Source organism: Pseudomonas sp. B20(2017) (assembly GCF_002113125.1).
GTDB lineage: Bacteria > Pseudomonadota > Gammaproteobacteria > Pseudomonadales > Pseudomonadaceae > Aquipseudomonas.
This window is the reverse complement of sequence record NZ_NEJP01000022.1, coordinates 57,672-113,283: the sequence shown is the minus strand read 5'-3', so window position 1 is coordinate 113,283 and position 55,612 is coordinate 57,672. Positions and strand designations below refer to the sequence as shown.

The window sequence follows — 55,612 nt, the reverse complement described above, 5'->3', positions numbered from 1 at the left end:
ACTGATGGGCTGAAGAGCCTTTTTCAGCACAAAAACAAACGCCCCGAATAAGTCGGGGCGTTTGGTCTAAGGCCTGTCAGTGTGTTTTCACACAGTCTGTTCGGGCCTCTTTTTTTTTTAAGAAACTTTTAACATCCCCCTGGCGCTTGTTTTTTTTGGAAGCAGCCCCCATCTTGGCTTCAAGTTCAATTCCATCTGATTACGGCCCTATGGCCGCCGTAGAGGCGAAATCATGAAGACAACCATCGAATTGCCTCTCTTGCCATTGCGTGATGTCGTGGTTTATCCGCACATGGTTATCCCGCTGTTCGTGGGGCGCGAGAAATCCATCGAAGCCCTCGAGGCCGCGATGACGGGCGACAAGCAGATCCTGCTGCTGGCCCAGAGAAACCCGGCTGACGACGATCCCGGTGAAGAGGCTCTCTATCGCGTAGGTACCATTGCCACTGTTCTGCAGCTGCTGAAACTGCCTGATGGCACCGTCAAGGTTCTGGTCGAGGGCGAGCAGCGTGGCGCTGTGGAGCGCTTCAGCGAAGTCGATGGCCACTGCCGTGCCGAAGTGTCGCTGATCGACGAGGTCGACGCCGCCGAGCGCGAATCCGAAGTATTCGTGCGCAGCCTGCTGTCGCAGTTCGAACAATATGTGCAGCTGGGCAAGAAAGTCCCGGCTGAAGTCCTGTCGTCGCTCAACAGCATCGACGAGCCTGGCCGCCTGGTAGACACCATGGCTGCGCATATGGCGCTGAAGATCGAGCAGAAGCAGGAAATCCTCGAAATCATCGATTTGTCGGCCCGTGTCGAGCACGTTCTGGCTTTGCTGGATGCCGAGATCGACCTGCTGCAAGTCGAAAAACGCATTCGTGGCCGCGTCAAAAAGCAAATGGAGCGCAGTCAGCGCGAGTACTACCTGAATGAGCAGATGAAGGCCATTCAGAAAGAGCTCGGCGACAGCGACGAAGGCCACAATGAAATCGAGGACCTGAAAAAGCGTATCGACGCTGCAGGCCTGCCGAAAGACGCGCTGGCCAAGGCCACTGCGGAGCTGAACAAGCTCAAGCAGATGTCGCCGATGTCTGCCGAAGCCACCGTGGTGCGCTCCTACATCGACTGGCTGGTTCAGGTGCCGTGGAAGGCCCAGAGCAAGGTGCGTCTGGACCTGGCCCGTGCCGAAGACATTCTCGACGCCGATCACTACGGCCTCGAAGAGGTCAAGGAACGCATCCTTGAATACCTCGCCGTACAGAAACGCGTGAAGAAAATCCGTGGCCCGGTGTTGTGCCTGGTCGGTCCTCCGGGCGTGGGTAAAACCTCGCTGGCCGAGTCGATCGCCCATGCCACCAACCGTAAATTCGTGCGCATGGCCCTTGGTGGTGTGCGTGATGAGGCGGAAATCCGTGGTCACCGTCGGACTTACATCGGTTCGATGCCAGGAAGATTGATTCAAAAGATGACAAAAGTGGGTGTGCGCAACCCGCTGTTCCTGCTCGATGAAATCGACAAGATGGGCAGCGACATGCGTGGCGACCCGGCGTCGGCGTTGCTGGAAGTGCTGGATCCGGAGCAGAACCACAACTTCAACGACCACTACCTGGAAGTCGATTACGACCTTTCGGACGTGATGTTCCTGTGCACCTCGAACTCGATGAACATTCCGCCGGCGCTGCTGGACCGGATGGAAGTCATCCGTCTGCCGGGCTACACCGAAGACGAGAAGATCAACATCGCGGTGAAGTACCTGTCGCCGAAGCAGATTGCAGCCAACGGCATGAAGAAGGGCGAGCTGGAATTCGACGAAGAAGCGATCCGCGACATCATCCGTTATTACACCCGCGAAGCCGGTGTGCGTGGCCTCGAGCGGCAGATTGCCAAGGTTTGCCGCAAGGCGGTCAAAGAGCACGCGCTGGAAAAACGCTTCTCGGTAAAAGTGACAGCTGACCTGCTGGAACATTTCCTCGGTGTTCGCAAGTTCCGCTACGGTCTGGCCGAGCAGCAGGATCAGATCGGTCAAGTGACCGGCCTGGCCTGGACTCAGGTGGGTGGCGAACTGCTGACCATCGAAGCGGCTGTGGTGCCGGGTAAAGGTCAACTGATCAAGACCGGTTCGCTGGGCGATGTAATGGTCGAATCGATCACTGCGGCCCAGACCGTGGTGCGCAGCCGTGCCAAGAGCCTGGGCATTCCTCTGGACTTCCACGAGAAGCGTGACACCCACATCCACATGCCGGAAGGCGCGACCCCGAAAGACGGTCCGAGCGCTGGTGTGGGCATGTGCACGGCGCTTGTCTCTGCGTTGACGGGCATCCCCGTGCGCGCTGATGTCGCCATGACCGGTGAAATCACTTTGCGCGGTCAGGTATTGGCCATTGGCGGTCTGAAGGAAAAACTGCTAGCCGCTCACCGTGGCGGAATCAAGACAGTGATTATTCCGGAAGAGAACGTGCGCGATCTGAAGGAGATTCCTGACAATATCAAGCAGGATCTGCAGATCAAACCGGTTAAATGGATTGACGAGGTCCTGCAAATTGCGCTGCAATACGCGCCGGAGCCCTTGCCGGATGTGGCTCCGGAGATAGTTGCCAAGGACGAAAAACGTGAGTCTGACTCTAAGGAAAGAATTAGCACGCATTAATACGCTTTTGCCTGGGGGGCTTCCTTGACAGCTTTTTAGAGCCCTTGTTATAAAGCGGCTCTTAAGTGTCTGTAGGCCATTCAGCACTCGTTTTTGCTTTCACCAAAAAACTTAGAATCATCTCAAAATAGATATAAGGGGACTTAGAGTGAACAAGTCGGAACTGATTGATGCTATCGCTGCATCCGCTGATATCCCGAAAGCTGCTGCTGGCCGTGCGCTGGACGCTGTAATCGAATCCGTCACTGGCGCTCTGAAGGCTGGCGACTCCGTTGTTCTGGTTGGCTTCGGTACTTTCTCCGTGACTGATCGTCCAGCTCGCATCGGTCGTAACCCACAGACCGGCAAGACTCTGGAAATCGCGGCAGCCAAAAAGCCAGGTTTCAAAGCTGGTAAAGCCCTGAAAGAAGCCGTCAACTAAGTTTGATTCAGGTTTTTACCTATCCGGGTCGGGGTCATGCCTGACTTGGCAGCGGAGCGGTAGAGCAGGCGGTTGGAATAGCTGCCTGTCACACCGGGATCGAGGGTTCGAGCCCTGTCCGCTCCGCCAGTTACGAGAAGGCGCATCCTCGGATGCGCCTTTCTTCTATCCGGATTCTACCCACGCTCCACGGTTGCCTAATTTTGAAGTTCAACCGTTTCTGGGGGACGCATGCTGCAGAATATCAGGGACAATTCACAAGGCTGGATTGCCAAGACCATTATCGGGGTCATCGTTGCACTGATGGCTCTGACCGGTTTCGACGCCATTTTCCAGGCCACGACTCACAAGAATGAGGCGGCCAAGGTCAATGGTGAAGAAATCAGCCAGAACGAGCTGAGCCAGGCGGTGGATATGCAACGCCGTCAGTTGATGCAACAACTGGGCAAGGACTTCGACGCCTCCTTGCTGGACGAAAAAATGCTGCGCGAATCGGCCCTCAAGGGTCTGATCGATCGCAAACTGCTGCTGCAAGGCGCAGAACAATCGAAATTCGCTTTCTCCGAAGCGGCCCTGGACCAAGTGATCCTGCAGACGCCTGAATTCCAGGTCGACGGCAAGTTCAGCTCCGACCGTTTCGATCAGGTGATCCGTCAACTGGGCTACAGCCGCATGCAGTTCCGCCAGATGCTGGCTCAGGAAATGCTGATCGGCCAACTGCGCGCCGGTGTGGCGGGCAGCGGTTTCGTGACCGACGCTCAGGTGCTGGCCTTCGCCCGTCTGGAAAAACAGACCCGCGATTTCGCCACGCTGAACATCAAGGCTGACCCTTCGGCCGTCAAGCTGACCGATGACGAGGTCAAGGCTTACTACGACGAGCACGCCAAGGAATTCATGACCCCGGATCAAGTGGTCATCGATTACCTGGAGCTGAAGAAGGCTTCGTTCTTCGATCAGGTCGCCGTCAAGGACGAAGACCTGCAGGCGGCGTATCAGAAAGAGATCGCCAACCTGTCGGAACAGCGTCGTGCGGCGCACATTCTGATCGAAGTCAACGACAAGACCACCGAGGCTCAGGCCAAGGCGAAGATCGAAGAAGTCCAGGCGCGTCTGGCCAAGGGCGAGAAATTCGAAGCGCTGGCCAAGGAGTTCTCGCAGGATCCGGGTTCGGCCAACAACGGCGGTGACCTCGGTTATGCCGGTCCTGGCGTTTACGATCCAGCCTTCGAGAAAGCCCTGTACTCGCTGAACAAGGATCAGGTTTCCGAGCCGGTTCGCACCGACTTCGGGTTCCACCTGATCAAGCTGCTGGGTGTCGAGGCGCCTGAAGTGCCGACTCTGGCCAGCCTGAAAGACAAGCTGACCCGCGAGCTGAAAACCCAGCAAGTCGAGCAGCGTTTCGTCGAGGCGACCAAGCAACTGGAAGACTCTTCGTTCGAAGCATCCGACCTGGCCCAGCCAGCGCAGGACCTGAAGCTGACCGTGCACACCTCCAAGCCGTTCGGCCGTGAAGGTGGCGAAGGCGTTGCAGCCAACCGTGCTGTCGTGACTGCCGCGTTCAGCACCGAAGTGCTGGAAGAGGGTGCCAACAGCACCGCCATCGAGCTGGATCCGGAAACCGTGATCGTGCTGCGCGTCAAGGAGCACCTGAAGCCTGCTCAATTGCCGCTGGAAAGCGTGGCCGCTGCCATTCGCACCCAATTGACCAAAGAGCACGCCAGCGCTGCTGCCAAGACCAAGGCGGAGCAACTGATCGCCAGTCTGCGTGATGGCAAGACGCCGCTGGACAAGGCGGTGGACGGTCAGAACTGGAAAGTTACTGAAGCGGCAAACCGCGCTCAGGAAGGCGTTGATCCAGCGGTGCTGCAAGCGCTGTTCCGCATGCCGAAACCGGCCGCCAAGGACAAGCCGACCTTCACCAGCGTGACGCTGGCGGATGGCAGCCTGACCATCGTGCGCCTGAACGGTGTGAACGAAGCAGCGGCTCCGACCGATGAAGAGAAAGCGCAATACCGTCGCTTCCTCGCATCGCGTGTGGGCCAGCAAGACTTCGCGGCGTACCGCAAACAGCTGGAAGCCGAAGCCGACATCAAGCGTTTCTGATGCCTGGCTGAGCCGCAAGACCCGAGCCCCGGATGAAAATCCGGGGCTTTTTTGTGCGCGCTATCCGGCGTTCGGGAAGCCATGGCTTCGGGCATTGATGGTCGCATACAGAGTCAGCAGCAACAGAGCTGCGACAATCCACGGGTAAGTCCCGACGCCCAGGTTGTTCAGCAGCAGACCGCCCGCAAGTCCGCCGCCGGCAATGCCGACATTCCACAGGGTCACCAGCATCGATTGCGCGGTATCGGCAGCTTCCTTGGCAGTTTTCGCCAGGGCTGTCTGTAGCAGTGAGGGCATCGCGCCGAACGCCAGACCCCAGACGGCGGTGGCGGTGTAGACCACGCCCGGCGAGTCGCGCCACAGACCCAGTGCGATCGCCGACAGCAGGAATAGCGCGGCACTGACCAGAAGTAATTGACGCAGCCAGCGATCAATCAGGCTGCCGACGATCCACAGGCTCAGTACCGATGCCAGACCGAATACCAGCAACACCCGGTCGATTTCTGCGCCAAGTCCTGATGGCTCCAGAAATGGCGCGATGTAGGTGTACAGGAGGTTGTGCGCGACGACGTAGGACAAGGTTACAAACAACACGGATCGCACGCCCGGCAAGGTAAACACCTGACGCAGTGGCAGGCGTTTTCCGGCGTGTTCACCGGCGAAGTCCGGTACTTGCCAACGCACCCAGATCACCAGCAGCACGGTCAGCCCGGTCATGATCGCAAAGCTCAAGCGCCAACCGACTGCGGTGCCCAACAAGGTGCCGGCCGGAATGCCCAGCGACAATGCAAGGGGCGCCCCCAGCATAGCCACCGTAATCGCCCGGCCTTGTAGGTGAGGTGCGACCATCCGGCTCGCGTACCCGGCCAGCAAAGCCCACAGCAGCCCGGCGAAGACGCCTGCTATCAAGCGCGCAATCAGGGTCAGCCAGTACAGCTCCGACAACGCAGTGATGCTGTTGGCGATGGCAAACCCACCAATGGCCGCCAGCAACAGCGGGCGCCGACGCCAGCCCCGGGTGGCAATGGTGAGCGGAATTGCCGCCAGCATCGAACCGATGGCGTACAGCGTGACCAGTTGCCCGATCAGTGCCTTAGAGACATCAAGCCCAGCGCTCATCTGTGGCAGCAGGCCAGCGGGCATCGCCTCGGTCAGTACGGTAATGAACCCGGCGGTGGCCAGCGCGAGCAGTGCGCCCAGTGGTAATCGTTCTGTGGGCTCGACGGTGCCGGCGAGCGTGGGGGAGTTGAGTGGCGCATCGTTCATGGGCGGGTTTCCATTTTTGCCGAAGGAGACGAAGGCCATAGGGTAGGGCGCTGCACATTCGGGAAAAACAGGTTAGGGTTCCGAACATCTCGGACAGGAATGTCGTGAATCAGCGAGGGATGAATGGACAGCCTGGGCAGTATTTCGGTGTTCGTGCAGGTGGCGGAAACCCGCAGTTTTACCGAGGCAGGCCGCTTGCAGGGCGTGTCTTCTTCGGCGGTCGGCAAAAGCATCGCCCGCCTGGAAACACGGCTCAATGTGCGGTTGTTTCATCGCACCACCCGCAGCATCACGCTGACCAGCGAAGGCGCGCTGTTTCTTGAACGCTGCCGCAAGATTCTGGCCGAAGTGGAAGCGGCGGAATTTGAACTGTGCGACGCGGCAGCGGCGCCTCACGGCAAGTTGCGCGTCAGCCTGCCGCAGGTGCATGACCTGGTGATGCCGGTCATGAACGAGTTCATGGCGCTGTACCCGCAGATCGAACTGGATCTGGACCTGACCGATCGCATGGTGGATGTGGTTGAAGAGGGTTTCGATGCGGTGATCCGGACGGGTAAACCGCGAGATTCGCGACTGATGGCGCGACCGTTGGGCGAGTTTCATATGGTGTTGGTGGCCAGCCCCGCCTACTTGCGCGAGCGCGGCGAGCCGCTGACCCCGGCCGATCTGGCGGAGCACGCCTGCCTGCGCCATACGTTTCACGCCACCGGCAAACTGGAGCCCTGGCCGCTGAAGCGCGAGGAGGGCGCGCCCGAGCCGACCTTGCCGACACGCCTGGTGAGTACGTCGATCGAAGCCGTGCGGCATGCAGCGCTGGCGGGCATGGGCATCGCTTGTCTGCCGGACTTCATGATCTTCGAGGCGCAGCAGCAGGGTCGCCTGCAGCGCGTGCTGGATGAGTATCTGGAACACGTCGGACAGTTCTGGGTGCTGTGGCCGTCGAGCCGGCATGCAACCGCCAAGTTGCGGGTGTTCATCGATCATTTATCGGCGCGACTTTTTCCTGCCACTGAAGGTCGATAGAGTTGTAACTGTTTTAAGACACTAATCCATACGCCGCGGGGCAGCGATCTGTTGCACAATACGCCCCGGACCGTTTTCCCTCAGGATGTTTAATGTTGAATTCTATTCCCGTGCGTTTCATCGGGTTGGCGTTGTTGCTGACCGCCGCTGCCGGCTGCTCCAAGGACAAGCCTATCTACGAGCATGAGAATTTCGACGACTCCGGCACCTTTTCGCGCAATTACCCGGTGACCGACACCGCCAGTTGCGAAGCGGCCCGCCGAGCGTTGCTCAGCCAGGGCTACATCATTACCAGCAATGACCCGAAACTGGTCAGCGGCCACAAGAGTTTCCAGCAGACTGGCGAAACCCACCTGGAGATCAGTTTCAACGTGGTATGCGCCGATGATGGCAGCGCAGGCCATCACGCCACCGTGTTCGCCAATGCCCTGCAGGACCGCTACGCGCTGAAGAAGACCAACAACTCGGCCAGTCTGGGTGTCGGCGTATTGGGTTCGGTGTCGATGCCGATCGGCTCGTCTGACGATTCGATGGTGAAAGTGGCCAGTGAAACCGTGTCGTCGCAGAAGTTTTACGAGCGCTTCTTCACACTGGTCGAGCTGTTCCTGCCGGCCGATGCGAAGAAAGCCGCACACATCACCGAAAAGCCGAAGACCGACCTGGGTGTGCCGGAAGCCAAGGCGGCGCCGGCTCCATTGGCTCCAGCCCCTGCGGCTGAACCGACCCCGGCCCCAGCACCGGCCGCCGAGCCCGCTGCAGCACCGGCGCCAGTGCCTGCAGAAGCGACACCGGCCAGTTCCGAGCCGGTAGTACCGCCGACAGAAGCCGCGCCGATTACCCCGGCACCGGTTGCCGAGCCCGCGCCTGCGACGGAAACCATCACGCCGCCGGCCAACCCGACGGACATGCCGCCGCCCTCCGAGCCGATTCCGGCCATGCCTGCCTCCGGGCAGTAAACCTGTGTGTTATGTGGATGAGTCCTTCTCAAAATTCCCCGCGATAAATTCCTGACCGCCTGCTACGTTTATTTCATGAAGGACGCGTTTCATTTTTCCTTCACACGGGCACTTTATGCTCGAGGCACTGGTCATTTGTTCCAGGCCATTTCAAGCAAGCGTCAGGGGGATTACGCAATGGATGACTATCAAGAAGAACTGCTCGAATTCCAGGCCTACGAACTGGATTCACCAGAGCCTGCGGAAGACGCTACCGAGCTGTGACGCGTCAGCCTGTTTTGCGGTGGCTGCGGCGAAACTCACCCGGTGTCTGGCCGTTCCAGCGCTTGAAGGCGCGCTGGAAAGCTTCGGCCGAGGCAAACCCCAGCAGGTACGCGATTTCACCGAATGCCAGTTCGGTGTCGCGGATGTAGGTCATCGCCAGATCACGGCGAGTGTCATTGAGGATCGCGCGAAACTGCGTGCCTTCCTCGGCCAGCTTTCGCCGTAACGTCCAGGTCGGCAGCTTCAGGCGTGCCGCCACTTCTTCCAGGTCCGGTTCGCGACCACCATTGAGCAACGGCCCGAGCAATTGCGTGATGCGTTCGCGCAGGCTGCGGGTGCGGGTCAATTGCTCCAGTTCCCGTTCGCACAAACCGAGCAAATGTTTCCAGGTGCTGGGGCAATGCTCCGGGTTGCGTTGGGCCAGGCTGGTGAGACTCAGGCGCAGTTGATTATGCTCGGCGCCGAACTGGATCGGGCACTCGCCCAGCACGGTGTAGGCGTCGCGATAGTCCGGGGCGTCGAATTCGATTTCGATCCGCTCGGCGCGCAAGGGCTCGGGGCTGACGCTGGATAACTGATGCAGCCAGCCGGCAATGATCGAATCCACCACAAAGCGGTTGTAAGCGTTGTACGGGCTGATCGAGTAGAAGCGCAGCCACGCACCGCTGGCGTCTTCGTGGAAACTCGACTGGCCGCGATAGTTGGAGCCGTACAAGGGTTCGAAACGAGTCAGGCAGCGAGCGGCTTCGCGCACGGTCGGGGCCTGCGCGGCGGTCACACCGGCCAGGCCGGCCTGGCTCAGGCGACTGAGTTGGCCCATTCGCAAACCCAATGCCGGATCGCCAGTCAGCTGGATCGCGCCATGCCCCAGGCGCATGTAGCGCGGGATTGACAGACGCGCCCCGGCTTCGGCCAGGCGCGCGGCATCCAGGCCGTACTGTTCGAGCAATGGCAGCGGATCGACGTCGTGGCTGCGCACGGCATCGGCCAGGCTGTGGACGAAGCCCACTGACAGATCCCCGAGGCGCATCGGCTGCAGTTTCATGGGTTACAACCAGAGGTTCAGCAGGCGCGCGCCACGGGCTTCGCTGTCAGCGAACTGCTGGCCGTTGCTGCTGAGGAAGCTTTGCCCGGAACTCGGCTTGTCCCAGAACTGCCCGCGCAGAAACACACTCATGCCGGCCAGCGCCTTGCTGGCCGGCGGTTGCGCGGTCAGGGTCAGTTGGTGCCAGGCCTGGCCTTCACTGACTGCTCCCGGTTTCAGGCTGACCGAGTCGGGCACGCTCAAGCCTTTGTAACCCTTCCAGGGTTGATCCCAAACGCCATGACCGACGACGAACGCAGGCACCGCGATCAGCTGTGCGCCTTGCTCGTCGAGTTTGCGGTAGTTGTCCGGATACCAGCTGTCGTTGCCGATCAACACGCCGAGGCGTCCGGCCGGAGTGTCGACCACATTGATCCGGGAAGCCTCGCGGGTACTGGAATCATCCTGATCGAAGATCGGGCGCATCTGCCGCTGTGGCTGGCCGAGCGGGGCGCCGTCACGGCCAAACACCACCGTGCTGTTGTACAGCGCGCCACTGCCGGCCTTGAGCCGGCCGTCGGTGATGTTCGGCTCGGGCAACACGATCGAGCCGGCCACCAGGGTGATCTGGAATTCCTTGGCCAAGCCACCGAACAGCGCCTGATAGTCCTTGGCCATGTCCCGGGACTTCATCCGCAGGTGCGCATCATCCAGACGACTGCTGCCCTTGGCGGTGAGCCAGGCGCGAGCAAATTGCACCGGGTTGCTCGCCGCCAGCCAGTTCATCGCTTCGGCGAGGGTGGCGGCCTGGTACAGTTCGTCTTTTTCGCCGCTGATCATCAGCCAGGTGCCGACATGCTCGGGCAGGATGACCACGGTTTTGTCATTCAACAGCCCCTGATCCTGCGCCTGCTGCAAATAGGCGGCGAGCTTGCGGTGCAGGCGTTCGGGGCTTTGATAATCGGTGGGGAACAGCTCGGGCTGGATACCCAACAGGTTGCCACGGTCGGCGGGCGTGCCCTGATCGACCGCGAGTTTGATCCGCAGGTCCGACAGGTAATGACCGGCCGGGCGGTCAGCCGCCCACATGGCGTAGAAAGTGAGCGCGGCGATGAGCGCCATGGAAAAAGTCAGGTACAGAAGTTTGCGCATGAAATCCAACAACAACCGGGTACAGGGTGTGCGGACAGGGTAGGGCGCCAGCCCCGGCTTGCCAAGGGGCGCTGCGCATTTGGATCAATAACTTGTCAGTTACGGTCATTGAGTGACAGCGATGCGACTCCTAATCTGTCGAACATGACTGACGGGGGACGCAGAGCTCCCGCATTTTCCGTGATCGCTCGCTGTGGAGTTAACGATGACCGCCGCTCAATACCCGCACCTGTTGGCCCCGCTGGACCTGGGATTCACCACGTTGCGCAACCGCACCCTGATGGGCTCGATGCACACCGGCCTCGAAGAGAAGCCGGGCGGTTTCGAGCGCATGGCGGCGTACTTCTCCGAGCGTGCCCGTGGCGGCGTCGGCCTGATGGTGACCGGCGGTATCGGTCCGAACGACGAGGGCGGGGTGTATTCCGGTGCGGCCAAGCTGACCACCGAGGAAGAAGCGCTCAAGCACCGCATCGTGACGCGCGCCGTGCATGATGCGGGCGGCAAGATCTGCATGCAGATCCTCCACGCCGGCCGTTATGCCTACAGCCCGAAACAGGTCGCGCCGAGCGCCATCCAGGCGCCGATCAACCCGTTCAAGCCCAAAGAGCTGGACGAGGAAGGCATCGAGAAGCAGATCCGCGATTTCGTCACCTGCTCGGTACTGGCCCAGACCGCTGAGTACGACGGCGTGGAAATCATGGGCTCGGAAGGTTATTTCATTAACCAGTTCCTCGCGGCCCACACCAACCATCGCACCGACCGTTGGGGCGGCAGCTACGAAAACCGCATGCGCCTGCCGGTGGAAATCGTTCGCCGGGTGCGTGAAGCGGTCGGCCCGAACTTCATCATCATCTTCCGTCTGTCGATGCTCGATCTGGTGGAAGGCGGCAGCACCTGGGAAGAAATCGTCACCCTGGCCAAAGCCATCGAGCAGGCCGGCGCGACCCTCATCAATACCGGCATCGGCTGGCACGAAGCGCGGATCCCGACCATCGCCACCAAAGTGCCGCGTGCGGCGTTCAGCAAGGTCACGGCCAAGTTGCGTGGCTCGGTGAAGATTCCGCTGATCACCACCAACCGCATCAACACCCCGGAAATCGCCGAGCAGATCCTCGCCGAAGGCGATGCCGACATGGTCTCGATGGCGCGGCCGTTCCTCGCGGATCCGGACTTCGTCAACAAAGCCGCCGAAGGCCGTGCTGACGAAATCAACACCTGCATCGGCTGCAACCAGGCCTGCCTCGATCACACCTTCGGCGGCAAGCTCACCAGTTGCCTGGTCAACCCGCGTGCCTGCCACGAGACCGAACTGAACTACCTGCCGGTCAAGCAGATCAAGAAGATCGCCGTGGTCGGTGCCGGTCCTGCCGGTCTGTCCGCCGCCACCGTGGCCGCCGAGCGCGGGCATCAAGTGACCTTGTTCGATTCGGCCAGCGAGATCGGTGGGCAGTTCAACGTCGCCAAACGCGTGCCGGGTAAGGAAGAGTTCTACGAAACCCTGCGTTACTTCAAACGCAAACTTCAGACCACCAACGTCGAGGTGTGCCTGAACACCCGCGTCGACGTGGCAAAACTGGTCGAGGGCGGTTACGACGAAGTCATTCTGGCGACCGGTATTGCACCGCGTCTGCCGGCGATTCCGGGCATCGAGAACGCCAAAGTGCTGAGCTACCTGGACGTGCTGCTCGAGCGCAAACCGGTCGGCAAGCGTGTGGCGGTGATCGGTGCCGGCGGTATCGGTTTCGACGTGTCGGAATTCCTCGTCCATGAAGGCGTGGCCACCAGTCAGGATCGCGCTGCGTTCTGGAAAGAGTGGGGCATCGACACGAATCTGGAAGCCCGTGGTGGCGTGGCCGGGATCAAGGCTGCACCGCACCCACCGGCCCGTGACGTATTCCTGCTGCAACGCAAGAAATCCAAGGTCGGAGACGGCCTGGGCAAGACCACCGGCTGGATTCACCGTACCGGTCTGAAGAACAAGCAGGTGCAGATGCTCAACAGCGTCGAATACCTGAAGATCGACGACGAAGGCCTGCACATCCGCATCGGCGAAACCGGCGAGCCGCAAGTGCTGCCGGTGGACAACATCGTCATCTGCGCCGGCCAGGATCCACTGCGTGAGCTGCATGACGGTCTGGTCGAAGCCGGGCAGAACGTGCACCTGATCGGCGGCGCCGATGTGGCGGCCGAGCTGGATGCCAAACGTGCGATCAATCAGGGTTCGCGTCTGGCCGCCGAGCTGTAACGCGGCAACCAGGTTCAGCGTGCCGATGACCATCGCGAGCAAGCTCGCTCCCACAGGTTTTGCGTCGTTCACAGATGTTGTGAGCTCAGCAGAACCTTGTGGGAGCGAGCTTGCTCGCGATGGCGTCCTTTGAGCGACTAGAATGCTGGCTCTGTCCAGAATGATAAGTCACCCATGCTTCTTCCCCCCGCAGACTGGCTCCCTCAAGCCCCCCTCGATCCCTTTCATCTGGACTGGCTCACCGCCGCCGGCATTGAAGTCGCGATCCTGCGCCTCGACCGGATCGATCCGCTGATCAGCGGCAACAAGTGGTTCAAACTCGTCGAACATCTCAAGGCCGCCGACCGCGCGGGCGCCGAAGGCATCATCAGCCTGGGCGGTGCGCACTCCAATCATCTGCATGCACTGGCGGCTGCGGGCAAGCGCCTGGGATTCTCAACCGTCGGCCTGTTGCGCGGGCATCCGCAGGACACGCCGACGGTCAGGGATCTGCAGGATTTCGGCATGCAGTTGCACTGGCTCGGTTACGGCGGCTATCGGGCGCGGCACGAGCCGGGGTTCTGGCAGCCGTGGCGAGAGCAATATCCGACGCTGCATCCGGTGCCCGAAGGGGGCGGCGGTTTGCCGGGCGCGCAGGGTTGCGCGGCACTGAAGGATCAGGCCAGTCAACAACTCGGCAAGCTCCGCTGGGACAGCTACCACGGTTGGTGGCTGGCCTGTGGCACGGGCACCACGCTCGCGGGACTGGTGTTGGCCGAGGCCGGACAACATGCGGTGTACGGCGCAATGGCCGTGCCCGACGATCACGGCGTCGCGGCCAATGTCGAGGCAATTGTCGGTGAGATGGGAGGCTATGAGCTGATCGACGCCAGCCGTGGCGGTTTCGCCAAGATCGATCCGGCGCTGCTTGAATTCATCGCGCAAACCGAACAGGCCAACGGCATTCCCCTCGAACCGCTGTACACCGGCAAAGCCTTGCTGGCGCTCAAACAACAGATCGAGGCGGGCCGCTTTGCCCAGGGTTCACGCTTGATCTTCGTCCACACCGGCGGCTTGCAGGGCCGGCGCGGCTTCGACGGTTAACCCTGGCTACGCTTGGGCATCATTCGCAGCAGCGTGTTATCCCGCACCACGTAATGGTGATAAATCCCCGCCAACGCATGCAGGCCGATCAGCCAGTAGCCGATGGTGCTGATCAGCACATGCCAGTGCTCGACATCTTTGGCGAACACCTTGTCTTCACTCACCAGCAACGGCAGGTCGAAACCGTAGAACATCACCTGATGACCTTCGGCGCTGGTGATCAGCCAACCAAGGATCGGCATGCTGATCATGAACAGGTACAAGGCCCAATGCATCAAGCGTGCGAGGGCGGTTTGCCACTGTGGCGAGGCTGGGAAGATTTTCGGCGCCGGGCCCAGACTGCGGGCGAACAGGCGAAACCAGACCAGCACGAACACGGTCAGCCCGAGCATGTAATGCACTTCGCGGATCAGCGTGCGGCCGCCGCTGCCCTTGGGAAACAGCCCGCGCAATTCCATGCTGGCGTACACCAGCACCAACAGCACCAGCATCAGCCAGTGCAACAGGATCGACACGGTGCTGTAACGGGATTCGGAATTTGTCCACGGCATACGGCGTTCCTCACGGTTCAGGGCTCAAGCGTGCCGTTCTGCGACGGCATGCCTTAACTGTAATCCCCTTTGGCGCGTTTGCCCGAGGCTAAAAAAGCTTTCACTGAGCTGAATCAGCGATTTGACTGAAAACACCCATGAAAAAACGCCAGTGTCGGGCAGACACTGGTGTTTTTGTTTGCCGCGATGGATGCAATCAGCTGCTTTGCGGCATCTCGCCGTTGGCCAGGCGCTTGTTGATGTCGGCAATCACTTCCGGCAGATCGCTGATGGTGTCGATCATGTAGTGCGGGCGCGAACCTTCGAACAGCGCGTGAATGCGCTTGCGCTCGCTGGCCAGCGCGTCGCTGCCCAGTGCGCGATAGCCTTCGTAATCCAGGCCCAACGCATTGCCGGAGCAGATCAGCGCCACGGTCCACATCCCGGCACGACGGCCTTCGAGAATGCCAGGCACGGTGTCGTCGATCTTCACGCAGGCGGCGACATCGTCGATGCCCAAGGCAATCACGTTGGCCAGCGCTTGCGCAGGCCATGGGCGGCCGTTCGGCACTTCATCGGTGGCGACGACGTGGTCGGCGATGTAGCCGTTGGTGGCGGCCAGTGCCACAACCTTGTCCATCACTTGCTTCGGATAACCGGAGCAGGAACCGATCTTGATCCCTTGCTGGCGCAGGTTGGCGATGGTCTCCAGCGCGCCGGGGATCAACGCCGAGTGCTCGGCGATCTTCTCGATCTGCAGCGGCATGAAGCGGTTGTAGATCGCGGTCACGTCATCGTCGGTCGGGGTGCGACCGAACACTTTGCGATAGCGCTCGGCAACCTGCGGCTGGTCGCACAAGGTACGGATGTGATCCCACTTGCCCATGCCCATCGGGCCACGGGCCTCTTCGATGGAGACCTGGACGTCGAACTCGGCGAAGGCTTCGACAAAGATCTGGGTCGGTGCGAAAGAACCGAAGTCGACCACGGTGCCGGCCCAGTCGAGAATGGCGGCTTGCAGCTGGGTTGGGTTGTTGTAGTTCATGGCAAAGATTCCTGTGATAACACGCAATTCGAAAATTTGGTGATCTTGTGGGAGCGAGCTTGCTCGCGAAGGCGTCGTGCCAGTTGGCATCTAGGTTGAATGTGTGACCGCATTCGCGAGCAAGCTCGCTCCCACAGTGGGTGGCTTAAATATCGAGCACTTCCATCTCGCGCAGCACTTCACCCACCGCCGCGACGGCTTCGCGCATCTGCGCCGGGGTGACGTGGCCGATGCAGCCGACGCGGAAGGTCTCGACCTGGGTCAGCTTGCCGGGGTAGAGGATGTAACCCTTGGCCTTGACCCGTTCGTAGAAGTCCTTGAACTGGTAGCGCGGATCTTTCGGTGCATGGAAGGTCGCGATGATCGGCGCCTGGATTGCGGCGGGCAGGAAACTGCGCAAACCGAGTTTGCCCATCTCTTCCATCAGCGCCTGGCAGTTGGCGGCGTACCGCGCATGCCGCGCCGGCAGGCCGCCTTCTTCGTTGTATTGCAGCAGGGCTTCGTGCAGCGCCGCGACCACGTGGGTCGGCGGGGTGAAGCGCCATTGGCCGGTCTTCTTCATGTAGCTGTGCTGGTCGAACAGATCCATCGCCAACGAATGCGAGTTACCGGCGGCTGCGGCCAGCGATTCTTTGCGAGCAAACACGAAACCCATGCCCGGCACGCCTTCCAGGCATTTGCCGGAGGCGGCGATCAGCGCGTCGAACGGGACTTTTTGCGCATCCACCGGCAAGGCGCCGAAGGAGCTCATGGCATCGATGATCAGGCGTTTGCCGTGCTGTTCGACGACCTGAGCGATTTCCGGCAGCGGATTGAGGATGCCAGTGCTGGTTTCGCAGTGGATCAGCGCGACGTGGGTAATGTCGCCGTCGGCGCGCAGCAGGCGGTCGACGTCGGCGGCGGTAGTCGGTTCGTCTTCAGCGGTTTCAAAGGTGCTGAACGAGCGCCCCAGCACTTCGCAGATTTTTGCCAGACGCTTGCCGTAGGCGCCGTTGATCAGCACCAGCACCTTGCCGTCGCGGGGAACGAGGGTGCCGATCGCGGCTTCGACGGCGAAGGTGCCGCTGCCCTGCAACGGTACGCAGTGATGGCTGTCGGCGCCGTTGAGGATCGCCAGCAGTTGTTCGCACAAGCTGGCGGTCAGCTGATTGAAGCGGTCATCCCATGAACCCCAGTCGACCATCATCGCCTGTCGGGTGCGGGCCGAGGTGGTCAACGGGCCGGGAGTGAGCAGGATGGGTGCGGCAGTACTCATTCGTGTGTCCTCGCGATAGCGCTGTGGGATGAAGCTACGGGGCCTACGTTGCAATTCGGCGGATCATCAATCAAATTGTTTGTTGTTATGCCAGTCATCAGTGAGGGTTATCCATGAACCTGTTCCAGCTCCGCGCCTTCGACGCCGTGGCCCGGGAAGGCAGCTTCACCCGTGCAGCCGCGCGGTTGTTCATCAGCCAGCCGGCGGTCACCGGGCATATCAAGGCGCTGGAGGAGCATTACCAGATCACGCTGTTGCGACGGACGGCGCGCCGAGTTGAACTGACGGAGGAGGGCACCAAACTGGCGGCAATCACCCGGGCGATGTTCGGCATGGCCGAAGAGGCTCAGGCGCTGCTAGAGGCCAATCGTCAATTGCTGACCGGGCGCCTTGAGGTGGCGGCGGACGGTCCGCACATGGTCATGCCGATGCTCGCCAGCCTGAGGGCGCGCTATCCGGGGATCACGGTGAATCTGCGGTTGGGCAATGCTCAGGAAACCTTGGCGGCGTTGTTGTCTGAGCACGCCGACGTGGCGGTGCTGACCGAGGTCGAGCCGCGCAAAGGGCTGCATCTGCAAGCATTGAGTGAATCGCGGATCTGCGCGCTGGTGCCGGCGGGACATCCGTGGGCGACTCGTAGCGGTGAGGTCAGGCTCAAGGAGCTGGATCAGGTGATCATGGTGTTGCGCGAGCCGAGTTCGATTACCCGGCGCACGTTTGATCAGGCCTGTGCGCAGGCGCCGGTCAGCCCACGGGTGTTGCTGGAACTGGACAGTCGTGAGGCGGTGACGGAGGCGGTGGCGGCTGAACTGGGGGTTGGGGTGGTGTCGTCGGTTGAAGTCAGTCATGACCCCCGTGTCGTCGCGATTCCCATTGCGGGAGAAGGACTGGTGAACCGGCACATGATCGGCTGCGTGGAGCGGCGGCGGGAGTTGCGGTTGATTCAGGCGTTTTTCGGATTGACCCCCACCTGATAACCGTATCGCGGCCATTCGCGAGCAAGCTCGCTCCCACAGGGTTTGTGCACGCCGCGGCTCCAGTGTGGGACCGAGCTTGCTCGGGAAGGGGCCGGAACTGACTACGCAAGGCTTTCGCGCACCATCTCGAGAAACGTCGCCACCACCCGCCGCGAACTCTGCTCGCGCAGGCACACCAGCGTCTCCGTCAATCGGCGGGTGCAATCGGTGATCGGCAGTGCGCAAACCCGTGAGTCCGCACCAAACTCCGCCGCCGACACCACACCCACGCCAATTCCCACCACCACCGCCTCCCGCGCCGCTTCCCGGCCTTCGACCTGAATCGCCGGGCGGATGCGGAAACCGGCGCGGGCCATTTCTTCTTCCAGGGTCTGGCGGGTCACCGAGCCGTGTTCGCGCAGCACCAGCGGCGTGTCGTCCAGATCTTCCAGGCAGATCGATTCACGCTCGGCCCACGGATGATGGCGCGAGACGAACGCCACCATCGGATCGTTGCGCAGCGGCACGCACAACAGGCGTTCATCGCTCACATCACGCCCGAGCAACGCCAGATCCGCCTGATAGTTGAACAGTCGAAACAGCGATTCATCGGTGTTACCGGTCTCGATCTTCACGCTGATCCCCGGATAGCGCTCACAAAACCGGGCGATCTGCGGCAACACATGCACCGGCGCATCCACCGCGAGAATCAGGCTGCCGGTCTGCAACGCCTGGGATTCCTGCAACAACTCCTGGGCTTCGGCTTCAACCACGAACAGACGCTGGGTGATCGCCAGCAAGCGCTCGCCGAGATCCGTCAGGCGTACCGAGCGCTTGTTGCGATGAAACAGCAACACACCAAAGCGTTCTTCGAGTTTGCGCACCTGGTCGGAAATCGCCGGTTGCGTTAGATAAAGCCGTTCGGCGGCTTTGGTGAAACTTCCGTGTACGGCCACGGCGTGAAAGGCTTTGAGCTGGGCGTGGGAAACAGACATCGCTGACTCCAGTAACAAGCTGAGCTTATGTGTGAAATACGATAAATCGATTTTATTTATTAAACAGTAATTGCTTTGATCCGCTCACGCCAACGCTGACTGCCCGGTCGGGCAGCGACGCTGGCCATGAGCCTGTGCGTGCAACATCAGGACTCATCTGACCGGTATCGCCGAAGGGACGGGGTGATATCGCAGTGCTCAACAATAAAAAACACAGGCGTTTACTTACCGATTCTGCCGGCACACTCACACCCTGAGGTCAGAACCACAATGAACAAGCACATCGGCACCATTGCGCGTTGGCGCATGCAGATCTTCGCTGTCACCTGGCTCGCTTACGCCGCGTTCTATTTCACCCGCAAAGCCTTTTCGGTGGCCAAACTGGGCATAGCCGAAGACCCAAGCTTCACCCTCGACAAAATGGCCATGGCCAACCTCGACGCGATTTACCTGGCGGCCTACGCCATCGGCCAGTTCACCTGGGGCATGCTCGCCGACCGCTTCGGCCCACGGGTTGTGGTGCTCGGTGGTTTGCTGATTTCCGCTGCGGCGGCGCTGGTGATGGGCAGCTTCGCGACGCTGCCGATCTTCGCCACCTGCATGCTGATTCAGGGGCTGGCGCAGTCCACCGGCTGGTCCGGGTTGTGCAAGAACCTCGGCAGTTTCTTCCCCTCCGAACAGCGCGGGCGAGTGCTCGGGTTATGGAGTTCCTGTTATGCATTCGGCGGTCTGGTGGCGTCGCCGTTCGCGGGCTGGTGGGCTTACACGCTGATCGGTTCGTGGCATGCGGCGTTCATTTCCAGCGCTGCGGTGGTCGCGGTGGTGGCGGTTTTGTTCTTCATCTTCCAGCGCGACAAACCGGAAGACGTCGGCCTGCCTGCCGTGGAGCCGGAACCGGTCATCAGTGCCGAAGAGGCCGAAGCCAACAGCAAACTCAGTGTCTGGGAACCGCTCAAGGAAATCCTCCGTAACCGCACGGTGCTGGTGCTGGGTCTGGCGTATTTCCTGCTGAAACCGGCGCGTTACGCAATTCTGCTGTGGGGCCCGGTGATCGTGTTCGAACAGATGCCTTCAGTCGGCAAGGTCGGCGCGGCGATCATTCCCACGGCGTTTGAACTGGCCGGGCTGCTGGGCCCGATCATGATCGGCCTGGCCTCGGACAAACTGTTCGGCGCCCGCCGCATGCCGGCCTGCGTGTTGAGTCTGCTGGCGCTGACCGTGACCCTCGCGCTGTTCATGGGCGCCTTGCACACCGGCAGCGTCATGCTGGTGGTCGCACTGTTGTTTGTGATGGGCCTGACCCTGTACGGCCCGGACTCAATGATCAGCGGCGCGGCTGCGATCGATTTCGGCAAGGCCAAGGCCGGCGCCACGGCGGCGGGATTCGTCAACGGCTGCGGCTCGGTCGGTGCGGTGCTCGGTGGTTTGCTGCCGGGCTACTTCGACTCGGTGACCGTGTTCATCGTGTTCGCCGGTTGCGCGCTGTTCTCGGCGCTGGTGCTGATTCCGCACTGGAACAGCCGCCCGGTCGGCGTCATGGAACCACGTGCCTACGTGCCCAATCGTGCCCTGACCATCAAACCCCTGCGTAACTGAATAAACCCTGCCTCGCGGCCTGCTGCGGCACTCGCGGCAGGCTGTGCCGTGGCCGACTGACTGGAGAATTTTCATGAGACCGTTTTGGCTGGAGCAGGCTTTGCAGCTCGACTCGTCCGAACCTTGCCCGCCGCTGCAAGGCGATGTGCGCACCGACGTGTGCATCGTCGGCGGCGGTTACACCGGGTTGTGGACGGCGATCATGCTCAAGCAGCAGAACCCTGAACTCGATGTGTTGCTGATCGAAGCCGACATCTGCGGCGCCGGCGCCAGTGGGCGCAATGGCGGCTGTGCGCTGTCTTGGTCGGCAAAGTATTTCACCCTCGAGCGACTGTTCGGCGTCGAGGAAGCGGTGCGGCTGGTCAAGGAATCGGAGCGCAGCATCCACGCCATCGGCGAGTTCTGCGAGCAGTACGGCGTCGATGCTGATTACCGGTTGGACGGCACGCTTTACACCGCCACCAACCGGGCGCAATGCGGCTCCACAGTTGCGGTGATTGCGGCGCTGGAGCGCAACGGCATCAACTCGTTTACCCAACGGCCGGTCGCCGATGTGCAGCGCATGGCCGGTTCGGAAAAACACCTGGAGGGGTGGTTTTCGCCGGCCGCCGCCAGCGTGCAGCCGGGCAAACTGGTGCGTGGCTTGCGCCGGGTAGCGTTGCAACAGGGCGTGCGGATTCATGAAGGCACGGCGATGACCGGGCTGGAAGAGGGCCGTCCGGCGCGCCTTCACACGGCGAATGGTTGCGTGACTGCCGACCGCGTGGTGCTAGCGATGAACGCGTGGATGGCCCGTGCTTTTCCGCAGTTCGAGCGCAGCGTGGCGATCGTTTCCAGCGACATGCTGATCACCGAACCGCGTCCGGATCTGTTGCAGGAAATCGGTTTGACCAGCGGCGTCACCGTGCTCGATTCGCGGATTTTCGTGCACTACTACCACAACACCCCGGACGGCCGGATCATGCTCGGCAAGGGCGGCAATACCTTCGCTTACGGCGGGCGGATGCTGCCGGTGTTCGATCAGCCATCGCCCTATACCGGGTTGCTCAAGCGCAGCCTCGACGACTTTTTCCCGGCGTTCGCCGATGTGAAAGTCGACGCAACCTGGAACGGCCCCTCGGATCGCTCGGTCACCGGCCTGCCGTTCTTCGGCCAGATGAGTGCCAGCGGCAACGTGTTCTACGGTTTCGGCTATTCCGGCAGCGGCGTCGGACCGTGCCACATGGGCGGGCAGATTCTCGCTTCGCTGGTGCAAGGCCTCGACAACCCGTGGACGCGTTCGCCGCTGGTCAACGGACCGCTGGGTTACTTTCCGCCGGAACCGATCCGTTACCTCGGCTCACTGATGGTGCGCAACGCCATTCGCCGCAAGGAGCGCGCCGAGGATCACGGTCGGCGGCCCCGGCACCTTGATGTGCGTCTGGCGAAATTTGCTGCTGCAGCGGGCAAGGCTGACAAAGGTTGATGGTCAACGGGGCGGGGCGGAGTGGTTGAGCAGCCAGTCGAGCAAGAGGTCGTCGTCAGGCTCGGTTTCCGTGGGCTGCGACGTTCGCGGGCGGCAGGCGTCGAGGCAGAGGATCGGCCGGTCGGGATCGCTGTCGAGAAAACTTACCCAGACCTCGCTGCCGGCGCAGGGCAGATTTTCCCGAGGCAGGCCGCCGCCGACGTGGGGCATGACCACCGGCAACCACAGCCCTTCGTTTGCGCTGGCATCAGGGTGGTCAGGCCATAACCGGACGGCGATCCGCCCCTGATCGTCCACTTGCGCCGGTTGCCCCGGAGCGCCAAGCACTTGCGCTGGCTGATACCCCGGAATGCCCGGACGCAGTTGTTTCGGCGGCGGGCGAAACGGGGTCGACCAAGGTAGCGCTGTGAAGTCATTGTGATAGCGGCGAACTGTCGGCACGGGATCGAGAATCGAAGGTTGCTGACCCTGATGACGCAAATCGGTGATCAGCCACTGCTCGTTGAACGCGCTCACCGGGTGCTCCATGACTTGCACCAGGCGCCCGCTGAGCAGTCGCGGGCAATCGCTGCGGCCCTGAATCGAGCGTGACCTGCAGCGTTGACGTTCCAGCAGGCGACGACTGCGCTGGGCCGCGTGACGTTGCGCAGTCGGCAGAAATCCCGGTGGGGCGATGGCACTGCCCAGCGTGTGATTGGCAGCGTCGTGGCCCGCAATCGAATACCCTCGCTCACGCACTCCGGCAGGAATCTGAGGCAGCACCGCCTCATGGCGCTGGAACAGGCTGCTGAGGCCGGTTGCCGGCGCATCGATCTGCGTGTTGAAAGCAATCGCCGTCGGTTGCTGCGGCAGGCTCAGGCTGTCATCGGCGAACACCACTACATGGCCGTCCGGCTGATGTTCGAAGTGATAGTGAATGCCTTCCTCTTCGCAAAGCCGTTGCAAAAAGGCCAGATCGGTTTCTTCGTATTGAATGCAGAATGGGCGCGGCGGGTAGTGGCCGACGGTCATCTCGATCCGATAGCTGTCGGCGGGCAGGTGATGTTCGCTGAGCAGTTGTTCAAGGATGGCCGGCACGCTCAGTTGCGTGAAGACCCGGCGTACGGGATGTTGCTCCAGCGCTTGCAGATGCGGCATCAGCACCAGTTGGTAGGCGATCCGGTGCGTTGCGCGGTGTTCGCAACTGGCGCTTTGAATGATGCCGTGAATCCCGTGGTCGTCATCCAGGTGCAGAAACGCCGCCTGATGCAGCAGTGTGCCGGGTGACCAGGCGGGCGCCAGGCCCATGACTTCGATCTCGAACCGATAGGGCTGATTCAGCGCTTCATGACCGCTGAAGCGCAGGACCGGCAGGCTTATCCCGCCTTCGGCGAGGGTCAGCGAAAACGGACTTTCCTTGTCATTGAGCATTCGGGCGGGCTCTGTTCAGGCAATACGGGCCACAGAGGGTACGAAAACGTGACGTTGAATGGACGTGGCAAACCGGTTTTTCAGAATCGCCCTACAAGGCGCGTAGAAGATGTCGATGCGCATCGGATTTTTTGGTCGATTGCCGACTTTAGGCCGTATAAACTTGGCGCCATGCGTCGGCCAATAGATGTCTCGGCGCCACAGATCAAGAGAGTGAGTAATGGGCGCACAGTGGAAGGTTAAACACAAAGAAGCGGCAGCCAACGCCAAGGGCAAGATCTTCGGCAAACTGGTGAAGGAAATTACCATTGCTGCGCGAAACGGTGCCGATACCGCCACCAACGCACACCTGCGTCTGGTGGTCGAACAGGCCAAGAAAGCCTCGATGCCCAAGGAAACCCTGGACCGCGCCATCAAGAAGGGTGCTGGCCTGCTGGGCGAAACCGTTCAGTACCATCGCGTGACCTACGAAGGTTTCGCGCCGCATCAGGTGCCGCTGATCGTCGAGTGCGTCACCGACAACATCAACCGCACCGTGGCGGAAATCCGCGTGGCGTTCCGCAAGGGTCAACTGGGTGCTTCCGGTTCCGTTGCCTGGGACTTCAACCATGTCGGCATGATCGAAGCGTCGCCGGACACCCCGGATGCGGATCCGGAAATGGCCGCGATCGAAGCCGGCGCCCAGGATTTCGAGCCGGGCGAAGAGGGCGCGACCCTGTTCCTGACCGACCCGACCGACCTCGATGCCGTGCAGAAAGCCCTGCCGGAACAAGGCTTCACCGTGCTGTCGGCCAAACTGGGCTACCAGCCGAAGAACCCGGTCAGCGGCCTGAGTGCCGAGCAGATGGCAGAAGTCGAGGCGTTCCTGGAAGGCCTGGACAACCATGATGACGTGCAGGACATGTTCGTTGGTCTGGCCGGCTGATTTTTTGAGTCAGTAACATCCTATCGCGAGCAGGCTCGCTCCCACATTTGATCAGTGTTGTCCCCCCTTACAGGGTTGATACAAGTCGATTGTGGGAGCGAGCCTGCTCGCGATTGACCGCGCAGCGGTCATTACTGTTGCAGCACCTCAACGATCTCGCCGAACCCCGGCCGCGCCAGCACATCCGGCTGACAGCAACGCTGTTCCAGGGCTTCCAGCGCCTGACGCTGTTCATCGCTCAACCCCGAGTCGATGCGCGCCAGCAGTTCCCCCAGCAAAATCCCGAAAGCACGCACTTCGAGGCGTTGCAGCGCACGGGTTTCAGGCGTGTCCGCCATGGCATGGAACGACGCCGCGCCAAAATCCCCCAGCAGACAGTCGCCCTGATCGTTCAACAGAATGTTGTGTCCGTAGAGATCGCCATGGGTGATGCCATGACCGTGCAGATGCCCGGCGACCGAGGCGATGCCCCGGGCAATGCGCAAGGCAACGTCGGCACTGAAGCGGCAATCGTCGGCATACACATCCCGTGAACAGGACGCCAGGCTCGGCAGCCCGGCCAGATTGCGGTAGCTCGGATCGATCAACTGCATCACCAGGCCTTGCTGGTCATCGGGATGCCGGTCGATGCGACCTTCGACGCGGATCAGGTTCGGGTGCAGCCCGGCGGTGATGCACGCGTTCATTTCATGCAGCGGCGAACCGTCGCTGGTCATTTCACCCTTGTACAGCTTGACTGCCACCGGCGTGGCCGGCTGATCGGCAGGCTGCCACTGCGCCCGGTAAATGACCCCGGAAGCACCTTCGCCCAGCCGTTGCTCCAATTGCAGCGCCGACCAGTCGATCAGGGGCGCTTTGTTGAGGGCGGCGGCATCGGCTTCGGTTTCCAGCGGATTGCCAGCGTAGGCCAGCCAGGTCAGGCTCGGCAGGGTCAGCAACCATTGCGGTAACTCGGTCAATTGGTTGGCGGCGATGCGGATCAGTTCCAGCCGATGGCACTGGCTCAGTGACGGCGGCAGGGCGCGCAGGCGATTGCCGGCGAGCATGAGTTTTTGCAGCAACGGGCGCTCGCCCAGTTCGGCAGGCAGCGTTTCGATGGCGTTGTCGGTCAGGATCAGCCAGCGCAGGTTCGGCGGCAGCGCCGCGCCGGGCACCTGAGTGATGCGGTTGGCCTTGAAACCGATCATCGTCAGCGCCTGGCACTGGCCCAGACACGCCGGCAATTGCGTGAACTGATTGTCGGAGCAGAACAGCACGCGCAGGTGCGTCAGACGGTGCAAGTCATCCGGCAGGCTGCTCAGGGCATTGCCGCTGAGGTTGAGCACTTCCAGCGTTTCGGCCAGGTTGAAAATCTCCGGCGGAAATTCAGTCAGGCCCTCGGCCAGATCCAGCCGGGTGATGCCCGACAGTTCGCCGGCGCGCAGTTGTGCAAGGGTGTGCATGAAAAGGATCGCTATCTGGAAGGCGCCCGAGCGCCGGAAATGGGCGGCATGATAACGGCAAATCAGCCCGGTTCGTGCACTTCGCGCAATTGCCCGAGTCGGCTGCGGGTGCGGGCCAGATCGATCGCCTGACCGCCGAGGCTTTCGTGCAACGGGCGTTGGCCGAGCAGGGTCAGGTGTTTGTCCTGATCGTAGAGCACGTCGATCAGGTTGATGAATCGCTGCTGGGCGGCGATCGAGCATTCGCCCAGCTCCGGCAATTCATCGATGATCCAGTGGTCGAAGCGTCGGCACAGTTCCAGATAATCCATCACGGCCGTGGGTTGTTCGCAGAGGTCGTTGAAGGTAAAACCGACGCGCCGGCCTTCGCACAACCGTGCCTGCAAATGCCGGCTGCCGACCGCCAGAGGCAACGGTGTGGCGTCGAGTGGCGGCAGGTTCAAGGCGAGGCGCTGCGCCGGACTGGCCGGCCAGACGTAATGGCCCTGGGTGAACACCTGATGCTCATGCCGGCGCGCCTGGCTGCGGTAATCGTGCGGGCCGCCGACTTCCATGACCTGCATGCGCGCGTTGATCAGGTCGATCACCGGTTTGAAGCGCGCGTGATACAGCGGGTTGGGCAGCAAGCCTTCGGGCGGGTAATTGGAGGTCACCAGCAACAGGATCCCGCGCTTGAACAACGCCTTGAACAATCGGGTGATGAGCATTGCATCGCCGATGTCATGCACATGAAATTCATCGAAACACAGCACCCGACAGTCCATCAGCAGCGCATCGAGGGTGACGGCGAGGGCGTCGTCGCGGTCGCGGTGCTCGAACATGCCTTGATGCAGTTGGGCGAAGAATCCATGGAAATGCAGACGGCGTTTTTGCTGAGTCGGCAATGCCTGGAAGAATCCGTCCAGCAACCAGCTCTTGCCGCGCCCGACTGCTCCGTGCAGATACAGGCTGCGCGGGGTTCGCGCAGGCGTGCCAAACATCAGGCCGGCCTGCTGCGCCATGCAATCGATGACCCGTTGCTGGCTGTGACTGAGGGTATAGCCCTGGCCGTGGGCCTTTTGCCGGAAATAGTCACGGATCGATTGCGCGCTGGCAGCGCACTGGCCCGCGTTTGTAACGGAGCGTTTGTCGAAGAGATGGCGCAAGGCTGACCAGCGCTGGGTCAGACGCGAACGTTCGGGCGGTCGGGCGGGCACTGCAATCACTCCGTCATCATCGGGCCGGCTCCCCCCGAGCGCGGCGGCGTAGTTTAACCAGACGGGTAGTTTTGCATCCACTGCGCTTTATCGTTTTTCCGGAGAGCAATCTGCGGCGTGTACAGGATTTTTCAACACTTTAAATCGACGTGTTGCCAACCTTTCGAAACAAATCCCGGCGGGTGGCTGGATCCAATCGACTGGCGCAATCGGCGTCCGTTGCTAACCTGAAACACTGTAACGACAGAAATGCTGTCGCCATCAAGGAACGGGCGGTGAATGCAGGGATGGTCTGGGCATTGCTGGGCGGGCTCGCGATACCGGTCCACGCCGCCGACCTTCAGGTCGAGGTGCGGGTCGATGTGCAGCGAGGTTGCCAGTTGATCGGCCAGCAACGTGAGGCCGGTATCGAGCAACTGGGCGTGCTCGACTTCGGCAGCACGGCGCGGCTCGGCGACCAGGACGGGCCACTCGGCGCGGCGCTGACCAATTCCCGCCTGCCGCGTCTGGAGTGCAACCCGGACACCCCGTATCAGTTGCGCGTCGATGGCGGCCTGCACGGTGGCGTCGGCGAAGTGCGCTACATGGCGGGGGAGGCCGGTAGCAAGCCGATTCCTTATCGCCTGTATCAGGACGCCGCGCGGCGGGTGCCGCTGCTGGTGGATGTGCCGGTCAGTGGCCGGGTGCCGGACAGCGGCACGGTGGACTTGCCGTTATACGGGCGGATCGAGCGAATGGCCGAAGTGCCACGGGTCAGCCGATATTCGGATCTGGTGAAAGTGACGGTCACCTGGTGATCGCGGAGTTTTTCAGCCATTCGGGGGAACCGGGTGGCGCAGGGAAGGGCGTTCATTGACGAGCGCAGTGGTCGAGTGATCCTGAAGGAGTAGGGGCTCAATGATGGGCAGACACGGGCGGGTAATCGCCACAGTCATGCTGCTGATGTTCACCGAGGTCGCGGCAGCGGCAGTCAGTGGGCAGATCCTTGCGCGGCTGACGCTGATTGCCGGCTGCGAAGTGACCAACGCCACCAGCCCCGCCAGTCCGGTCGACGGGCTGGGTTCTCTCGATTTTGGCCAGCAGGGCCCGACCTGGAACGCACCGATCAAGGCCAGCCTCAGTGAAGCGGGCAGCGGCCAGCTCAATGTCGCCTGCAACCCCTCGGTCACCGGGTTCACCGTGACCATCGACGGCGGCACCCATGGCGACGGCACCACACGCCGCCTGAGCAACGGTCGTCAGACACTCCCCTATCAACTGTTTCTCGATGCCTCCGGCAGCCAGAGCTACAGCATCGGTCAACAACACAATTTCGCTGTCACCAGCGGCGCACAGATACCCATCCCGGTATTTGGCTCGGTGGTGGCGAACACCCGTGCGGTACCGGCCGGTGTCTATACCGACACCCTGACGGTGACGCTCGACTGGTAACCCCGTAGAGGACGGACACCATGCGTACGATTGCATCAAGGATAGGTTTGTCGTTGCTCGGCCTGACGCTGGCTTCCAGCATCAATGCCGCCACCACGGTCACCGGCCAGATCACCTCCAGCCTGATCCTGATCAGCAGTTGCCAGGTCAACGGCTCCGGCGGTTCTACCGGGCTGAACTTCGGTGTGTTGAACTTCGGCACCGCCAACAGCCTGTTCACCACGGCTACCGGGCAGGTGCTGGGCGGCGGGGGCGGGGCGCTGTCGATCCTGTGCTCGGCCGGCACCACGCCGACGGTCAAGGTCCGGGCCGGCGCCCATGACGGGCTCTCGCCGGGCGGTACTCGTGCGTTGTACGACGGCGTTGCCAACTACGTGCCGTATGACCTGTACACCGACGCCGGGCACTCGCAATTGCTGGCCATCGATGGGGTGATCAACCTCGCCGCCAGCACCGGTGTGGCGCAGACCGTGAACATCTACGGTCAGGCGGTGGGCAAGGCCGGGCTGCCGGCGGGCACTTACACCGACACGATTTCCGTTGAACTGACGTTCTAGTGCCATGGGCCGGCAGGGTTGTGCGGCGCTGCTCTTGCTGTGTGCGGGCAGCATGCCGCTGCCGTTGGCGGCGGTGACCAGCCAGAGTTTTCAGGTCAGTGCGACAGTGACGCCGGGCTGTCTGGTGGTAGGGGGCGTATCGAACTATGGCGGGCTGAATTTCGGTTCGCGTTCGGCGCTGGCCACCGGCACGGTGCAGGTCGCGTTGACCGGCGGCGTCACGCTGCAATGCACACCGGGGGTGGCGCTGAACATGACGGTCGATGGCGGCCAGTACAACAGCGGCGGGCGACGCATGCAGATCAGCGGAGGCAGCGCGAAGGTGGCGTACGCGCTGTTTCGCGATGCGGCATACAGCCAGAGTCTGGGCATCGGCCAGAGTGTGGCGGTGGCCTACAGCGACGCGAACAACATCAGTCTGCCGATCTACGGTCAGGTGCAATTGCCGGGCAATCAGCCCGGGGGGACATACAGCGATGTGTTGCAGGTGCAGCTGTCGTGGTGATGTGAAATGACAAGGAGCAGGTTTATGGGGTTTTTCACGTCACGCTATTCGTCCGTGTGTTGCGCCGTGCTGGCGCTGGTCATGTTCGGGTCGCTCAAGGCCGAGGCCGCCAGTTCAGTGCTGATCTGGCCGATCGATCCGGTGCTGGAGGCCGATCAGCAGGCCAGTGCGCTATGGCTGGAAAATCGCGGCACGGAAACCGCCAACCTGCAGATCCGCGTGTTCGGCTGGAGCCAGAGCGGTTTCGAAGAGCAATACCGCAATCAGCGCGAGGTGATCGGCAGCCCGCCGGTGGCGAAGATCGAGCCGGGCCAGAAACAACTGGTGCGCCTGACCCGCACCAAGGACGTGCCGCCAGGTCAGGAGCTGGCGTACCGGATCATCATCGATGAAATCCCCTCGGCCCAGCCCCCCGTTGCAGAAGACGGCAAGACCGCTGCGGCGATCCGCTTCCAGATGCGCTACTCGGTGCCGCTGTTCGCCTATGGCGAGGGCCTGTGGAGCAAGGAAGACAGTGCCCGTCAGCGTGACCCCAAAGGTATCGGCCTGCCGCAACTGAGCTGGCGCACGGTAGCGGTGGAGGGCCGTCCTTATGTGGAAGTGCGCAATCAGGGCGCGGTGCATGCGCGGCTGACCGATGTGGCCGTCACACAGGGCGGTCAAAGCAAACCGCTGGCCGAGGGATTGCTCGGCTACGTATTGCCCGGCGCGGTAATGCGCTGGCCGGCACCGGGGCCGGTGGCGGGAGAATTGGCTGGGCGGATCAATGGCGCGGCAAAGGTGCAGAGCATTCCGCCGGCGCGATAGCCGTAGCGAGTCATGCCGAAGCTTTCGGGTTTCGGCGCCAGCGGTTTCAGGAGGAATCAGTCCATTGACGGACGTAACACGCTAATGAGTCCGGGATGGGCTCGACGTATTCAGCGTCCGTTGTGGCTCATGACCGGCGCGTGGTGCCTGATGTTCATTCATCCATCCGGGGCCGGCGAACTGCCGCCGCCTCCCAGCGGCATGGAGGCCGTCAGCGATGCACAGTTGTTTCTGGAACTTGTGGTCAACCAGATGAATACCGGTCGGGTGGTGGCGGTGGAGCAGCGCGGAGGTCACCTGTTCCTGCCGGCCAGTGTGTTGCGCGACACAGGCATGAAGCTGCCGGAAGCTGCGGGTGCCGAAGTGGATCTCGACGGCCTGCCGGGCCTGCATAGCGATTACGACAGCGTCAGCCAGCGTTTGCTGCTTGATGTGCCGCCGGATTGGCTGCCAGAGCAGTTCATCGGCAACCGCGAGGTTTATCCGCGCACCCCGGCGCTGAGCAGTTTTGGCGCGTTATTCAACTATGACCTGTACCTCAATGACACCGACGACGCCGGCACCTATCTGGCGGCGTGGAACGAAGTGCGGGTGTTCGACAGTTGGGGCACGTTGTCGAACACCGGGCAATATCGTCGCACGTTGTCGGGGGATGCGGTCAGCACGCTGGACAATGGCTACCTGCGTTACGACACCACCTGGCGCTACTCCGATGACGAGCGGATGCTGACCTACGAGGCCGGGGACGTGGTCAGCGGCGCCTTGCCCTGGAGCAGTTCGGTTCGTCTGGGCGGTGTGCAATTCTCAAGGGATTTTGCGGTGCGCCCGGATCTGGTGACCTATCCGCTGCCGCAGTTCGCCGGGGAGGCGGCGGTGCCGTCCTCGGTGGATCTGTTCATCAACGGCTACAAATCCAGCAGCACTGACCTGCAACCGGGGCCTTACACCCTGACCAACATTCCGTTTATCAACGGCGCGGGCGAGGCGGTTGTAGTCACGACCGATGCGTTGGGCCGGCAAGTGTCGACCACGGTGCCGTTCTATGTCACCAGCAGCCTGTTGCAAAAGGGCCTGAGCGATTTTTCGGTGGCCGCCGGTACGTTGCGCCGGGATTACGGCCTGAAGGATTTCAGCTACGGGCCGGGCGTGACTTCGGGCAGCCTGCGCTATGGCGTCAGCGACACGTTTACTCTGGAAAGCCACGCCGAAGCGGCGGATTCCCTGACCCTCGGAGGGCTGGGCGGCAACCTGCGGCTGGGCAACTTCGGGGTCCTCAACAGTGCGATCAGCCAGAGTCGTTTCGACGGCGACGGCGGTCAGCAACTGAGCCTCGGTTATCAATACAGCGGCCAGCGCTACAGCTTTTCCTATCAGCGTCTGCAACGCCGCGACCGTTACGCCGACCTGACCGTGGTCGACAGCCCTTACACCACACTCAGCAAGCGCAGTGAGCAGGCGACCCTGAGCCTCAACCTCGAGCGCTGGGGCAGTCTCGGCGTCGGGTATTTCGACATTCGCGCGGCAGACGAAACCCGCACGCGGTTGCTCAACCTGAGCTGGAGCAAACCGCTGTGGCGCAACAGCAGTTTCTACCTGTCGGCCAACCGCGAAATCGGTGACAGCAACTGGGCGGTGCAGGCGCAACTGGTGATTCCGTTCGATCTGCGCGGCAGCCTGGCCATCAGCAGTGAGCGCAGCAAGACCGGGCAGACGCAGCAACGGGTCAACTACAGCCGCGCCGTGCCGTCCGAGGGCGGGGTGGGCTTCAATCTCGGCTATGCCAAGGGCGACGGCGCCGATTACCGCCAGGCGGACGTGACCTGGCGCCTGCAATCGGTGCAGTTGCAGGCCGGCGTCTATGGGACGTCCGACGCCGAAACCCGTTGGGCCGATGCCAGCGGTTCGCTGGTATGGATGGACGATCAAGTGTTCGCCGCCAACCGCATCGACGATGCGTTCGTGGTGGTCAGCACCGATGGCTACGCGGACATTCCGGTACGTTACGAGAACCAGCAGGTCGGCCAGACCGACCGTAACGGCCACCTGCTGGTGCCATGGAGCAGCGCCTATTACCGCGGCAAGTACGAAATTGATCCGCTGAACCTGCCGGCCAACGTGCGCAGCCCCAATGTCGAGCAACGTGTCGCCGTACGCCGGGGCAGTGGCTATTTGCTGGAGTTTCCGCTGAGCCGGGTGATCGCCGCGAGCATCGTGCTGGTGGATGCGCAGCAGAAGGAGTTGCCGCTGGGCAGTGGCGTGCTCCACGAGCAGAGCGGCACGCGGACGGTGGTCGGTTGGGACGGGCTGGTCTATCTGGAAAATCTTCAGACGCAGAATTCGCTGCGGGTGACTCTCGCGGACGGCAAGACCTGCCAGGCGCAATTCAGCGTCGATCTGCAGCAAGATGAAGTGCCGCTGATCGGCCCGTTGGTGTGCCAATGATCCGGGCGCGGCTTGCTCTGTGGCTGCTGTTGCTGCTGCCGGGGCTGGCGCAGGCGCTGTGTTCGGTGGTCACCACCACGCCGGCCGGGTTCGGGAATATCAGTTCGATCGCCGTGCGCACCACCTCGCAACCCAGCTCCACTTTGAATGGAGGTTTGAGTTGCACCGGTTCTCTGCTGTCGCTGTTGACCAACAATGACCATTTCTGGGCTACCGTCACCTCGACCCAGAGCGGTTTGCTCGGGCCCACTGGCGACGTGATCGGTTACACGATCTACGCCAACAACAGCACCAGTTACCCGCTGACGCGCGGCACCGCCTATGACTTCGCCCGCAACGGGATCATCGATGCCTTGGGATTATTGGGAGGAACCGTACCAAGAACCGTGCCGCTGTATCTGGGAACCACCATCGGCAGCAATGTTGCGGCCGGAGTGTATACCGAGACCCTCAGCATCTTCTGGAACTGGAACTACTGCTCCGGGATCGGCATCGGCGGCATTTGCCTGGGGCGGGACATCAACAGCGGCACCACGACGCTGACCGTAAACCTGACGGTGTCCAACGACTGCACCATCACCGCGCCGAACATTGCCTTCGGCAGCGCACCGGTGGTCAGCGCGTTCACCCCTGTAACCGGGCAGACCATCAACCTCGCCTGCACCAAAGGCAGTGCCTACACCGTGGGGCTGAACGACGGGCAGAATGCGCTGAGTGTCGGTGGACGGCGACGGATGATTTCCGGCAGCAACTATCTGGCCTACGACATTTTCAAGAGCGCCGGGACCACCCGTTGGGGCAGTGTCGGCGCGGCCCGCCGGGCGAGCAGCGATGCCGAGGTCAACCCCGGCAACGGGCTGGGCACCGGCAGCCAGATATTCAATTACAACGCGAAAATCTACACCGACCAGACCACACCGCCCGCCGGAACCTACCTGGACAATGTGGTGCTGGATGTGGGGTTCTGAACCGGCTAGAAACTCACGGATTGCTTGAGCATTTTCGCCGCCGGGGTATCGGTCGGGCTGACCATCGCGTAGTTGTAGCCCTTGCCGGACCAGTACTCGGCCTGCAGATCTCCGTCCTGGCGGCTGCCCCGGGGCAGAAAGGTATTTTTCGGTCCCGGTGGACGCACGTAAAAACTGACCTTGTGCCCGCTCTGGTCTTCATACATCACCATCGCCGCCGGGCCTTCATCGGTGCTCAGCAGACGACCGCTGACCGGTGTAAATCCAGCCGATGTCAGGTCCGGCAGGCGATTGGCCTGAGTGAAATAACGGTCGAGCCAGCGCTGGATGTCGCCGTCGCCGTCGACCTTGTAGTCCGCCGGCAGAAGTCCTTGCTGGGCGATCAAACGGTAGGCCTGCAAGGCGTCCGTCATCGGTGCCGGGGGATGAAACACGGTCATGTCCCGAGCCTTCCAGCCACCGACACCGCCGAGGCTGACGGCAATCAGCAGCACCGCCGCGCTGGCCCACTGGCGGCGCGACTGGCGCTTGAGTCGCTGGCGGATCAGCGACGGATCGAGTTTCGGATTGGCCGGTTGTTGCAAGGCACCGCCGAGGGCAGCGCGCAGGTGCTGGGCATCCTGTTGCCAGGCACGAACCTGCGCCGCTTCGTCCGGATGGCTGGCGAGCCAGGTTTCCAGCACATGTCGGTCGGCCTCGCTGAGCTGGTGGTCGACGTAGGCGTGCAGGTCACGTTCGTTGGGAGGCAGACTGATCATTTGAGTATCCGCAAGGAAGGGCTGCTGATTTCCCCGTCGCTGAGCTGGCGCAGGGCCTGGCGAGCGCGGGACAGGCGCGACATCACGGTGCCGGTGGGGACGTCGAGAATCTCGGCGACCTCCTTATAAGTCAGGCCTTCCACCGACACCATCAACAGCAGCGCGCGCTGTTCGGTGGGCAGTCGGTCGAAGACCTGCAAGGTCGATTGGGCAATGACGGTGCGTTCCACCGAGGGCTCGGCGTCATCGCGGCCGGTGAAGAACTCGAGCATCCGCGCATACCGCCGCGAACGCCGATGCGCATCGAGGAACTGCCGGTACAGGATCGAAAACAGCCAGGCGCGCAGATCGCCGTCGGCGCGTTTGTCGCCCCAACCCGACAGCGCCCGCTCCAGACTGGCCTGTACCAGGTCGTCGGCGCTGCTGCCGTTGCGGGTCAACGACACGGCAAAGCGCCGCAATCTGGGAATTATTTCTCTCAGTTGTTCGTCGAATTCGCTCATGAAGTTCTACTAGTCACTACGCTGTGGACTAGGAAGACGTCCGGCATTGGAGGTTATTCCACGTTCTGAAAAATAAATACCGGGCCGTGGAATAAATCCCGATGGCGTGCGTCTTGCTGATTCTTCCTAATTGTGGCCGATGGCCCTGGAGTGCTTCATGGTTGATCGCAGTTCATCGCCCGGCGGGCCACAACGCCCGCCACTGAGTGCCGCGAGCCTGGTGTTGCGGCTTGGCGGAATCGCCGTGGTGGTCGCAGCCCTGGCCGGGGCGTTTGCCTACGTTCATGGTTCATTTGACCCACAACGTCTGACGCCGAAAGCGTTGGTCGATGTGCTGGAAAAGAACAACGGCGTGCATCCCGGCTTTCGCCGCAATCACGCCAAAGGTGTTTGCGTGATCGGACATTTCGAGAGCAGCGGCGAGGCTCGCTCGTATTCTGTCGCGCAAGTGTTCAACGAGCCGCGCACCCCGGTGGTCGGGCGCTTTGCGTTGCCGGCCGGCAGTCCGTATGCGCCGGACAGCGCCGTACCGATACGAAGTCTGGCGCTGCGTTTCACTCAGGCCAACGGCCAGCAGTGGCGCACCGGGATGAACAGCATGCCGGTGTTCCCGGTCGGCACGCCCGAGGCGTTCTATCAGTTGCAGCAGGCGCAATCGCCGGATCCCGCCACCGGTAAACCGGATCCGACCAAGGTGCCGGCATTTTTTGCCTCACACCCGGAAGCCGTGCCGTTTCTGACCTGGATTAAAACCGCCAAACCTTCGGCCAGTTACGCGACGGAAACCTACAACAGCGTCAACGCGTTCTATCTGGTGGATGCCAGCGGCAAGAAGCAAGCGGTGCGCTGGAGCATGACGCCGCTGGCCCAGGACGCCGCCGGTGCGACCGCGCCTGAAGGTAGCGACTTCCTTGAGAAGGATCTGGTGCAGCGCCTGGCCGAAGGGCCGCTGCGCTTTCAGTTGAACATCACCTTGGCCAACGCCGACGATCCGGTGAACGACGCGAGCAAAACCTGGCCCGCCGGCCGCAAAGTGTTGAACGCCGGCACTCTGGTACTGGAAAAGACCCAACCGCAGCTCAGCGGTGAATGCCGTGACATCAACTACGATCCGCTGGTGCTGCCGGCCGGCATTCAGGGTTCCGACGATCCGTTGCTGGCCGCGCGCTCGGCCGGTTACGCCGATTCCTACCTGCGTCGCACCAGCGAAGTCAGCCAACTGCCGACCGGCAAAAAGGAGGCTCGCCCATGAGCACGCAACCGACTCATTTCAATCCGCTGGCGCGCTTGCTGCACTGGTTGATGGCGTTGATGATCATCGCGATGTTGTTCATCGGTGCCGGCATGGTGACCTCGGTGTCGGCGCGGCATGAATGGTTGATCAATCTGCACAAACCGTTGGGTATCGCGATTCTGTTGCTGGTGATCGTGCGCATTCTGGTGCGACTGGGCACCCGTCAGCCGCCGCTGCCTGCGGATCTGCCGGGCTGGCAAGTGCTGGCGGCCAAGGCCTCTCATCTGTTGCTGTACGCGCTGATGCTGGTGTTGCCGCTGCTGGGCTGGGCGATGATCAGCGCGGCGGGGGATCCGGTGATGCTCGGCACGTCGCTGCAATTGCCGTCGATCGTGCCGGCGGATGCGCAGGTGTTCGCGTTGCTGCGCAAGGCTCACGGGTATCTGGCGTATCTGCTGTTCCTGACCGTGCTGCTGCATCTGGCGGCGGCGCTGTTCCATGGCTGGGTGCGCCGCGACGAAGTGCTCGACAGCATGCTGCGGGGACGCAATCGCGGTTGATTGTGTCAGTCCGACGTGGCGAGGGCGCAAGCAGCCTCGCCACGTTTCGGTTTGGCCACGGTGCTCCACCAATAAAACAGCGCGACCGTGTTGATTGCGGCACCCAGCCAGCAAACGCCCGGCCATCCTGCCCAGGCGTACATGGCCGTTGCAGCGATTGAGCCCAAGGCGCTGCCAATCGAATAAAACAGCATATAGCCGGCAGTCAGTCGACTCTGCGCCTCCGGGCGGACGCTGTAGATCATGCTCTGGCTGGTAACGTGCACGGCCTGCAAGCCCAGATCCAGGGTGATGACGCCAAGCAGCAGTGCCCATAACGAAGTTTGGGTGAGTGCGATTGGCAGCCACGAGCCCAGCATCAGCAGCAGCGACAGGCCGCTCACCCACTGTCCCCATCCTCGATCCGCCAAGTGACCGGCTCTGGCAGCGGCCAGTGCGCCTGCCGCGCCGGCAAGTCCGAACAATCCGATTTCGCTGTGGGAAAGCGACAACGGCGGGGCGGACAGCGGCAACACCATCGGCGTCCACAGCACCATGGCGCTGGCGAAGGTGAGCAGGGCGAGGATTGCTCGTTGACGCAGCACCGGTTCCTCACGAAACAGGCTGAACACTGAAGCGATCAGTGCCACGTAATGCGTGGTCGGCCGAGTTTCTTCATCCTTGGGCAACACCCGAAACAGCAGCGCGGCCATCACCAGCGTCAATCCCGCCGACAGCAGGTAGATCGAGCGCCAGCCGGCCAGATCGGCCATGCCGCCAGCCACCGTGCGCGCGAGCAAAATGCCGACGACGATGCCGCTGGTGATCACGCCCACAACCTTTCCGCGTTGTGCCGGGACGGCCAGGGTTGCCGCGTAGGCGACCAACACCTGGGTGACCACGGCAAGCAGGCCGGTCAGGGTGACGCCGATCAGCAGCCAGGCGCTGTTCCAGGCCAAGGCGATCATCAGCAACGCAGCGGCGGACAACAGCGTTTGTGTGACGATCAGCCGCCGGCGATTGAGCAGGTCGCCGAGGGGCACGAGCAATAACAGCCCGAGGCCGTAACCGACCTGGGTCAGCGTCATGACGATGCCGATGCCGCCCGGCGACAGACCGAAGGCGTCGGCCATCGCATCCAGCAGCGGCTGGGCGTAATACACGTTGCCCACCGCGAGGCCGCAAGCGATGGCAAAAAGCAGCACGACACCTTTATCGAGTGTTGCAGTTTTCATGTCCCGGATCCTTTCAGGTTTCAAGTTGAAACTTGATTGACGGTAAGTAATCCAGTTTTGATTTGCAACCTGATTGGGTAAAAGTCGGCACAAAAAAAAGATCGCAGACAGGCTGCGATCTTTCGTGAAGCGACAATCAGGGGCGATCAGCGCAGGGTGTCGACCATGTCCGCGATGGTGGTCAGCACGTCCTTGCCCAGTTGCTTGGAACGCTTGCCCGACCAGCCGGTGAGCGGGTTCGGTGCGTCATCGTGATCCTTGAACGGCATTTCCAGGGTCAGCGACAGGCAGTCGAATTTCTGGCCGACGCTGTTGCAGGCCAGGGTCATGTTTGCCTGGCCCGGTTCGTCGCGGGTATAGCCGTACTTGGTCTGGAAGTCTTTGGTGGTGTGCTTCAGGTGGCTGCGGAAGTGCTCTTCGAGCTTCTCCAGGCGCGGGGTGTAGCCCGGATTGCCTTCGCAGCCGGCGGTGAACACGTGGGGGATTTCTTCGTCGCCGTGTACGTCGAGGAACAGATCGACGCCGTACTTTTCCATCTGCTGTTGTACGAAAAGTACTTCAGGGCTGATTTCCTGACTGGCGTTCTGCCAGGCGCGGTTCAGGTCCTGTCCCATGGCGTTGGTGCGCAGATGGCCATGGAAAGCGCCGTCCGGATTCATGTTCGGCACCAGATACAGATCGGCGCTGTCCAGCAGTTTGTTCAGCACCGGATCGTCATTATGTTCCAGACGTTCGATCACGCCTTCCATGAACCACTCGGCCATGTGTTCGCCGGGATGCTGCTGGGCGATGATCCAGATTTTGCGTCGTCCTTCGGCGCCGGTGCCCTTGCGAAGCAGCTGGATGTCGCGGCCTTCGACGCTTTTACCGGTGGCCAGCAATTCGGTGCCGGCCTTGGTCAGCGCTTGTTCGATCAGCCAGTCATGACGGCCACGGCTGTAGGGTTCGAAGTAGGCGAACCAGGCGTGGGTCTGCTCGGCTTCAAGGCAGAAGCGCAGGCTGTCGCCTTCGAACTGGGTCGGAATGCGGAACCAGTTGACGTGATCGTAAGAGGCGACCGCCTGATAGCCGGTCCAGGCCTTGTTATAGGAGGACTGGCTGGCGTTGACCAGGCGGAACCAGTGTTCCTGATGAACATGCAGGCCGCTGGCCTTGAAGTGGAACCACTGGAAGTGGGCGCTGCGGGTATCTGGGCGAATGGCCAGAACCGGACTGAGCGGGTTGCTGATATCGATGACTTGGATGTTGCCGCTGTCGAAGTTGGCGCTGATGTCGAACGAAGATTTGGCCACGGTCATAATCGGTTCCTGAATATGATTTATGGCGGCTACTTTACACGCAAGACAGGGGTGAAACCGAGGGAAATTGCGGGTTGTGGCGGGGGGGCGTCCTCCATGACGCGGATGCAGCTTAGTGGCTGTGCGATTGATTCTCAAGTGCTAATTGGCATTACTTTGCCCCAATGTGGCCGGGGTTCGCTTGCCAAGCAATATTCTTTTGATATTATCCGCGCCATCGAATTTGCGGCACCCAAAGACTTCATTAGCCTGAAGCCACAAGCCAGAAAACTGGCAAAAAAAGACCCGGCAAAAAGCCGGGTCAAAAACCGTGATTAGCCTGATGAGGAGATAGTCCAGAAGACCGACCTAAGGTCTCTGGTCCATCGACTGATCTCGCGACCAGCTGCTTGCAATAATAATCATTATCATTTGCAAGTCAAATGTTTTTATCTGCGCGATTGGAAAATTCTTTCCCGTCCGTCCGAACTCCCGTCTCAGCGAACCGCGCCATCGAGCGAGTGATCGACCATCGCCCGCGCCATGTCCACCATGTGCACGACCGAAAACGCCAGATCCCGACTCACGCCCTGCAAGCCGTCCGCCGCCTTGAACGCCGTAGCCGCTGCGCATCGCAGCAGATCGGAGGCGTGGACCAGGGATTCTTCGCCACTCAGATTGCTGTTCACGCCGAAAAAGCGCTCGTCCACTTCCGGTTCTGACACCGCTGGTTTCAAGTAATAGTCCAACGCCCGCTGCGCAGCGGCGCACCCTTGCGGAGACGTAAAGGTGGTGTCCATTTGCAGGTCGGGCAAGTCTTTGCTGGTGATATTCATGGTGAAAGGTCACTCCTTGGTCGATTCAAATCCGTGACTCAAGCATAGTACTATCGGTATTTGTGACCAGAATTTAAATACTACAATATGTGTTTTGCCGGCCGCAGGCGTCCACGTATGGTGCCGCACATGGATAAATGGATTGAGTTGGTCAAGGCCAAAATGAGTGAACTCAACGTCACTCAAGTCGAGCTCGGCGAGCGCGTCGGCATGTCTCAGGGCGGTATCGGCCATTGGCTGAACAAGCGCCGCGAGCCCGGCATCACGCAGATGAACCGCGTGCTGAAAGCGCTGGGCATGGAGTATCTCGAGGTCGCGGTGGTGATTCGTGAACCGCAGATCGATGCGGATGACGAAATGCCCCTGGCGCAGAAGTACAACCCTTACTTTCGCTATCCGGTCAGCGAGTGGAATGTGCCGATCGAGGCCCGTGAGAGCCAGCCAGCGTATTCGAGTGCCAAGGACAAGCGACGTTTCGAGTTGACGGATTATCATGCCCGCGGCCCGGCGTTCTGGCTCACGGTGATGGGGAATGCGATGACCGCGCCCACCGGGCAGAGCATCGGCGAGGGGATGATGATACTGGTGGACCCGGCACTGGAACCCGAGCCCGGCAAACTGGTGATCGCCCAGTGGCCGGACAGTGACGAGGCGATTTTCCGCAAGCTGATCGAAGAGGGCGGTCAGCGTTACCTGGTGCCGCTCAATCCAACCTGGCCGAAAGCCTTGTTGACCGACGAGTGCCGAATTATCGGCGTCGTGGTTCAGGCCACGGCCAAATACTAGTCAGATCGATCCTCGCCAGGCGTAGGATCGATCCATTTTTCACGCTTCTTCCAGTTCGACCAGTGCACTGCCTTCGCTGACCATTTCGCCTTCCTGGCAATACAGCGCCTTGATCACGCCGGCGTGGGGCGCGCGGATGCTGTGCTCCATTTTCATCGCTTCCAGCACCACCAATTGAGCGCCGGCCTCAACCGATTGACCGGCCTCCACCAGCACCCGCACGATGCTGCCGTTCATCGGCGCCGTCAGACCGCCCTGATGGCTGTGACTGGCTTCGACAGCGCTGATCGGGTCGTACGTTTCAACGCGTCGCAACTCGCCGTCCCATTGCAGATACAGAACCTCTCCACGACGAATCGCACGCAGCTGTCGACGCAAACCATCACGCTCAATCACTAATTGCTCGCCGATCAGTTTTGCATTGCCGCCAGCACCGAGCGTCAACGCCCGATCCTGCCCCTCGCAACTCAAATGCAGTGTGATTTCACGTGGCAACCCCGCGCGCAAACCACTGTGGAGCGCCCAAGGCGAGGCCGGATCATCCGCCCGAGCCATCCCCGGCAAACTCTGCGCAAAAGCCTGCGCTGTCGCATCCCAGAATTCGTCGCTCAGCGCGACAGGCGCTGGCAGTAGCTGTTCCTGATAACGCGGAATGAACCCGGTATCCAGCTCCGCCGCCGCAAACGCCGGATGACCGATGATCCGTCGCAGGAAGTTGATGTTGGTCTTCAGCCCGCCAATCGCGAACTCATCGAGCATGCTCAGCAGCCGCAACCGCGCCTGCTCACGATCTTCGCCCCAGGCAATCAGTTTGCCGAGCATCGGGTCATAGAACGGCGAAATTTCATCGCCTTCCTCAACCCCGCTGTCCACACGGCGCCCCGGTCCTGCGGCGGATTCGCGATACAGATCCAGACGCCCGGTCGCCGGCAGGAAATCGTTCGACGGATCTTCCGCATACAACCGCACTTCAATCGCATGCCCGTTGAGCGGCACTTGATCCTGAGTGATCGGCAGCGCTTCGCCACGGGCAACGCGAATCTGCCAGGCCACCAGATCGAGCCCGGTGATGGCTTCGGTCACCGGGTGCTCGACCTGCAACCGCGTGTTCATCTCCATGAAGAAGAACTCGCCGCGAGCGTCCAGCAAAAACTCCACCGTGCCAGCGCCGACATAACCGATGGCCTGCGCCGAACGCACAGCCGCTTCGCCCATCGCACGACGCAGTTCCGGGCTCAAACCCGGTGCCGGCGCCTCTTCGACAACCTTCTGATGCCGACGCTGAATCGAGCAGTCGCGCTCGTTCAGGTACAGGCAATTGCCATGCTGATCGGCAAACACCTGGATTTCCACATGGCGCGGCTTGAGCAGGTATTTCTCCACCAGCATCCGCGAATCGCCGAACGACGACTGCGCTTCTCGCTGAGCCGAGGCGAGGGCTTCAGCCAGTTGGCTGACGTCTTCAACGACCTTCATGCCTTTACCACCACCGCCGGCGGTGGCCTTGAGCAGCACCGGATAACCGATGCGCTCGCAAGCATCGCGGAAGGTGTCGAGATCCTGCGCCTCACCGTGATAACCCGGCACCAGCGGCACGCCGGCAGTTTCCATCAGGGCCTTGGCGGCAGATTTGCTGCCCATCGCATCGATGGCCGAGGCGGGCGGGCCGAGGAAAATCAGGCCTGCGGCTTCAATGGCACGGGCAAAACCAGCGTTTTCCGAAAGAAAACCGTAACCCGGATGAATCGCTTGAGCGCCGCTGGTCTTGGCCGCCGCGATCAGTTTGTCGATTTGCAGGTAACTGTCGGCCGCTTTGCTGCCGCCCAGATCGACACGGATATCCGCTTCGCGGCTGTGCCGCGCTTCACGGTCGGTCGCGCTGTGCACGGCGACGGTGGTCATGCCCAGCGCCTTGGCGGTACGCATGACCCGGCAAGCGATTTCGCCACGGTTGGCCACCAGCAGGGTGGTGAGAACAGGTGCGCTCATCAACGCGGCTCCTTGGTGGTGGTTGCGGCTTGCCAGCTCGGTGGACGCTTCTGCAAAAAGGCTCGCAAGCCTTCCTGGCCTTCCGGGCTGACGCGGATGCGGGCGATGGCGTTTTCGGTGTAGCGGCGCAGGGCCGGCGTCAGCGCGCCGTTGCCGACTTCACGCAGCAGATCCTTGCTGGCGCGCATGGCGGCGGGGCTGTTGAGCAGCAGGTTGTCGATCCATTGCTCGACTTTCTGTTCAAGCTCGGTTGCCGGATAGCTTTCCGACAACAAACCGATTTCCCGCGCCCGCTGTCCGCCGAATCGCTCGGCCGTCAGCGCATAACGCCGCGCCGCCCGTTCGCCGATGGCTTGCACCACGAACGGGCTGATCACCGCTGGCGCCAGGCCAATGCGCACTTCCGACAGGCAGAACTGCGCGTCGTCCGCGCCAATCGCCATGTCGCAGCAACTGATCAGACCCAGCGCGCCGCCGAACGCCGCGCCTTGCACCACGGCCACGGTCGGGATTTTCAGTTTGGCGAGGTTGTACATCAGCTCCGCCAGTTCCCGGGCGTCGTCGAGGTTGGTGTGGTAATCGAGTTCGGCCGATTGCTGCATCCAGGCCAGATCCGCGCCGGCGCTGAAGTGTTTGCCGCGTCCGCGCACCAGCAGGAAACGCAGGCCGGCGTCGCTGGCGACCTTGTCCAGCGCCAGAATCAGCTCGCGGATCATCTCGGCGTTGAACGCGTTGTTCTTTTCTTCGCGGCTCAGCCACAGGGTCGCGAAACCCCGTGGATCGCTCTGCAATTCGAGTGTGTTGAAGTCGCTCATGAGGTTCTCCCGATCACATCCGGAACACGCCGAAGCGGCTCGGTTCGATAGGCGCGTTCAACGACGCGGACAAGGCCAGGGCCAGCACATCGCGGGTCTGCGCCGGGTCGATGACGCCGTCGTCCCAAAGCCGTGCGCTGGAATAGTAGGGGTGTCCCTGTTCTTCGTACTGGTCGAGAATCGGTTGCTTGATCTCGCTTTCCTGCTCGGCACTGAACGCCTGACCGCTGCGTTCGGCCTGCTCGCGCTTGACCTGAACCAGCACGCCCGCCGCCTGCTCTGCCCCCATCACACCAATTCGCGCGTTCGGCCACATCCACAGGAAACGCGGATCGAAAGCCCGCCCGCACATGCCGTAGTTGCCGGCGCCGAAGCTGCCGCCGATGATCACGGTGAATTTCGGCACCTTGGCGCACGCCACAGCGGTCACCAGTTTCGCGCCGTGTTTGGCGATGCCGCCGGCCTCGTATTTCTGGCCGACCATGAAACCAGTGATGTTTTGCAGGAACAGCAGCGGAATCCCGCGCTGGCAGGCCAGTTCAATGAAGTGCGCGCCTTTTTGCGCGGCTTCGGCGAACAGGATGCCGTTGTTGGCGAGGATCGCGATCGGGTAGCCGTGCAGGTGGGCAAAGCCGCACACCAGTGTGGTGCCGAACAAGGCTTTGAATTCATCGAACACTGAGCCGTCGACCAGTCGCGCAATCACTTCACGCACATCAAATGGCTGTTTGGCGTCTGCCGAAACCACGCCGTACAACTCATCGCTGGCGTACAGCGGCGCAATCGGCGCGCGCTGCTGCACTTCGCCGAGCTTGCGCCAGTTGAGATTGGCGACGCTGCGGCGGGCGAGGGCGAGGGCGTGCTCGTCGCTTTCAGCGTAATGGTCGGCGACCCCGGAAATCTTGCAATGCACGTCGGCCCCGCCGAGGTCTTCGGCGCTGACCACTTCACCGGTCGCGGCTTTCACCAAGGGCGGGCCGGCGAGGAAAATCGTCGCCTGATTGCGCACCATGATTGCTTCGTCCGCCATCGCCGGCACATAAGCGCCGCCAGCGGTGCACGATCCCATGACCACGGCAATCTGCGGAATGCCCATGGCGCTCATGTTGGCCTGGTTGAAGAAGATCCGCCCGAAATGCTCGCGATCCGGGAACACTTCGTCCTGACGCGGCAGGTTGGCGCCGCCCGAGTCCACCAGATAAATGCATGGCAGACGGTTCTGCTGGGCGATGGTCTGGGCGCGCAGGTGTTTTTTCACGGTCAGCGGGTAGTACGAGCCACCTTTCACCGTCGCGTCGTTGGCGACGATCATGCATTCGACGCCTTCCACGCGACCGATCCCGGCAATCACGCCAGCGGCTGGCACGTCCTCGCCATAAACGGTGTGGGCGGCCAACTGGCTGATTTCCAGAAACGGCGAGCCCGGATCGAGCAAGCGGTTGATCCGCTCACGCGGCAGTAGCTTGCCGCGCGAAGTGTGACGCTCCTGAGCTTTCGCGCCGCCGCCTTGGGCCACCTGGGCGAGCAGGGTGTGCAGGGCGTCGACCTGTGTGAGCATCGCCGCGCTGTTGGCGGCGAACTCCGCTGAACGAGGGTTGAGCTGGGTATGCAGGATAGCCATGGACAGCTCCGTTTAGCGGGTTTCGTTGAACAGTTCGCGACCGATCAGCATGCGACGGATCTCACTGGTGCCGGCGCCGATTTCGTACAGCTTGGCGTCACGCAACAGACGGCCGGCCGGGAATTCGTTGATGTAACCGTTACCGCCGAGAATCTGGATTGCATCCAGGGCCATTTGCGTAGCGCGTTCGGCGGTGTAGAGGATCACGCCGGCGGCGTCCTTGCGCGTGGTTTCGTTGCGCTCGCAGGCCTGGGCCACGGCGTAGAGGTAGGCACGGCTGGCGTTGAGCTGGGTGTACATGTCGGCGACTTTGCCCTGGATCAGCTGGAATTCGCCGATGCTCTGGCCGAACTGCTTGCGGTCGTGGATGTACGGCACGATCAGGTCCATGCACGACTGCATGATCCCGGTCGGTCCACCGGACAGCACGACGCGCTCGTAATCGAGGCCGCTCATCAGCACTTTCACGCCACCGTTGAGCACGCCGAGGATGTTTTCTTCCGGCACTTCGACGTCATCGAAGAACAGCTCGCAAGTGTTGGAGCCGCGCATGCCGAGCTTGTCGAACTTGTTGCTGCGGCTGAAGCCTTTCCAGTCGCGCTCGACGATGAAGGCGGTGATGCCGTGCGGGCCCTTTTCCAGATCGGTCTTGGCGTAGATCACGTAGGTATTGGCGTCGGGGCCGTTGGTGATCCAGGTCTTGCTGCCGTTGAGCACGAACCGGTCGCCGCGTTTATCGGCGCGCAGTTTCATCGAGACCACGTCGGAACCGGCATTCGGCTCGCTCATGGCGAGTGCGCCGACGTGTTCGCCGCTAATCAGTTTCGGCAGGTATTTGGCTTTCTGCTCGTGGTTGCCGTTGCGGTTGATCTGGTTCACGCAGAGATTGGAGTGGGCGCCGTAGGACAACGCCACCGAAGCCGAACCCCGGCTGATTTCTTCCATCACCACCACGTGCGCCAGGTAACCCAGGCCAGCGCCGCCGTACTCTTCCGGCACGGTGATGCCAAGCAGGCCCATGTCACCGAACTTGCGCCACAGATCAGCGGGGAACAGGTTGTCGCTGTCGATCTGCGCGGCACGCGGGGCGATCTCCTTGGCAACGAAGGACTGAACCTGATCGCGCAGCATGTCAATGGTTTCGCCGAGGGCAAAGTTCAGGGTTGGGTAGCTCATGGGTCACCTTTTGGCTTTTTTGTAGGGTGGGGAGAAGGGCGTTCAGTTCTCACCTTTACGTTAACGTAAGCCTGTGACGAATGGCTGTCAATCACCCTTTACGTTAACGTCAACTTGAGCGAGAGTAGAGCCAGTTCTGAATGGTCGGAGCTGCCGTGGCTCCGTTCCAACACCCACTAATAAAGACAATAGGGGTCGTCATGGATCAACCCAGTGCAAACCCGCAGCGCAGCTATACCCGTGGTTCCCAGGACAAAGCCTTGCTGGCGATGACCATCGGGCAGAAGTTCGACGAGACCGTCGCGCAGTACCCGGACGGCGAGGCGCTGGTGGTGCGCCATCAGCAGCAGCGTTACACCTGGCGGCAACTGGCGGAAGCAGTGGATGTTCACGCCAGAGCCCTGCTGGCGTTGGGTTTGCAGGCCGGCGACCGGCTCGGCATCTGGGCACCGAATTGCGCGCAGTGGTGCATCACACAGTTCGCCACCGCGAAGATCGGCGTGATTCTGGTCAACATCAACCCGGCCTACCGCAGCTCCGAACTCGAATACGTGCTCAAGCAATCCGGCTGCCAATGGCTGGTCTGCGCCGGGGCGTTCAAGAGCTCCAATTACCACGGCATGTTGCAAGGCTTGCTGCCGGAACTGGCCGAGCAATCCATCGGCGAACAGCGCAGCGAGCGTCTACCTGAGCTGCGCGGGTTGATCAGCCTTGATCCCCAGCCGCCTTCGGGTTTTCTCCCGTGGTCGCAACTGGCAGATCTGGCCGCCAGTGTCTCTCCAGAACAATTGCGCGAACGCAGCGACAGCCTGCACTTCGATCAGCCCGTCAACATCCAGTACACCTCCGGCACCACCGGTTTTCCCAAGGGCGCGACCCTCAGTCATTACAACATCCTCAACAACGGTTACATGGTCGGCGAAAGCCTCGGCCTGACCGCCGCCGATCGCCTGGTGATCCCGGTGCCGCTGTATCACTGCTTCGGCATGGTCATGGGCAACCTCGGCTGTATCACCCACGGCAGCACGATGATTTATCCCAACGATGCCTTCGATCCGCTGCTGACCCTGAGCACCGTCGCCGAAGAAAAAGCCACCGCGCTGTACGGCGTGCCGACCATGTTCATCGCCATGCTCGATCAGCCGCAGCGTGCCGAGTTCGACCTGTCGACCCTGCGCACCGGGATCATGGCCGGCGCAACTTGCCCGATCGAAGTGATGCGCCGGGTCATCAGCGAAATGCACATGAGTGAAGTGCAGATCGCCTACGGCATGACCGAAACCAGCCCCGTGTCCCTGCAGACCGGGCCATCCGACGAACTGGAACTGCGCGTCACTACCGTCGGCCGCACCCAGCCACAACTCGAAAGCAAAATCATCGACGAGGCCGGCAACCCAGTACCGCGCGGCACCATCGGCGAGCTGTGCACCCGTGGCTACAGCGTGATGCTCGGCTACTGGAACAACCCGACTGCCACCGCCGAAGCCATCGACGCGGCAGGCTGGATGCACACCGGCGACCTGGCGAGCATGAACGATGAGGGTTACGTGTGCATCGCCGGCCGCAACAAGGACATGATCATCCGTGGCGGCGAAAACATTTACCCGCGCGAACTGGAAGAGTTCTTCTTCACTCATCCTGCGGTGGCGGACGTGCAAGTGATCGGCATTCCCTGCTCGCGTTACGGTGAGGAAATCGTCGCCTGGATCAAATTCCATCCCGGCCACAGCGCCACCGAACAAGAGCTGCAAGCGTGGTGCAAGGAGCGCATCGCCCACTTCAAGACACCGCGTTACTTTAAATTCGTCGAGGAGTTTCCGATGACGGTGACCGGCAAGATCCAGAAATTCCGGATGCGCGAGATCAGTATCGAGGAGTTGCGAGAAAAGCAGGCCTGACAAAGATCGAATGTGGGAGCGGGCTTGCTCGCGAATGCAGTGTGCCATTCACCCAGCATATTGACTGACCTGACGCATTCGCGAGCAAGCCCGCTCCCACAAGGGGGCGGCGGTGAAAACAGGGATCGTAGACAGCACAAAGGGGAGCCGAAGCTCCCCTTTAATTTTGTCGTCGCGTGCTCTTTTTTATTATTGAGGGGCGGTCTGTTGTTGTTTTTGGCAACCGTGGCCCTTTACCGCTGTTTTTGGCGACCCCCATCCGGGGTCAAGAGCAAACGTATTTTTTTGAGCGCTGATCTGCTTTCTCGCTAAGCGATCCAACCGATTCGGGAGCTACCTGAAGGTAGTTTTATTGTTCTCTGCCCGGTTGCGGGTCATTCCGAGGAATACCCTGAAAAGCACACCTTCTCCAAAAAAATCTGTTAGCTGCGTCTCTGCCGTGTTGTTTTTGTTATGTCAGAGTCGGTACGTCTTATTTTTATTGGTTTGCTGCTTTTTATTCTTGTTATGCCATAGAGATAGCAGAAGCCGTGCCAACTTTTAGAAACCCTTGCAAATCAAAGGCTTGAGCTTTTTGAAGGATTTTTCCTTCGGGCAAAACCAGACAATTTGTTTCCGTGTTACTCGCTTGTGACCACGTTTCGCGCTCGGCGGTAACACCATCCCCTCACTGTGCGCTGCGAGCCTTGGCCACGCGCGAACCGGTCGGGCGGCCGAGCACGGCACTGATCTGCTGGCCGGCGGCAATCAAGGCGTCGAGGTCGATACCGGTCTCGATGCCCAGGCCGTTGAGCAGGTACACCACGTCTTCGGTGGCAACGTTACCGCTGGCGCCCTTGGCGTACGGGCAGCCGCCGAGGCCGGCGATCGAGCTGTCGAACACCGCGATGCCTTCCAGCAGGCTGGCGTAGATATTGGCCATGGCCTGGCCGTAGGTGTCGTGGAAGTGGCCGGCGAGTTTTTCTCGGGGCACCTGTTTCGAGACCACTTCGAACAGGTGACGGGTAGCGCCGGCGGTGCCGGTGCCGATGGTGTCACCCAGCGACACTTCATAGCAGCCCATCGCGTACAGCTCGCGGGCCACCATGGCCACTTGCTCCGGCGCGACCTCGCCTTCATAAGGGCAACCCAACACGCAGGACACGTAACCGCGCACGGTAACGCCGTGCTGTTTCGCCGACTCCATGATCGGCGCGAACCGCGCGAGGCTTTCGCTGATCGAGCAATTGATGTTGCGTTGCGAAAAGGCTTCGGACGCAGCAGCAAACACCGCAACTTCCTTGACCCCGGCCGCCAGCGCATCTTCGAAACCGCGCAGGTTCGGCGCCAGCGCGCCATAGGTCACGCCGGGCTTGCGCTGGATTTGCGCGAATACGTCGGCGGAACCGGCCATCTGCGGCACCCACTTGGGCGAAACAAAACTGCCGACTTCTATATAGCCGAGACCGGCGGCGCTAAGCGCGTCCACCAGTTGCACCTTGTCGGCGACGCTGATGGGCTGGGCTTCGTTCTGCAGGCCGTCACGCGGGCCGACTTCGATCAGGCGTACTTGGGAGGGGAGGGACATGGGCTGAACCTGCTCATTATCTGACTATATCGAGAACCCTGTGGGAGCGAGCTTGCTCGCGATAGCGGTCTGACATTCAAAAATGATGCTGACGGTCTAACCGCAATCGCGAGCAAGCTCGCTCCCACAGGGGATTGGTGTTGGCTCACTGAACTGATTGCTGACTCTTCAGCGTCTGCTCCAGCGCCTGCACGCAGCGTTCTTCGGCGGTGTCGAGTTCCAACTTCATCTGTTCGATGTCCAGCAATTGCTGCTCGAGCTGTTCCCGGCGCTCGCTGATTTTTGCCAGCATGCTGTTGAGTTGTTTGGTGTTACCGCTGGAAGGGTCGTAGAGCTCGATCAGCTCGCGGCACTCGGCCAGGGAGAAACCGATGCGCTTGCCCCGCAGGATCAGCTTCAGGCTGACCTTGTCGCGCGGCGAATAGATGCGTTCCTGGCCTCGGCGCTCGGGGCTGAGCAGGCCTTGTTCTTCATAGAAGCGGATCGCCCGGGTGGTGATGTCCAGCTCACGGGCGAGGTCGGAAATGCTGTAGGTCTGGCTGCTCATGAAAGCGCTCGAAATAAGGTCTTGGCGCTAAGCTAATGGCAGGTTGACGTATACGTCAAGTGGCGGACGCCTGCAGCTTGTCGAGCTTCTTCTCGTGCGCCGTCACTTGCTGGCACAACTCGATCATCTGCTCGCGCATCCAGCGGTTTGCCGGGTCCTGATCGGTGCTTTCGTGCCAGTACAAATGGGTTTCCACCGGCGGCACATCGTTGACCGGCAGATTGAACGCATGCAGGTCATGGCGGCGGGCGAAACGCTCCGGCACGGTCATCACCATGTCGGTCTGCTGCAACACCTGGGATGCCATCAGATAGTGCTGCGAGCGCAGGGCGATCTTGCGCTGGATGCCCATTTTGCCCAGCGCCAGATCGACATGGCCCAAGCCACTGCGACGGCTGGAAATATGAATGTGGGTCAGCGACAGGTAATCGTCGAGGGTGAATTTTTCCTTGGTCGCCAGCGGATGGCCCTTGCGCATCGCGCAGACGTAACGGTCTTCCATCAGCTTGACGTGGCGCACCTGCGGGTCGGTGTTGAGCGGCGCATCCACGGCAAAGTCGAGGCGTCCGGCGGCCAGTTCCTTGGTGGTTTCCCGGCGCTTGGACAGAAAGCTCTCGATGATCACCGTCGGCGCCAGGCGACGCAGGCGCTGGAACAGTGGCGGCAAAATCACCGCTTCGGTCAGGTCGGTCATGCTGATGCGGTAGGTCTTGACCGCTTGCGAAGGGTTGAAAATGCGGCTTTCCTGAACCGAAACCCGCAACAACGACAGCGCGTTGCGCACCGGGCCGATGATGTTCTGCGCCATGGGCGTCGGCACCATGCCTTGGGCGGTGCGTACGAAGAGCGGGTCGTTGAAGGTCTCGCGCAACCGCGCCAAGGCGTTGGACACCGCAGGCTGGGTAATGCCGACAATCTGCCCGGCGCGGGTCAGGTTGGCTTCGGTGTAGATCGCGTCGAAGACGATGAAAAGGTTGAGGTCGACCTTGCTCAGATTCATTACGCGGCTCTCTTGTTATAGGTGCTTGTTATAGATGAATGGCGCGGGTCAGGGCGGCCAGGAAAATCAACCAATCATATATCGGTGATGAATGTTTATACACGCCGAGAATAGGCTAGGTAAATTATCAACGCTGTTCTAGCATCGATTGCATGACTTAAACAACCTGCCGAAAAAAGGTAATTGCTCATGGATTTCGCTTATTCGCCCAAGGTGCAAGAACTGCGTGAGCGCGTGACCGCGTTCATGGACACTTACGTTTACCCGGCCGAAGCCGTGTTCGAACGGCAGGTTGCCGAGGGCGACCGCTGGCAGCCGACGGCGATCATGGAAGAACTCAAAGCCAAGGCAAAGGCTGAAGGGCTGTGGAATTTGTTTCTGCCTGAGTCGGAGCTCGGTGCCGGGCTGACCAACCTCGAATACGCGCCATTGGCGGAAATCATGGGCCGTTCGCTGCTCGGTCCCGAGCCGTTCAACTGCTCGGCGCCGGACACCGGCAACATGGAAGTGCTGGTGCGTTACGCCAACGAAGAACAGAAACAGCGCTGGCTCGAACCGCTGCTGCGCGGCGAGATCCGCTCGGCGTTCGCCATGACCGAGCCGGACGTTGCGTCCTCCGACGCCACCAACATGGCCGCCCGTGCCGTACGCGATGGCGACGAGTGGGTGATCAACGGCAAGAAATGGTGGACTTCCGGCGCCTGCGATCCGCGCTGCAAGATCCTGATCTTCATGGGGCTGAGCAACCCCGACGCCCCGCGTCATGCTCAGCACTCGATGATTCTGGTGCCGGTCGACACCCCCGGCGTGAAAATCGTCCGCCCGCTGCCGGTGTTCGGTTACGACGACGCACCGCATGGCCACGCCGAAGTGCTGTTCGACAACGTGCGGGTGCCGTACGAAAACGTCCTGCTCGGTGAAGGACGCGGCTTCGAAATCGCTCAGGGTCGCCTCGGCCCAGGCCGGATTCACCACTGCATGCGTTCGATCGGCATGGCCGAGCGCGCGCTGGAACTGATGTGCAAACGTTCGGTGAGCCGCACCGCGTTCGGCAAACCGCTGGCGCGTCTGGGCGGTAACGTCGACAAGATCGCCGACTCGCGGATGGAAATCGATATGGCTCGCCTGCTGACCCTGAAGGCGGCGTACATGATGGACACCGTGGGCAACAAGGTCGCCAAGAGCGAGATCGCGCAGATCAAGGTCGTCGCACCGAACGTCGCGTTGCGGGTGATCGACCGGGCGATCCAGATTCATGGCGGGGCAGGGGTGTCGAACGATTTCCCGCTGGCCTACATGTACGCCATGCAACGCACCCTGCGCCTGGCCGACGGCCCGGACGAAGTGCACCGCGCGGCAATCGGCAAGTTCGAGATCGGCAAGTATGTGCCGAAGGAAATGCTGCGCAGCGAGCGCTGATTACAGACATTCCGCGTCAGCCCTGATCGTTCCCACGCTCTGCGTGGTAACGCAGCCATGGACGCTCTGCGTCCACTGTGACGCGGAGCGTCACGGTATGCATTCCCACGCAGAGCGTGGGAACGATCAGCGTACTGCGTGGGAACGATTGGGGAGGTTCAGTAAACCCAAACCTCAACCCGCCGATTCTTGATCCTGCCCTCATCCCCGCTGTTGGTCGCCACCGGCATCAGCGCGCCAAACCCGCGCACCTCGCGTAACACCACGCCGTTTTTCACCAGCTCCCGACGTACCGCCATCGCCCGCAGCTTCGACAGCAAATCCGCCCGCGCCGGGTCGTCCTTGGCGTCGCCGAATCCCACCAGTGTTACCGCGCGGTCGGTCTTGTCGTGGTGCTTTATATAGTCGAACACCCGGGCCAGATCCTGGCGGGCCTTGTTGTCGAGGCTGGCGCTGCCTTCTTCAAAGCGGAAGTTCACGGTCAGACGCTGGGCGTGTCGGCTGAGGGATTGATAACCCTCGGGCATCAGCGCATTCGGCGTGACGGCGATGGCCTGCACAGTCTGGGCGATAAAACTGTTGGCCGCGACAATCGTCTGGCCCCGACGGCTCTGCGCAAACTCCACCAAGGCCCTGGCCCACGGATTGTTGCTGTCGGGCGGCAGATAGAAGAACAGCCGCCGCGACAGCGGATAGTCTTCGGTGGCGATCAGGCTGGCGAGCGGCAGCATCGCCTGGGATTGTCCGTCGACAATCGCCACGGCCTTGGCCTGACGCACATAGGGCAGGCCGATGAAACCGATGGCCTGCGGGTCGGCACTGACGGCGTCGGACAACTGCTCGCTGGATTCAAACCGTTTCGCGGCGTTGCTCAGCGATTTCCCACGACGGCTGAGGACAAGTTCCTTGAACGTGTCGTAGGTGCCGGACTGATCATCCCGCGCATATAAATGAATCGTCCCACCCTTGCCGCCGACGTCTTCCCACGTCTTCGCCTCGCCGCTGAAGATCCGCGCCAGTTGTTCGGTGTTCAGTTGATTCAGCGGATTGTCGGGATGGAGGATGATCGCCAGGCCATCGATGGCGATGACTTGCTCGGCGCCGGGGCTTTTCAGATCGCCCCGGGCTTGCAGGTTCAGCAGTTCGCTGTCCTTGATCGGGCGCGACGAGGCAGCCAGGTCGGCGCTGGCGTTCTTGAGTGCAGTGAATCCGGTGCTCGAACCGTGGGCGGCGATCTCCACCACGACTCTTTGGCCTTGAGCCGTGAGGCCGACGACCCGTTGCTCGTTAGCGGTGTCCGGGGTTTCGCTGTGGACTTTCAACAGCCCCTGATCTTGCAGCAGGCCTTCAACCAGCGCCGGGCCAAGCGCCGCGCCAATGGTATTGGAACCCTGGATGCGCAATACCGGGCCGTTCACGGGAATGGGCAACGCCGCAAACCCAACCTGCAGCCAGGCGCTCAGGAGAAAGACGAACAGAACACGCAGGGTCATGCCGGCACCGATTGCAGCCACGGGGATTGCCGGGGAGATTAAGTCAGGCGCATGACCAAAACATTACAGCTGAATCAATGTGGGAGCGAGCTTGCTCGCGATTGCGGTGTGCCAGTCAAGCTTTTGCAGCCTGACACTCTGCTATCGCGAGCAAGCTCGCTCCCACAGGATCTCAGCTCAATTCAAGCCAGATCGGCGCATGGTCCGAAGGCTTTTCCATTCCGCGCAGTTCATAGTCGACACCGGCCGCTTTCACCCGTGGCAGCAAGCCGTGGGACGCCAGAATCACATCGATGCGCAGACCACGCTTCGGCTCGTCTTCAAAGCCACGGCTGCGGTAGTCGAACCAGCTGAACATGTCGGTCACGTCCGGGTTCAGGTGACGGAAGCTGTCGGTCAGGCCCCAGTTTTTCAGGCGGGCCATCCACTCGCGCTCTTCCGGCAGGAAGCTGCATTTACCGGTTTTCAGCCAGCGCTTCATGTTGTCCGGGCCGATGCCGATGTCGCAGTCTTCCGGGGAGATGTTGACGTCGCCCATCACCACCAGCGGTTGTTCATTGTGGAACTGGCTTTCCAGCAACGCCTGCAAATCGCTGTAGAAGCGCTGCTTGGCCGGGAACTTGGTTGGATGGTCGCGGCTTTCGCCCTGTGGGAAATAGCCGTTCATGATTGTCATCGGCACGCCGTTGGCGTCGGCGAATGTGCCCCAGATAAAGCGTCGCTGCGCGTCTTCTTCATCGGTGGCGAAGCCTTTGTGCACGGCGATCGGTTCCTGGCGCGAGAGCAGGGCGACACCGTAATGGCTTTTCTGGCCGTGGAAATACACGTGATAACCCAGGGCCCGCACTTCTTCCAACGGGAACTGGTCGTCATGGACCTTGGTTTCCTGCAGGCCGATGACGTCCGGCTGATGCTTTTCGATCAGCGCCGCCAGCTGATGCGGACGGGCCCGCAGTCCGTTGATGTTGAAGGAAACGATCTTCATGGTCGGCAGTCCTGGCAAAAGGGCGATGCTAGCTGACATGTAGGATCTGGGCCAGCGTGGCGGTAGTCCATATGCGCTGCTAATGTCTTTCGGGTGTGGGAACGATCCCTTCAGCCCAAGGCTCGTATAACAAGAACGGGGCCTGTTGAGTCCCGTCCAGGGAGAATCACCGTCATGCCTGAAACCCAAACCGCCATTGCCGACATTCATATGCTCGACCGCGGCTATTCCCGTGAAGCGCGA

At 61.4% G+C, this 55,612-nt stretch carries 50 protein-coding genes (1 of these 50 running past the window's edge); 26 read left to right on the top strand and 24 right to left on the bottom strand.

The window, feature by feature from the left end; all coding sequences use genetic code 11:
* The first annotated feature begins 232 nt into the window (after positions 1-232).
* From lon to CAF63_RS25955, 3 genes are all read left to right on the top strand, one after another.
* Positions 233-2,629, top strand: a complete 2,397-nt coding sequence (gene lon / locus CAF63_RS25965; RefSeq protein ID WP_085690114.1) for an endopeptidase La — start codon at positions 233-235, stop codon at positions 2,627-2,629.
* A gap of 148 nt (positions 2,630-2,777) precedes the next feature.
* Entirely contained in the window at positions 2,778-3,050 is a 273-nt protein-coding gene (locus CAF63_RS25960; protein WP_002552737.1) for an HU family DNA-binding protein, read from the top strand.
* A 231-nt stretch (positions 3,051-3,281) separates the two neighbouring features.
* A complete protein-coding gene (locus CAF63_RS25955) occupies positions 3,282-5,153 on the top strand; it encodes a SurA N-terminal domain-containing protein (RefSeq protein ID WP_085690112.1) in 1,872 nt (623 codons plus the stop codon).
* A 60-nt stretch (positions 5,154-5,213) separates the two neighbouring features.
* Here CAF63_RS25955 and CAF63_RS25950 read toward each other — a convergent pair whose 3' ends face one another.
* Positions 5,214-6,419, bottom strand: coding sequence for an MFS transporter (locus CAF63_RS25950; RefSeq protein WP_085690110.1), 1,206 nt, complete (start codon positions 6,417-6,419; stop codon positions 5,214-5,216).
* 123 nt (positions 6,420-6,542) lie between these two features.
* On the opposite strand from CAF63_RS25950, the gene CAF63_RS25945 reads away from it, so the two are divergent.
* From CAF63_RS25945 to CAF63_RS28665, 3 genes are all read left to right on the top strand, one after another.
* Positions 6,543-7,442, top strand: coding sequence for a LysR family transcriptional regulator (locus CAF63_RS25945; protein WP_085690108.1), 900 nt, complete (start codon positions 6,543-6,545; stop codon positions 7,440-7,442).
* A gap of 92 nt (positions 7,443-7,534) precedes the next feature.
* Positions 7,535-8,398, top strand: coding sequence for a DUF2242 domain-containing protein (locus CAF63_RS25940; protein ID WP_085690106.1), 864 nt, complete (start codon positions 7,535-7,537; stop codon positions 8,396-8,398).
* Positions 8,399-8,473: 75 nt separating this feature from the next.
* The gene (locus CAF63_RS28665) at positions 8,474-8,662 is read left to right on the top strand and encodes a hypothetical protein (RefSeq protein WP_139834508.1); all 189 of its coding nucleotides are present in this window, start codon (positions 8,474-8,476) and stop codon (positions 8,660-8,662) included.
* A 4-nt stretch (positions 8,663-8,666) separates the two neighbouring features.
* Here CAF63_RS28665 and CAF63_RS25935 read toward each other — a convergent pair whose 3' ends face one another.
* Positions 8,667-9,707 (bottom strand): AraC family transcriptional regulator, encoded by a 1,041-nt coding sequence (locus CAF63_RS25935; RefSeq protein WP_085690104.1) that lies wholly within the window; start codon positions 9,705-9,707, stop codon positions 8,667-8,669.
* 3 nt (positions 9,708-9,710) lie between these two features.
* Positions 9,711-10,838 (bottom strand): nitrilase-related carbon-nitrogen hydrolase, encoded by a 1,128-nt coding sequence (locus CAF63_RS25930; RefSeq protein ID WP_085690102.1) that lies wholly within the window; start codon positions 10,836-10,838, stop codon positions 9,711-9,713.
* A 205-nt stretch (positions 10,839-11,043) separates the two neighbouring features.
* Here CAF63_RS25930 and CAF63_RS25925 point away from each other — a divergent pair, with 205 nt between their 5' ends.
* Positions 11,044-13,083 carry an NADPH-dependent 2,4-dienoyl-CoA reductase gene (locus CAF63_RS25925; RefSeq protein WP_085690100.1) on the top strand — a complete coding sequence of 680 codons (2,040 nt, stop codon included), beginning with the start codon at positions 11,044-11,046 and terminating at the stop codon, positions 13,081-13,083.
* 174 nt (positions 13,084-13,257) lie between these two features.
* A complete protein-coding gene (locus tag CAF63_RS25920) occupies positions 13,258-14,166 on the top strand; it encodes a 1-aminocyclopropane-1-carboxylate deaminase/D-cysteine desulfhydrase (RefSeq protein ID WP_085690098.1) in 909 nt (302 codons plus the stop codon).
* Here the strand turns inward: CAF63_RS25920 and CAF63_RS25915 are convergent.
* The 3 genes from CAF63_RS25915 to CAF63_RS25905 form a co-directional block, all read right to left on the bottom strand.
* Positions 14,163-14,717 carry a cytochrome b gene (locus CAF63_RS25915; RefSeq protein WP_085690096.1) on the bottom strand — a complete coding sequence of 185 codons (555 nt, stop codon included), beginning with the start codon at positions 14,715-14,717 and terminating at the stop codon, positions 14,163-14,165. The genes CAF63_RS25920 and CAF63_RS25915 overlap by 4 nt on opposite strands.
* A gap of 196 nt (positions 14,718-14,913) precedes the next feature.
* Positions 14,914-15,741 (bottom strand): phosphonoacetaldehyde hydrolase, encoded by an 828-nt coding sequence (phnX, locus tag CAF63_RS25910; protein WP_085690094.1) that lies wholly within the window; start codon positions 15,739-15,741, stop codon positions 14,914-14,916.
* Positions 15,742-15,886: 145 nt separating this feature from the next.
* On the bottom strand, positions 15,887-16,996 hold the full coding sequence (locus tag CAF63_RS25905) for a 2-aminoethylphosphonate--pyruvate transaminase (protein WP_085690092.1): 1,110 nt from the start codon (positions 16,994-16,996) through the stop codon (positions 15,887-15,889).
* Between the two features lie 113 nt (positions 16,997-17,109).
* Here CAF63_RS25905 and CAF63_RS25900 point away from each other — a divergent pair, with 113 nt between their 5' ends.
* Positions 17,110-17,970 (top strand): LysR substrate-binding domain-containing protein, encoded by an 861-nt coding sequence (locus tag CAF63_RS25900; protein WP_085690090.1) that lies wholly within the window; start codon positions 17,110-17,112, stop codon positions 17,968-17,970.
* 104 nt (positions 17,971-18,074) lie between these two features.
* On the opposite strand, the gene CAF63_RS25895 is transcribed toward CAF63_RS25900, so the two are convergent.
* Positions 18,075-18,947 (bottom strand): LysR family transcriptional regulator, encoded by an 873-nt coding sequence (locus tag CAF63_RS25895; RefSeq protein WP_085690088.1) that lies wholly within the window; start codon positions 18,945-18,947, stop codon positions 18,075-18,077.
* 270 nt (positions 18,948-19,217) lie between these two features.
* Here CAF63_RS25895 and CAF63_RS25890 point away from each other — a divergent pair, with 270 nt between their 5' ends.
* On the top strand, positions 19,218-20,543 hold the full coding sequence (locus CAF63_RS25890) for an MFS transporter (RefSeq protein ID WP_007951542.1): 1,326 nt from the start codon (positions 19,218-19,220) through the stop codon (positions 20,541-20,543).
* A gap of 67 nt (positions 20,544-20,610) precedes the next feature.
* Positions 20,611-22,008 (top strand): FAD-dependent oxidoreductase, encoded by a 1,398-nt coding sequence (locus tag CAF63_RS25885; protein ID WP_178081325.1) that lies wholly within the window; start codon positions 20,611-20,613, stop codon positions 22,006-22,008.
* 3 nt (positions 22,009-22,011) lie between these two features.
* Here the strand turns inward: CAF63_RS25885 and CAF63_RS25880 are convergent, their stop codons facing one another.
* Positions 22,012-23,418 carry a type VI secretion system Vgr family protein gene (locus tag CAF63_RS25880; protein WP_085690084.1) on the bottom strand — a complete coding sequence of 469 codons (1,407 nt, stop codon included), beginning with the start codon at positions 23,416-23,418 and terminating at the stop codon, positions 22,012-22,014.
* A gap of 220 nt (positions 23,419-23,638) precedes the next feature.
* On the opposite strand from CAF63_RS25880, the gene CAF63_RS25875 reads away from it, so the two are divergent.
* On the top strand, positions 23,639-24,343 hold the full coding sequence (locus CAF63_RS25875; protein WP_027614601.1) for a YebC/PmpR family DNA-binding transcriptional regulator: 705 nt from the start codon (positions 23,639-23,641) through the stop codon (positions 24,341-24,343).
* Between the two features lie 131 nt (positions 24,344-24,474).
* On the opposite strand, the gene CAF63_RS25870 is transcribed toward CAF63_RS25875, so the two are convergent.
* Both CAF63_RS25870 and zapE read right to left on the bottom strand, forming a co-directional pair.
* Positions 24,475-25,785: a leucine-rich repeat-containing protein kinase family protein gene (locus CAF63_RS25870; RefSeq protein WP_085690082.1), complete on the bottom strand. Its 1,311-nt coding sequence runs from the start codon at positions 25,783-25,785 to the stop codon at positions 24,475-24,477.
* A gap of 62 nt (positions 25,786-25,847) precedes the next feature.
* Positions 25,848-26,981 carry a cell division protein ZapE gene (gene zapE / locus CAF63_RS25865; RefSeq protein WP_085690080.1) on the bottom strand — a complete coding sequence of 378 codons (1,134 nt, stop codon included), beginning with the start codon at positions 26,979-26,981 and terminating at the stop codon, positions 25,848-25,850.
* Positions 26,982-27,268: 287 nt separating this feature from the next.
* Here zapE and CAF63_RS25860 point away from each other — a divergent pair, with 287 nt between their 5' ends.
* The 7 genes from CAF63_RS25860 to CAF63_RS25830 all read left to right on the top strand — a co-directional run bounded on the left by CAF63_RS25860 (position 27,269) and on the right by CAF63_RS25830 (position 33,691).
* Positions 27,269-27,778, top strand: coding sequence for a spore coat U domain-containing protein (locus CAF63_RS25860; RefSeq protein WP_085690078.1), 510 nt, complete (start codon positions 27,269-27,271; stop codon positions 27,776-27,778).
* A 100-nt stretch (positions 27,779-27,878) separates the two neighbouring features.
* The gene (locus CAF63_RS25855) at positions 27,879-28,412 is read left to right on the top strand and encodes a spore coat U domain-containing protein (protein WP_085690076.1); all 534 of its coding nucleotides are present in this window, start codon (positions 27,879-27,881) and stop codon (positions 28,410-28,412) included.
* A gap of 20 nt (positions 28,413-28,432) precedes the next feature.
* On the top strand, positions 28,433-28,969 hold the full coding sequence (locus CAF63_RS25850) for a spore coat protein U domain-containing protein (RefSeq protein WP_085690074.1): 537 nt from the start codon (positions 28,433-28,435) through the stop codon (positions 28,967-28,969).
* Between the two features lie 4 nt (positions 28,970-28,973).
* The gene (locus CAF63_RS25845) at positions 28,974-29,474 is read left to right on the top strand and encodes a spore coat U domain-containing protein (protein WP_085690072.1); all 501 of its coding nucleotides are present in this window, start codon (positions 28,974-28,976) and stop codon (positions 29,472-29,474) included.
* Between the two features lie 24 nt (positions 29,475-29,498).
* On the top strand, positions 29,499-30,281 hold the full coding sequence (locus CAF63_RS25840; protein ID WP_085690070.1) for a molecular chaperone: 783 nt from the start codon (positions 29,499-29,501) through the stop codon (positions 30,279-30,281).
* Positions 30,282-30,365: 84 nt separating this feature from the next.
* Positions 30,366-32,723, top strand: a complete 2,358-nt coding sequence (locus CAF63_RS25835; protein WP_085690068.1) for a fimbria/pilus outer membrane usher protein — start codon at positions 30,366-30,368, stop codon at positions 32,721-32,723.
* The gene (locus tag CAF63_RS25830) at positions 32,720-33,691 is read left to right on the top strand and encodes a spore coat U domain-containing protein (RefSeq protein WP_085690066.1); all 972 of its coding nucleotides are present in this window, start codon (positions 32,720-32,722) and stop codon (positions 33,689-33,691) included. Before CAF63_RS25835 ends, CAF63_RS25830 begins: the two co-directional genes overlap by 4 nt.
* 5 nt (positions 33,692-33,696) lie before the next feature.
* Here the strand turns inward: CAF63_RS25830 and CAF63_RS25825 are convergent, their stop codons facing one another.
* Together CAF63_RS25825 and CAF63_RS25820 are read right to left on the bottom strand one after the other, a co-directional pair.
* A complete protein-coding gene (locus CAF63_RS25825) occupies positions 33,697-34,449 on the bottom strand; it encodes an anti-sigma factor (RefSeq protein ID WP_085690064.1) in 753 nt (250 codons plus the stop codon).
* Positions 34,446-34,952, bottom strand: coding sequence for an RNA polymerase sigma factor (locus tag CAF63_RS25820; protein WP_085690061.1), 507 nt, complete (start codon positions 34,950-34,952; stop codon positions 34,446-34,448). Before CAF63_RS25820 ends, CAF63_RS25825 begins: the two co-directional genes overlap by 4 nt.
* Positions 34,953-35,109: 157 nt before the next feature.
* On the opposite strand from CAF63_RS25820, the gene CAF63_RS25815 reads away from it, so the two are divergent.
* Both CAF63_RS25815 and CAF63_RS25810 read left to right on the top strand, forming a co-directional pair.
* On the top strand, positions 35,110-36,204 hold the full coding sequence (locus CAF63_RS25815) for a catalase family peroxidase (RefSeq protein WP_064597803.1): 1,095 nt from the start codon (positions 35,110-35,112) through the stop codon (positions 36,202-36,204).
* Positions 36,201-36,746 (top strand): cytochrome b, encoded by a 546-nt coding sequence (locus CAF63_RS25810; RefSeq protein ID WP_085690059.1) that lies wholly within the window; start codon positions 36,201-36,203, stop codon positions 36,744-36,746. The genes CAF63_RS25815 and CAF63_RS25810 overlap by 4 nt, the downstream gene beginning before the upstream one ends.
* A gap of 5 nt (positions 36,747-36,751) precedes the next feature.
* On the opposite strand, the gene CAF63_RS25805 is transcribed toward CAF63_RS25810, so the two are convergent.
* On the bottom strand, positions 36,752-37,960 hold the full coding sequence (locus CAF63_RS25805) for an MFS transporter (protein WP_085690057.1): 1,209 nt from the start codon (positions 37,958-37,960) through the stop codon (positions 36,752-36,754).
* Positions 37,961-38,106: 146 nt separating this feature from the next.
* Positions 38,107-39,258 (bottom strand): M14-type cytosolic carboxypeptidase, encoded by a 1,152-nt coding sequence (locus CAF63_RS25800; protein WP_085690055.1) that lies wholly within the window; start codon positions 39,256-39,258, stop codon positions 38,107-38,109.
* A gap of 96 nt (positions 39,259-39,354) precedes the next feature.
* On the opposite strand from CAF63_RS25800, the gene CAF63_RS28660 reads away from it, so the two are divergent.
* Entirely contained in the window at positions 39,355-39,576 is a 222-nt protein-coding gene (locus tag CAF63_RS28660; protein WP_143492493.1) for a hypothetical protein, read from the top strand.
* A 158-nt stretch (positions 39,577-39,734) separates the two neighbouring features.
* Here the strand turns inward: CAF63_RS28660 and CAF63_RS25795 are convergent, their stop codons facing one another.
* The gene (locus CAF63_RS25795) at positions 39,735-40,073 is read right to left on the bottom strand and encodes a DUF6124 family protein (RefSeq protein WP_007951520.1); all 339 of its coding nucleotides are present in this window, start codon (positions 40,071-40,073) and stop codon (positions 39,735-39,737) included.
* Positions 40,074-40,202: 129 nt separating this feature from the next.
* Between CAF63_RS25795 and CAF63_RS25790 the strand changes: the two genes are divergently transcribed.
* Entirely contained in the window at positions 40,203-40,859 is a 657-nt protein-coding gene (locus CAF63_RS25790) for a LexA family transcriptional regulator (RefSeq protein ID WP_085690118.1), read from the top strand.
* A gap of 39 nt (positions 40,860-40,898) precedes the next feature.
* Here the strand turns inward: CAF63_RS25790 and CAF63_RS25785 are convergent, their stop codons facing one another.
* The 4 genes from CAF63_RS25785 to CAF63_RS25770 are packed head-to-tail and all read right to left on the bottom strand — an operon-like array spanning position 40,899 to position 46,460.
* Positions 40,899-42,848 (bottom strand): acetyl/propionyl/methylcrotonyl-CoA carboxylase subunit alpha, encoded by a 1,950-nt coding sequence (locus CAF63_RS25785; protein WP_085690053.1) that lies wholly within the window; start codon positions 42,846-42,848, stop codon positions 40,899-40,901.
* Positions 42,848-43,663: a gamma-carboxygeranoyl-CoA hydratase gene (locus CAF63_RS25780; protein ID WP_085690051.1), complete on the bottom strand. Its 816-nt coding sequence runs from the start codon at positions 43,661-43,663 to the stop codon at positions 42,848-42,850. The genes CAF63_RS25785 and CAF63_RS25780 overlap by 1 nt, the downstream gene beginning before the upstream one ends.
* Positions 43,664-43,676: 13 nt before the next feature.
* Positions 43,677-45,284: a carboxyl transferase domain-containing protein gene (locus tag CAF63_RS25775; protein ID WP_085690049.1), complete on the bottom strand. Its 1,608-nt coding sequence runs from the start codon at positions 45,282-45,284 to the stop codon at positions 43,677-43,679.
* 12 nt (positions 45,285-45,296) lie between these two features.
* Positions 45,297-46,460 (bottom strand): isovaleryl-CoA dehydrogenase, encoded by a 1,164-nt coding sequence (locus CAF63_RS25770; protein ID WP_085690047.1) that lies wholly within the window; start codon positions 46,458-46,460, stop codon positions 45,297-45,299.
* Between the two features lie 200 nt (positions 46,461-46,660).
* Here CAF63_RS25770 and CAF63_RS25765 point away from each other — a divergent pair, with 200 nt between their 5' ends.
* On the top strand, positions 46,661-48,358 hold the full coding sequence (locus CAF63_RS25765; protein ID WP_085690045.1) for an AMP-binding protein: 1,698 nt from the start codon (positions 46,661-46,663) through the stop codon (positions 48,356-48,358).
* A gap of 667 nt (positions 48,359-49,025) precedes the next feature.
* Here CAF63_RS25765 and CAF63_RS25760 read toward each other — a convergent pair.
* The 3 genes from CAF63_RS25760 to CAF63_RS25750 all read right to left on the bottom strand — a co-directional run bounded on the left by CAF63_RS25760 (position 49,026) and on the right by CAF63_RS25750 (position 51,472).
* Positions 49,026-49,925 carry a hydroxymethylglutaryl-CoA lyase gene (locus CAF63_RS25760; protein WP_085690043.1) on the bottom strand — a complete coding sequence of 300 codons (900 nt, stop codon included), beginning with the start codon at positions 49,923-49,925 and terminating at the stop codon, positions 49,026-49,028.
* Between the two features lie 145 nt (positions 49,926-50,070).
* Entirely contained in the window at positions 50,071-50,472 is a 402-nt protein-coding gene (locus CAF63_RS25755) for a MerR family DNA-binding transcriptional regulator (RefSeq protein WP_085690041.1), read from the bottom strand.
* A 55-nt stretch (positions 50,473-50,527) separates the two neighbouring features.
* On the bottom strand, positions 50,528-51,472 hold the full coding sequence (locus tag CAF63_RS25750) for a LysR family transcriptional regulator (RefSeq protein ID WP_085690039.1): 945 nt from the start codon (positions 51,470-51,472) through the stop codon (positions 50,528-50,530).
* Positions 51,473-51,661: 189 nt separating this feature from the next.
* Between CAF63_RS25750 and CAF63_RS25745 the strand changes: the two genes are divergently transcribed.
* Positions 51,662-52,891 carry an acyl-CoA dehydrogenase gene (locus CAF63_RS25745; RefSeq protein ID WP_041075051.1) on the top strand — a complete coding sequence of 410 codons (1,230 nt, stop codon included), beginning with the start codon at positions 51,662-51,664 and terminating at the stop codon, positions 52,889-52,891.
* A 158-nt stretch (positions 52,892-53,049) separates the two neighbouring features.
* Here the strand turns inward: CAF63_RS25745 and CAF63_RS25740 are convergent, their stop codons facing one another.
* Together CAF63_RS25740 and xthA are read right to left on the bottom strand one after the other, a co-directional pair.
* Entirely contained in the window at positions 53,050-54,384 is a 1,335-nt protein-coding gene (locus CAF63_RS25740; protein WP_085690116.1) for a substrate-binding domain-containing protein, read from the bottom strand.
* A 172-nt stretch (positions 54,385-54,556) separates the two neighbouring features.
* Positions 54,557-55,369 (bottom strand): exodeoxyribonuclease III, encoded by an 813-nt coding sequence (gene xthA, locus CAF63_RS25735; protein ID WP_085690036.1) that lies wholly within the window; start codon positions 55,367-55,369, stop codon positions 54,557-54,559.
* Positions 55,370-55,543: 174 nt separating this feature from the next.
* On the opposite strand from xthA, the gene CAF63_RS25730 reads away from it, so the two are divergent.
* Positions 55,544-55,612: the 5' end (the start) of an N-acetyltransferase gene (locus tag CAF63_RS25730; protein WP_007951503.1), read on the top strand. It continues 582 nt past the right edge of the window; the window shows 69 of its 651 coding nt (coding positions 1-69); its start codon is at positions 55,544-55,546; its stop codon lies off the right edge, out of view.

Excerpts from the sequence above, each read along its gene's own strand:
- CAF63_RS25745 (WP_041075051.1), top strand. The coding sequence starts at position 51,662 with ATGGATTTCGCTTATTCGCCCAAGGTGCAAGAACTGCGTGAGCGCGTG.
- CAF63_RS25950 (WP_085690110.1), bottom strand. The coding sequence starts at position 6,419 with ATGAACGATGCGCCACTCAACTCCCCCACGCTCGCCGGCACCGTCGAG.
- CAF63_RS25930 (WP_085690102.1), bottom strand. The coding sequence starts at position 10,838 with ATGCGCAAACTTCTGTACCTGACTTTTTCCATGGCGCTCATCGCCGCG.
- CAF63_RS25850 (WP_085690074.1), top strand. The coding sequence starts at position 28,433 with ATGCGTACGATTGCATCAAGGATAGGTTTGTCGTTGCTCGGCCTGACG.
- CAF63_RS25860 (WP_085690078.1), top strand. The coding sequence starts at position 27,269 with ATGGTCTGGGCATTGCTGGGCGGGCTCGCGATACCGGTCCACGCCGCC.
- CAF63_RS25895 (WP_085690088.1), bottom strand. The coding sequence starts at position 18,947 with ATGTCTGTTTCCCACGCCCAGCTCAAAGCCTTTCACGCCGTGGCCGTA.
- CAF63_RS25945 (WP_085690108.1), top strand. The coding sequence starts at position 6,543 with ATGGACAGCCTGGGCAGTATTTCGGTGTTCGTGCAGGTGGCGGAAACC.
- CAF63_RS25755 (WP_085690041.1), bottom strand. The coding sequence starts at position 50,472 with ATGAGCAGCCAGACCTACAGCATTTCCGACCTCGCCCGTGAGCTGGAC.
- CAF63_RS25740 (WP_085690116.1), bottom strand. The coding sequence starts at position 54,384 with ATGACCCTGCGTGTTCTGTTCGTCTTTCTCCTGAGCGCCTGGCTGCAG.
- CAF63_RS25840 (WP_085690070.1), top strand. The coding sequence starts at position 29,499 with ATGGGGTTTTTCACGTCACGCTATTCGTCCGTGTGTTGCGCCGTGCTG.
- CAF63_RS25940 (WP_085690106.1), top strand. The coding sequence starts at position 7,535 with ATGTTGAATTCTATTCCCGTGCGTTTCATCGGGTTGGCGTTGTTGCTG.
- CAF63_RS28660 (WP_143492493.1), top strand. The coding sequence starts at position 39,355 with ATGACGCGGATGCAGCTTAGTGGCTGTGCGATTGATTCTCAAGTGCTA.
- CAF63_RS25935 (WP_085690104.1), bottom strand. The coding sequence starts at position 9,707 with ATGAAACTGCAGCCGATGCGCCTCGGGGATCTGTCAGTGGGCTTCGTC.
- CAF63_RS25875 (WP_027614601.1), top strand. The coding sequence starts at position 23,639 with ATGGGCGCACAGTGGAAGGTTAAACACAAAGAAGCGGCAGCCAACGCC.
- CAF63_RS25855 (WP_085690076.1), top strand. The coding sequence starts at position 27,879 with ATGATGGGCAGACACGGGCGGGTAATCGCCACAGTCATGCTGCTGATG.
- CAF63_RS25925 (WP_085690100.1), top strand. The coding sequence starts at position 11,044 with ATGACCGCCGCTCAATACCCGCACCTGTTGGCCCCGCTGGACCTGGGA.
- CAF63_RS25915 (WP_085690096.1), bottom strand. The coding sequence starts at position 14,717 with ATGCCGTGGACAAATTCCGAATCCCGTTACAGCACCGTGTCGATCCTG.
- CAF63_RS25775 (WP_085690049.1), bottom strand. The coding sequence starts at position 45,284 with ATGGCTATCCTGCATACCCAGCTCAACCCTCGTTCAGCGGAGTTCGCC.
- CAF63_RS25815 (WP_064597803.1), top strand. The coding sequence starts at position 35,110 with ATGGTTGATCGCAGTTCATCGCCCGGCGGGCCACAACGCCCGCCACTG.
- phnX (WP_085690094.1), bottom strand. The coding sequence starts at position 15,741 with ATGAACTACAACAACCCAACCCAGCTGCAAGCCGCCATTCTCGACTGG.
- CAF63_RS25830 (WP_085690066.1), top strand. The coding sequence starts at position 32,720 with ATGATCCGGGCGCGGCTTGCTCTGTGGCTGCTGTTGCTGCTGCCGGGG.
- CAF63_RS25870 (WP_085690082.1), bottom strand. The coding sequence starts at position 25,785 with ATGCACACCCTTGCACAACTGCGCGCCGGCGAACTGTCGGGCATCACC.
- CAF63_RS25920 (WP_085690098.1), top strand. The coding sequence starts at position 13,258 with ATGCTTCTTCCCCCCGCAGACTGGCTCCCTCAAGCCCCCCTCGATCCC.
- CAF63_RS25955 (WP_085690112.1), top strand. The coding sequence starts at position 3,282 with ATGCTGCAGAATATCAGGGACAATTCACAAGGCTGGATTGCCAAGACC.
- CAF63_RS25785 (WP_085690053.1), bottom strand. The coding sequence starts at position 42,848 with ATGAGCGCACCTGTTCTCACCACCCTGCTGGTGGCCAACCGTGGCGAA.
- CAF63_RS25765 (WP_085690045.1), top strand. The coding sequence starts at position 46,661 with ATGGATCAACCCAGTGCAAACCCGCAGCGCAGCTATACCCGTGGTTCC.
- CAF63_RS25835 (WP_085690068.1), top strand. The coding sequence starts at position 30,366 with ATGAGTCCGGGATGGGCTCGACGTATTCAGCGTCCGTTGTGGCTCATG.
- lon (WP_085690114.1), top strand. The coding sequence starts at position 233 with ATGAAGACAACCATCGAATTGCCTCTCTTGCCATTGCGTGATGTCGTG.
- CAF63_RS25900 (WP_085690090.1), top strand. The coding sequence starts at position 17,110 with ATGAACCTGTTCCAGCTCCGCGCCTTCGACGCCGTGGCCCGGGAAGGC.
- CAF63_RS28665 (WP_139834508.1), top strand. The coding sequence starts at position 8,474 with ATGAAGGACGCGTTTCATTTTTCCTTCACACGGGCACTTTATGCTCGA.
- CAF63_RS25810 (WP_085690059.1), top strand. The coding sequence starts at position 36,201 with ATGAGCACGCAACCGACTCATTTCAATCCGCTGGCGCGCTTGCTGCAC.
- CAF63_RS25820 (WP_085690061.1), bottom strand. The coding sequence starts at position 34,952 with ATGAGCGAATTCGACGAACAACTGAGAGAAATAATTCCCAGATTGCGG.
- CAF63_RS25880 (WP_085690084.1), bottom strand. The coding sequence starts at position 23,418 with ATGCTCAATGACAAGGAAAGTCCGTTTTCGCTGACCCTCGCCGAAGGC.
- CAF63_RS25890 (WP_007951542.1), top strand. The coding sequence starts at position 19,218 with ATGAACAAGCACATCGGCACCATTGCGCGTTGGCGCATGCAGATCTTC.
- xthA (WP_085690036.1), bottom strand. The coding sequence starts at position 55,369 with ATGAAGATCGTTTCCTTCAACATCAACGGACTGCGGGCCCGTCCGCAT.
- CAF63_RS25805 (WP_085690057.1), bottom strand. The coding sequence starts at position 37,960 with ATGAAAACTGCAACACTCGATAAAGGTGTCGTGCTGCTTTTTGCCATC.
- CAF63_RS25845 (WP_085690072.1), top strand. The coding sequence starts at position 28,974 with ATGGGCCGGCAGGGTTGTGCGGCGCTGCTCTTGCTGTGTGCGGGCAGC.
- CAF63_RS25760 (WP_085690043.1), bottom strand. The coding sequence starts at position 49,925 with ATGTCCCTCCCCTCCCAAGTACGCCTGATCGAAGTCGGCCCGCGTGAC.
- CAF63_RS25905 (WP_085690092.1), bottom strand. The coding sequence starts at position 16,996 with ATGAGTACTGCCGCACCCATCCTGCTCACTCCCGGCCCGTTGACCACC.
- CAF63_RS25770 (WP_085690047.1), bottom strand. The coding sequence starts at position 46,460 with ATGAGCTACCCAACCCTGAACTTTGCCCTCGGCGAAACCATTGACATG.
- CAF63_RS25800 (WP_085690055.1), bottom strand. The coding sequence starts at position 39,258 with ATGACCGTGGCCAAATCTTCGTTCGACATCAGCGCCAACTTCGACAGC.
- CAF63_RS25825 (WP_085690064.1), bottom strand. The coding sequence starts at position 34,449 with ATGATCAGTCTGCCTCCCAACGAACGTGACCTGCACGCCTACGTCGAC.
- CAF63_RS25750 (WP_085690039.1), bottom strand. The coding sequence starts at position 51,472 with ATGAATCTGAGCAAGGTCGACCTCAACCTTTTCATCGTCTTCGACGCG.
- CAF63_RS25790 (WP_085690118.1), top strand. The coding sequence starts at position 40,203 with ATGGATAAATGGATTGAGTTGGTCAAGGCCAAAATGAGTGAACTCAAC.
- CAF63_RS25795 (WP_007951520.1), bottom strand. The coding sequence starts at position 40,073 with ATGAATATCACCAGCAAAGACTTGCCCGACCTGCAAATGGACACCACC.
- CAF63_RS25780 (WP_085690051.1), bottom strand. The coding sequence starts at position 43,663 with ATGAGCGACTTCAACACACTCGAATTGCAGAGCGATCCACGGGGTTTC.